This window comes from Rhizobium favelukesii (genome assembly GCF_000577275.2).
Taxonomy (GTDB): Bacteria; Pseudomonadota; Alphaproteobacteria; order Rhizobiales; family Rhizobiaceae; genus Rhizobium; species Rhizobium favelukesii.
The window spans coordinates 3,153,980-3,211,650 of the sequence record NZ_HG916852.1; the positions used below are offsets into that span (position 1 = coordinate 3,153,980).

At 60.5% G+C, this 57,671-nt stretch carries 49 protein-coding genes (2 of these 49 running past the window's edge); 23 read left to right on the forward strand and 26 right to left on the reverse strand.

Going from position 1 to position 57,671, the window contains the following annotated elements:
• On the forward strand, positions 1–12 hold the end of the coding sequence (locus LPU83_RS54235; protein WP_024315658.1) for a DUF1134 domain-containing protein. 585 nt of this gene lie to the left of the window's left edge; only the last 12 of its 597 coding nucleotides appear in the window; its start codon lies beyond the left edge, outside the window; the stop codon is at positions 10–12.
• A gap of 119 nt (positions 13–131) precedes the next feature.
• Positions 132–1,292 (forward strand): coiled-coil domain-containing protein, encoded by a 1,161-nt coding sequence (locus LPU83_RS54240; RefSeq protein WP_024315657.1) that lies wholly within the window; start codon positions 132–134, stop codon positions 1,290–1,292.
• Between the two features lie 2 nt (positions 1,293–1,294).
• Here the strand turns inward: LPU83_RS54240 and LPU83_RS54245 are convergent, their stop codons facing one another.
• Positions 1,295–2,113, reverse strand: a complete 819-nt coding sequence (locus LPU83_RS54245) for a TrmH family RNA methyltransferase (RefSeq protein ID WP_037069990.1) — start codon at positions 2,111–2,113, stop codon at positions 1,295–1,297.
• Between the two features lie 4 nt (positions 2,114–2,117).
• Positions 2,118–2,504, reverse strand: a complete 387-nt coding sequence (locus tag LPU83_RS54250; RefSeq protein ID WP_024315656.1) for a hypothetical protein — start codon at positions 2,502–2,504, stop codon at positions 2,118–2,120.
• 43 nt (positions 2,505–2,547) lie between these two features.
• Between LPU83_RS54250 and LPU83_RS54255 the strand changes: the two genes are divergently transcribed.
• Positions 2,548–3,582 carry an RluA family pseudouridine synthase gene (locus tag LPU83_RS54255; protein WP_024315655.1) on the forward strand — a complete coding sequence of 345 codons (1,035 nt, stop codon included), beginning with the start codon at positions 2,548–2,550 and terminating at the stop codon, positions 3,580–3,582.
• Between the two features lie 160 nt (positions 3,583–3,742).
• Positions 3,743–4,651 (forward strand): RNA polymerase sigma factor RpoH, encoded by a 909-nt coding sequence (gene rpoH / locus LPU83_RS54260; protein WP_024315654.1) that lies wholly within the window; start codon positions 3,743–3,745, stop codon positions 4,649–4,651.
• A gap of 72 nt (positions 4,652–4,723) precedes the next feature.
• Here the strand turns inward: rpoH and LPU83_RS54265 are convergent, their stop codons facing one another.
• Positions 4,724–7,147, reverse strand: a complete 2,424-nt coding sequence (locus LPU83_RS54265; RefSeq protein ID WP_037069993.1) for a hypothetical protein — start codon at positions 7,145–7,147, stop codon at positions 4,724–4,726.
• 60 nt (positions 7,148–7,207) lie between these two features.
• The gene (locus LPU83_RS54270; RefSeq protein ID WP_024315652.1) at positions 7,208–8,506 is read right to left on the reverse strand and encodes an adenylosuccinate synthase; all 1,299 of its coding nucleotides are present in this window, start codon (positions 8,504–8,506) and stop codon (positions 7,208–7,210) included.
• Between the two features lie 197 nt (positions 8,507–8,703).
• On the opposite strand from LPU83_RS54270, the gene LPU83_RS54275 reads away from it, so the two are divergent.
• Positions 8,704–9,621, forward strand: a complete 918-nt coding sequence (locus tag LPU83_RS54275; RefSeq protein WP_024315651.1) for a DMT family transporter — start codon at positions 8,704–8,706, stop codon at positions 9,619–9,621.
• On the opposite strand, the gene LPU83_RS54280 is transcribed toward LPU83_RS54275, so the two are convergent.
• The 5 genes from LPU83_RS54280 to ung all read right to left on the reverse strand — a co-directional run bounded on the left by LPU83_RS54280 (position 9,618) and on the right by ung (position 13,975).
• Positions 9,618–10,463, reverse strand: coding sequence for a GNAT family N-acetyltransferase (locus tag LPU83_RS54280; protein WP_024315650.1), 846 nt, complete (start codon positions 10,461–10,463; stop codon positions 9,618–9,620). The two genes, LPU83_RS54275 and LPU83_RS54280, sit on opposite strands and share 4 nt — an antisense overlap.
• Before the next feature lie 377 nt (positions 10,464–10,840).
• Complete coding sequence (gene greA / locus LPU83_RS54285) at positions 10,841–11,323, reverse strand: transcription elongation factor GreA (protein ID WP_024315649.1); 483 nt, start codon at positions 11,321–11,323, stop codon at positions 10,841–10,843.
• Positions 11,324–11,581: 258 nt separating this feature from the next.
• Entirely contained in the window at positions 11,582–12,190 is a 609-nt protein-coding gene (locus LPU83_RS54290) for an alpha/beta hydrolase (RefSeq protein ID WP_024315648.1), read from the reverse strand.
• A gap of 11 nt (positions 12,191–12,201) precedes the next feature.
• Positions 12,202–13,134, reverse strand: coding sequence for a VOC family protein (locus LPU83_RS54295; RefSeq protein WP_024315647.1), 933 nt, complete (start codon positions 13,132–13,134; stop codon positions 12,202–12,204).
• Between the two features lie 139 nt (positions 13,135–13,273).
• Positions 13,274–13,975, reverse strand: a complete 702-nt coding sequence (gene ung / locus LPU83_RS54300) for a uracil-DNA glycosylase (protein WP_024315646.1) — start codon at positions 13,973–13,975, stop codon at positions 13,274–13,276.
• A gap of 155 nt (positions 13,976–14,130) precedes the next feature.
• On the opposite strand from ung, the gene LPU83_RS54305 reads away from it, so the two are divergent.
• The 4 genes from LPU83_RS54305 (at position 14,131) to LPU83_RS54320 (ending at position 19,451) form a co-directional block, all read left to right on the forward strand.
• A complete protein-coding gene (locus LPU83_RS54305; RefSeq protein WP_024315645.1) occupies positions 14,131–15,555 on the forward strand; it encodes a phosphomannomutase in 1,425 nt (474 codons plus the stop codon).
• Between the two features lie 36 nt (positions 15,556–15,591).
• Entirely contained in the window at positions 15,592–17,019 is a 1,428-nt protein-coding gene (locus LPU83_RS54310) for a mannose-1-phosphate guanylyltransferase/mannose-6-phosphate isomerase (RefSeq protein WP_037069996.1), read from the forward strand.
• Positions 17,020–17,115: 96 nt separating this feature from the next.
• Entirely contained in the window at positions 17,116–18,432 is a 1,317-nt protein-coding gene (locus LPU83_RS54315; RefSeq protein WP_037069998.1) for a UDP-glucose dehydrogenase family protein, read from the forward strand.
• A 2-nt stretch (positions 18,433–18,434) separates the two neighbouring features.
• A complete protein-coding gene (locus LPU83_RS54320; protein WP_024317303.1) occupies positions 18,435–19,451 on the forward strand; it encodes an NAD-dependent epimerase/dehydratase family protein in 1,017 nt (338 codons plus the stop codon).
• A gap of 18 nt (positions 19,452–19,469) precedes the next feature.
• Here the strand turns inward: LPU83_RS54320 and LPU83_RS54325 are convergent, their stop codons facing one another.
• From LPU83_RS54325 to LPU83_RS54350, 5 genes are all read right to left on the reverse strand, one after another.
• The gene (locus LPU83_RS54325) at positions 19,470–21,296 is read right to left on the reverse strand and encodes a putative bifunctional diguanylate cyclase/phosphodiesterase (RefSeq protein WP_244656127.1); all 1,827 of its coding nucleotides are present in this window, start codon (positions 21,294–21,296) and stop codon (positions 19,470–19,472) included.
• 138 nt (positions 21,297–21,434) lie between these two features.
• On the reverse strand, positions 21,435–21,818 hold the full coding sequence (locus LPU83_RS54330; RefSeq protein ID WP_374046200.1) for an NAD-binding protein: 384 nt from the start codon (positions 21,816–21,818) through the stop codon (positions 21,435–21,437).
• Between the two features lie 367 nt (positions 21,819–22,185).
• Complete coding sequence (locus LPU83_RS54340; protein ID WP_024317306.1) at positions 22,186–25,392, reverse strand: efflux RND transporter permease subunit; 3,207 nt, start codon at positions 25,390–25,392, stop codon at positions 22,186–22,188.
• Positions 25,393–25,514: 122 nt separating this feature from the next.
• Entirely contained in the window at positions 25,515–26,705 is a 1,191-nt protein-coding gene (locus LPU83_RS54345) for an efflux RND transporter periplasmic adaptor subunit (RefSeq protein ID WP_024317307.1), read from the reverse strand.
• A 39-nt stretch (positions 26,706–26,744) separates the two neighbouring features.
• A complete protein-coding gene (locus LPU83_RS54350) occupies positions 26,745–27,566 on the reverse strand; it encodes an alpha/beta hydrolase fold domain-containing protein (RefSeq protein ID WP_024317308.1) in 822 nt (273 codons plus the stop codon).
• 167 nt (positions 27,567–27,733) lie between these two features.
• Here LPU83_RS54350 and LPU83_RS54355 point away from each other — a divergent pair, with 167 nt between their 5' ends.
• Positions 27,734–28,645 carry a LysR family transcriptional regulator gene (locus LPU83_RS54355; RefSeq protein WP_024317309.1) on the forward strand — a complete coding sequence of 304 codons (912 nt, stop codon included), beginning with the start codon at positions 27,734–27,736 and terminating at the stop codon, positions 28,643–28,645.
• A 240-nt stretch (positions 28,646–28,885) separates the two neighbouring features.
• Here LPU83_RS54355 and LPU83_RS54360 read toward each other — a convergent pair whose 3' ends face one another.
• Both LPU83_RS54360 and LPU83_RS54365 read right to left on the reverse strand, forming a co-directional pair.
• Positions 28,886–29,785 carry an SDR family oxidoreductase gene (locus LPU83_RS54360; protein ID WP_024317310.1) on the reverse strand — a complete coding sequence of 300 codons (900 nt, stop codon included), beginning with the start codon at positions 29,783–29,785 and terminating at the stop codon, positions 28,886–28,888.
• 82 nt (positions 29,786–29,867) lie between these two features.
• Positions 29,868–30,608 carry an SDR family oxidoreductase gene (locus LPU83_RS54365; RefSeq protein ID WP_024317311.1) on the reverse strand — a complete coding sequence of 247 codons (741 nt, stop codon included), beginning with the start codon at positions 30,606–30,608 and terminating at the stop codon, positions 29,868–29,870.
• Positions 30,609–30,729: 121 nt separating this feature from the next.
• On the opposite strand from LPU83_RS54365, the gene LPU83_RS54370 reads away from it, so the two are divergent.
• The 3 genes from LPU83_RS54370 to LPU83_RS54380 are packed head-to-tail and all read left to right on the forward strand — an operon-like array spanning position 30,730 to position 32,612.
• Positions 30,730–31,620, forward strand: a complete 891-nt coding sequence (locus LPU83_RS54370) for a LysR family transcriptional regulator (RefSeq protein ID WP_024317312.1) — start codon at positions 30,730–30,732, stop codon at positions 31,618–31,620.
• A 47-nt stretch (positions 31,621–31,667) separates the two neighbouring features.
• Complete coding sequence (locus LPU83_RS54375) at positions 31,668–31,988, forward strand: hypothetical protein (protein WP_024317313.1); 321 nt, start codon at positions 31,668–31,670, stop codon at positions 31,986–31,988.
• 33 nt (positions 31,989–32,021) lie between these two features.
• Positions 32,022–32,612, forward strand: coding sequence for a DNA-3-methyladenine glycosylase (locus LPU83_RS54380; RefSeq protein ID WP_024317314.1), 591 nt, complete (start codon positions 32,022–32,024; stop codon positions 32,610–32,612).
• Between the two features lie 3 nt (positions 32,613–32,615).
• Here LPU83_RS54380 and LPU83_RS54385 read toward each other — a convergent pair whose 3' ends face one another.
• The 4 genes from LPU83_RS54385 to LPU83_RS54400 are packed head-to-tail and all read right to left on the reverse strand — an operon-like array spanning position 32,616 to position 36,250.
• Positions 32,616–34,157, reverse strand: a complete 1,542-nt coding sequence (locus LPU83_RS54385) for a DHA2 family efflux MFS transporter permease subunit (protein ID WP_024317315.1) — start codon at positions 34,155–34,157, stop codon at positions 32,616–32,618.
• Positions 34,150–35,376, reverse strand: a complete 1,227-nt coding sequence (locus tag LPU83_RS54390) for an HlyD family secretion protein (protein ID WP_024317316.1) — start codon at positions 35,374–35,376, stop codon at positions 34,150–34,152. Before LPU83_RS54390 ends, LPU83_RS54385 begins: the two co-directional genes overlap by 8 nt.
• Positions 35,369–35,833: a MarR family winged helix-turn-helix transcriptional regulator gene (locus tag LPU83_RS54395; RefSeq protein WP_024317317.1), complete on the reverse strand. Its 465-nt coding sequence runs from the start codon at positions 35,831–35,833 to the stop codon at positions 35,369–35,371. The genes LPU83_RS54390 and LPU83_RS54395 overlap by 8 nt, the downstream gene beginning before the upstream one ends.
• 51 nt (positions 35,834–35,884) lie before the next feature.
• On the reverse strand, positions 35,885–36,250 hold the full coding sequence (locus tag LPU83_RS54400) for a hypothetical protein (protein ID WP_141652593.1): 366 nt from the start codon (positions 36,248–36,250) through the stop codon (positions 35,885–35,887).
• Between LPU83_RS54400 and LPU83_RS54405 the strand changes: the two genes are divergently transcribed.
• Positions 36,249–37,424 (forward strand): efflux RND transporter periplasmic adaptor subunit, encoded by a 1,176-nt coding sequence (locus tag LPU83_RS54405; protein ID WP_024317318.1) that lies wholly within the window; start codon positions 36,249–36,251, stop codon positions 37,422–37,424. The genes LPU83_RS54400 and LPU83_RS54405 overlap by 2 nt on opposite strands.
• Positions 37,421–40,615, forward strand: a complete 3,195-nt coding sequence (locus LPU83_RS54410) for an efflux RND transporter permease subunit (RefSeq protein ID WP_024317319.1) — start codon at positions 37,421–37,423, stop codon at positions 40,613–40,615. Before LPU83_RS54405 ends, LPU83_RS54410 begins: the two co-directional genes overlap by 4 nt.
• Here the strand turns inward: LPU83_RS54410 and LPU83_RS54415 are convergent.
• From LPU83_RS54415 to LPU83_RS54430, 4 genes are all read right to left on the reverse strand, one after another.
• Complete coding sequence (locus LPU83_RS54415; RefSeq protein ID WP_037070003.1) at positions 40,610–41,617, reverse strand: acyltransferase family protein; 1,008 nt, start codon at positions 41,615–41,617, stop codon at positions 40,610–40,612. The genes LPU83_RS54410 and LPU83_RS54415 overlap by 6 nt on opposite strands.
• Before the next feature lie 48 nt (positions 41,618–41,665).
• Entirely contained in the window at positions 41,666–42,931 is a 1,266-nt protein-coding gene (locus LPU83_RS54420) for an O-antigen ligase family protein (RefSeq protein WP_024317321.1), read from the reverse strand.
• A 10-nt stretch (positions 42,932–42,941) separates the two neighbouring features.
• On the reverse strand, positions 42,942–44,213 hold the full coding sequence (locus tag LPU83_RS54425) for a polysaccharide biosynthesis/export family protein (protein ID WP_024317322.1): 1,272 nt from the start codon (positions 44,211–44,213) through the stop codon (positions 42,942–42,944).
• 74 nt (positions 44,214–44,287) lie between these two features.
• Positions 44,288–44,968 (reverse strand): sugar transferase, encoded by a 681-nt coding sequence (locus LPU83_RS54430; RefSeq protein WP_024317323.1) that lies wholly within the window; start codon positions 44,966–44,968, stop codon positions 44,288–44,290.
• Between the two features lie 793 nt (positions 44,969–45,761).
• Between LPU83_RS54430 and LPU83_RS54435 the strand changes: the two genes are divergently transcribed.
• Entirely contained in the window at positions 45,762–46,028 is a 267-nt protein-coding gene (locus LPU83_RS54435; protein ID WP_024317324.1) for an exopolysaccharide production repressor protein, read from the forward strand.
• Positions 46,029–46,163: 135 nt separating this feature from the next.
• Entirely contained in the window at positions 46,164–47,165 is a 1,002-nt protein-coding gene (locus LPU83_RS54440) for a glycosyltransferase family 2 protein (RefSeq protein WP_024317325.1), read from the forward strand.
• A gap of 11 nt (positions 47,166–47,176) precedes the next feature.
• On the opposite strand, the gene LPU83_RS54445 is transcribed toward LPU83_RS54440, so the two are convergent.
• Positions 47,177–48,136 (reverse strand): glycosyltransferase family 2 protein, encoded by a 960-nt coding sequence (locus tag LPU83_RS54445; RefSeq protein WP_024317326.1) that lies wholly within the window; start codon positions 48,134–48,136, stop codon positions 47,177–47,179.
• Between the two features lie 546 nt (positions 48,137–48,682).
• On the opposite strand from LPU83_RS54445, the gene LPU83_RS54450 reads away from it, so the two are divergent.
• The 6 genes from LPU83_RS54450 to LPU83_RS54475 all read left to right on the forward strand — a co-directional run bounded on the left by LPU83_RS54450 (position 48,683) and on the right by LPU83_RS54475 (position 57,152).
• Positions 48,683–49,801: an acyltransferase family protein gene (locus LPU83_RS54450; RefSeq protein ID WP_024317328.1), complete on the forward strand. Its 1,119-nt coding sequence runs from the start codon at positions 48,683–48,685 to the stop codon at positions 49,799–49,801.
• A 3-nt stretch (positions 49,802–49,804) separates the two neighbouring features.
• Entirely contained in the window at positions 49,805–50,599 is a 795-nt protein-coding gene (gene exoK, locus LPU83_RS54455; RefSeq protein ID WP_024317329.1) for an endo-1,3-1,4-beta-glycanase ExoK, read from the forward strand.
• A 1,265-nt stretch (positions 50,600–51,864) separates the two neighbouring features.
• Positions 51,865–52,863 (forward strand): glycosyltransferase family 2 protein, encoded by a 999-nt coding sequence (locus tag LPU83_RS73485; RefSeq protein WP_024317330.1) that lies wholly within the window; start codon positions 51,865–51,867, stop codon positions 52,861–52,863.
• Positions 52,860–53,786 carry a glycosyltransferase family 2 protein gene (locus LPU83_RS54465; RefSeq protein ID WP_024317331.1) on the forward strand — a complete coding sequence of 309 codons (927 nt, stop codon included), beginning with the start codon at positions 52,860–52,862 and terminating at the stop codon, positions 53,784–53,786. The genes LPU83_RS73485 and LPU83_RS54465 overlap by 4 nt, the downstream gene beginning before the upstream one ends.
• Positions 53,783–54,790: a glycosyltransferase family 2 protein gene (locus LPU83_RS54470; protein WP_024317332.1), complete on the forward strand. Its 1,008-nt coding sequence runs from the start codon at positions 53,783–53,785 to the stop codon at positions 54,788–54,790. Before LPU83_RS54465 ends, LPU83_RS54470 begins: the two co-directional genes overlap by 4 nt.
• 4 nt (positions 54,791–54,794) lie before the next feature.
• Positions 54,795–57,152 carry a polysaccharide biosynthesis tyrosine autokinase gene (locus tag LPU83_RS54475; protein ID WP_024317333.1) on the forward strand — a complete coding sequence of 786 codons (2,358 nt, stop codon included), beginning with the start codon at positions 54,795–54,797 and terminating at the stop codon, positions 57,150–57,152.
• Here the strand turns inward: LPU83_RS54475 and LPU83_RS54480 are convergent, their stop codons facing one another.
• Positions 57,153–57,671 carry the 3' portion of a metallophosphoesterase gene (locus LPU83_RS54480; protein ID WP_024317334.1) on the reverse strand. 219 nt of this gene lie beyond the right edge of the window, so 519 of the gene's 738 nt are visible here — the last part of the coding sequence; its start codon lies off the right edge, out of view — the gene reads right to left on this strand; its stop codon occupies positions 57,153–57,155.

A 57,671-nucleotide genomic window follows, 5' to 3' on the forward strand; every position in this document is an offset into this window, starting at 1 on the left:
AATCCCTTCTGATTTCCATCTGCGCCAGCGAACTCTCGCTCGCCGTTACCTTTCCGCCACTTGCCCTACGCGTCAGGTCCGCTTAATCATGGTTCTGACGCAAATCAACTTTTGGAAGCCGTGGCCGCGCCGTGATCGAATATGCTCTCTTGTTCGGATTGGGCTTTCTGACAGCAGCGTTCCTCGTCTTCCTGGTATCGCCTGCTGTCCACCGCCGCATCGTCTGGTACACGGAAAACCGGATGCGCGCGACCATGCCGCTCAGCCCGCAGGAAGTGCGCGCGCAGAAGGATATGGTTCGAGCCCTCTATGCCGCCGAGAACGCCAAGACGACACAGCATCTGCTGCGCGAGCGCGAAAAGTCGCTGGCGCTGCAACTGAAGCATGACTCGCTGGCACTCGATGCAGGACGGTTTGCCGCCGAGATCGCCGGACTGCAGGCCCAGATCAGCGATATGAGTGTCGAGGCTGCGGAACAGCGCTCGCACCTGCGCAAGGACGAGAACTACATCAGCCAACTGAAGACGAGCCTTCACATCGCCGAGAAGGCAAGCGCCGCCAAGGAAGGCGAGCTCGATGCCCTTCGCATGCGCCTCAACAAGCTTGCGGAGCAAGCCGACAATCTCAAGATCGATTTGGCAGCGCGCGAGACCGAAATCGAGAGCATGACATTCAAGGCGAACGCAGTCCGCGTCGAGCGCGACAATCTAAGCCAGGACGTTGGCCTGCTGCAGAAGCGCGCCAAGGATGCCGAGCAGACACTGGCCCAGCATGAGCACGCCGTCATCAGGCTCGAAGACCAGGCAGGTCGCGATGCCGCGTCGGCGGCCGACAAGGACACCCTTCTCGGACGCCGTCAGCAGGAAATTGCCAAGCTGAAGGAACAGATCAAGGCGGCGAACGCCGAACTGCGCAAGGCAAATAGTGCATTGCGCAACGCTGGTCTTCAACCCGTAGCTGCAGATGCGGTTTCACAGGAGCGGGCAACCGGGGAAACGATGGCAACCGAACTCGAGACAGCAGCGATTGCAACGCGCCTGAGCGAAGAGGTGCGCAAGCGCAGCGCCGCCGTCTCAAAGCAACTTCTGAAAGCGAAATCCGACGCCAGCCACGATGGTGCCATACGCGAAGAGATCGCCGGCATTGCGGCAAGCATGGTTGCGCTGACCGCTATGAACGAAGGCCCGTCTTCGCCGATCCGCGACCTTCTGCCCGATGCCCCCGACAATCAGGACGGCGAGCGCATCAACCTCGCGCAACGCGCGGCGACGATCCTGTCCGAGCCGGGCTGACATCAAATCAGTTTCGCGGCCGATGACATGGCGAAGAGAGCAATGCCCGTTGCCGTCGCCACATTGAGGCTGTCCAATCCCGCCGATTGCGGGATACGCGCGCTGTGGAAGCGCTCCAGGACAGCAGGAGGCAGGCCCTCGCCTTCTGTGCCCACAGCCAGCGCCATACGCTCCGTCGGGGGGATAGCTCGGATGTCGGCCTCGCCACGCGGCGAAAGCGTCCAGATTGCAAATCCATTCGCCGCAAGCCGTGTCAGCACGTCGAGCCCAGTTCCCTTCCGCTCGTAGGGAACACGGAGTACCGAGCCGACTGAGACGCGCAATGCCTTGCGATAGAGCGGATCACACGACGTCTCATCAAGAAAGATGGCATCCGCCTTGAAGGCGGCCGCATTACGGAACATCGACCCGGCATTGTCATGGTTGGAAATACCGCAGCCGACAAGGACGAGCGACCGTTCGGGCAGCCGGTCGATAAGCTCGGTTTCGACCACCTCTCGCCTGCCAAGCGCCAACACGCCGCGATGGAGATGAAACCCGACGATCCGGTCCAGCACCTCCGCCGCCGCGACATACACCGGTACGTCGTGCGGTAGCCTCTCGAGTATCGGAGCGACACCATCGACACGGTTCCTGAGCAACAGCACCTTTTCGGTCACAAAGCCGCCACCCTGGCTAGCCTCCACCAGCATGCGAAGGACGACCGTGCCCTCCGCGATGAAGCGGTTCTGCCGGCCGGTCAGATCGCGCTCGCGGATGTCGCGAAAATCGGCGATACGAGGATCGTCCGCACTCTCGATGGCAACGAGGCGAGAAGCCATTGCCCTAGCCGCCGTTAATCGTCACATCAGCGACAATGCGTCCTGACTTGATATCGACGACGAGGGACTTCATGATTCCGTCGGCGGTTGCCCCAAAGAACATGATCTGGCCTCCTGACAGCGACGACGACTGAATGACGAAGCCCGGCGGCAACGTGGCCGTCACAGACACAGGCGCATCCGACGGCACACCCGCCGATGTCACGGCTGTTGGTTCCTTCGCGGGAGCCCGCATCGTCTTGTAGACAACGGCGCCGAAGACAGCCATAAGGCTCACGAACATGATGATGCCTGAGACGATCTGCAGGCGGATCATCTTGCGCCGGACACGTTCCATCGCCGGATCCAGGGGCTTTTCGTCCTGATCGTCTTCTGGCTGGATATTCGTCATATGTGGCGTTCCGTTCTATAAAATAATTCGGAGAAGAAGCGTCTTGAGCGACCCCTTTAAACAAGCATCCGGCATTAGAAAAGTCCTGACTGCCGACGAGAACGCCGAAGGCCGTCTTGACGCGTGGATGACCGGGCAGCTTGGTGAAGAGTTTTCGCGCAGCCGCGTCAAGGCGCTGATCAAGGAAGGCCAGGTTTCTGTGGCCGGCAAAGTCATGGCCGACCCGCAGAAAAAGGTGCGTCCGGGCGATACCTTCGAGATCGTGCTGCCCGAGCCGCAGGATCCGACGCCTCAGGGCGAAGATATCGCGCTCGATATTCTGTTCGAAGACGATGACATCATCGTCATCTCCAAGCCGGCCGGCCTTGTGGTGCACCCTGCGGCTGGCAATTGGACCGGCACGCTCGTCAACGCGCTGATCTATCATTGCGGGGACAGTCTTTCCGGCATCGGCGGTGTCCGCCGTCCAGGCATCGTCCATCGGCTGGATAAGGACACCACGGGCGTAATGGTCGTCGCCAAGAACGACATCTCTCATCGTCATCTGTCACTGCAATTCGCCGATCACGGGCGGACCATGCCGCTGCAGCGCGCGTATCAGGCGATCGTCTGGGGCCGTCCTCGCTCGCTTAACGGAACGATCAATGCCCCGCTGGGCCGCGCCGTCGGCGATCGTACGCGCCGAGCCGTCAAACGACCCGAGACGCAGGATGCCGACGAGGCGATCACGCACTACGAAGTACTCGAGCGCTTCCACGAGAACCCCGACGCGACATCGCTCGCCTCTCTTGTCGAGTGCCACCTTGAAACCGGCCGCACGCATCAGATCCGCGTGCACATGGCGCACATCGGCCACCCACTGCTTGGCGACACCGTCTACGGAGCAGGTTTCAAGACAAAGGCAAACCTCCTTCCAGATACCGCCAGGAAGACGGTAAATGCCTTCGCAAGGCAGGCGCTCCACGCCTACATGCTGCAATTCGAGCATCCCCGCACAGGCGAAGTCATGCACTTCGAGGTGCCGCTGCCGCAGGACATGGAAGAGCTGGCAACGGCCCTGCGCGCCTCCTCAGAGTAACGCCTTCGTGAAGCGGCGTGTGGCCTTGAACCCCTGTTTAGCCATACTTATCTGTACATTGACTTAGTGCGGGCTCGGATAGAGCCGCACGTCCCGGTTCGCCTTTCGACGCAGGGGCGCGTTCCATTGGGAACCGGAATTCAGATAGGAGGGTGCTCTTATGGCCCGAAATAACTTGCCGTCCATTACCGCCGGCGAAGCCGGTCTCAATCGCTATCTCGACGAGATCCGCAAGTTCCCGATGCTGGAGCCGCAGCAGGAATATATGCTGGCGAAGCGCTATGCGGAACACGGCGATCGCGAAGCGGCACACAAACTCGTCACCAGCCACCTGCGCCTCGTTGCGAAGATCGCCATGGGCTACCGCGGCTATGGCTTGCCGATTGGCGAAGTCGTCTCCGAAGGGAACGTCGGCCTGATGCAGGCCGTCAAGAAGTTCGATCCGGAACGCGGTTTCCGTCTTGCCACCTATGCTATGTGGTGGATCAAGGCTTCGATCCAGGAATACATCCTGCGTTCTTGGTCCTTGGTGAAGATGGGTACGACCGCCAACCAGAAGCGGCTTTTCTTCAATCTGCGTCGCCTCAAGGGCCGTATCCAGGCTATTGACGACGGCGATCTGAAGCCGGAGCACGTCGCTGAGATCGCCACGAAGCTGAACGTCTCCGAGGAGGAGGTCGTTTCGATGAACCGTCGCCTGTCGGGCGACGCGTCGCTGAACGCACCGATAAAGGCCTCGGAAGGCGAATCCGGCCAATGGCAGGATTGGCTCGTCGACGACCATGACAGCCAGGAAGAAGTTCTGATCGAGCAGGACGAACTCGATACGCGCCGCCGTATGCTGGCGAAAGCGATGAGCGTTCTGAACGACCGCGAGCGCCGCATCTTCGAGGCGCGTCGCCTTGCGGAAGAGCCGGTAACGCTGGAAGACCTCTCGTCCGAGTTCGACATCAGCCGCGAACGCGTTCGTCAGATCGAGGTCCGCGCCTTCGAAAAGGTCCAAGATGCCGTGCGCAAGGAAGCGCTCGAACGCGCCAAGGCCGTTCGGGTTGTCGAAGCCACGGCCTAAGGCACAAATTCTCTGCAAATGAAAAGGGCGGGACCAGATGGTCCCGCCCTTTGTTTTAGCCTCAATCGGCAATCACTGGCTGGTCGATACGTCGCCGAAAGCAGCCCATTCCTTGATCGCGGCGTTGAACGCCTCCCCACCTGTGGCGCCCTTCTGCATCGTCAGAAGCGCGCGGCGGCCGTTGCGATAGGTGATCGGAATATCGATCCAGTCGCGGCTTGCAAGAAGTTCGAGGTTCGCCTTGCGCGCATCCGGATAGTCGTTGAGTGCAATCATGTGGAAATCGTCGGTGATCTTCGCCGGCACGGCAATCAGCGCGTCGCCACGATCCTGCTCGGTGCGCTTCAGGGAAATGCGCTGAACACTCTCGATGGCTCCGCCTTCGAAATTCGGCGGCAGCGAGAAGACGACCTCGACGATGTGGCTCGCCGGCAGAGACGGATCGGAATTGCGTTTGAACGTCAGCTGCGCCGACAGATTGCGTTCCGGAACGGTTACGGTCGCCTGTACGGTCGCTTCCTGCCTGCCGTCCGAGCCTGCCTCGTGCTGGAGGGTCCAGACGACCGAGCCCTGGATGGCGGTCGGCGAGCTCTGGCCGATCCGCTCCTCGTAAAGGAACATCTTCTCGGTGGAACCGAGCGGCGCGGCCTGCGTCGCTGCTCCGGCCGCCGGCGGCGTCGCCGCTGGCGCGGTGGCAGCCGGGGCGCTTGCTGCTTGCGTCGCTGAGGTCGCTGGCGGCGTCGTATCGGCCGAAGCAACGTTCTGCTCGGCTACCGACTTTCCTTCCGCCGTCGGCGTTCCCGGAACGGAGGCGGGGCCGCTGTCGACCTCGGTACCATCGGCAAGAAGCCGCTGGTTGAACTTGTTGTTGACGGAAGCGCCGTCATTCACGGAAGCAACTTCCTTGTTTGCTTCAGCCGGCTTTGCGTCACTGGTCTGCGGCGTTGCCGTATCGGGCTTGGCAGGGGTCTGCTCATTCTTCGCGCTCTGCGAAGGAGCGGCGCTGACAAGGTTCTTCACCATTGACGACAGCGCATCCCGATTGGTCCAAGCGGCATATCCGCCGCCGCCGACCACGCCCAGCGCAACGAGGATCGTCACGATGGAGCCGATGCCGAAGCGGCGGCGCTTCGGTTCCATACGGAGGTTTTTGCCCTGGAATTTGGCAGCAACGGCGCTGTCGAGATCGGCGGCAGGAACGCCGTCATCATCCTCGGCAACGACGCCACGATTGTCGTATCCGCGAAGCGGCCTTGCCTCTTGCCAGGCTGGATTGGCTTCCGGTGCAGCTTTTGCTGTCGGCGTCCCATGAACTTCCGAGAAGAGATCGCCGTCATCGAAATGGGCGGTGATCGGGATCTTCTTGCCATTTTCGATCGGTGGCAGGTCGTCGAAGGCTGCAGCCTCCCAGGAGAAGCCCTCGTTCGCGGCGGGCATCTTCACGCCGGCCGGCGTGTGGTCGATGCCTGCAATGACGTCTTCGAACGCGCGGGCCGCTTCACTTGCGGTAGCAACTGGCGCTGCTTCGGAAAACTGCCTGAGTTCTTCGAGCGCCCAGTCCGTCTGCGCATCCTTAGCCGGCGGTGCAGGCGTTTCCTCGACGGGCTCTGCCCATACCGGATCGAAATGTCCGGCGGCATCCGCGTGGAGCGGCTCCTCCTGGCTGCGATCCACGAATTCTTCCGGCGGACGATCCAGCCCAAAGACCGGTTCGACCAGGCGGTTGGTCAGATCGTAGTCGCGCGCAATCGGCTGCAGAGCCGGTTCCTCGTGGGGCGGCGCGGCCGGTCCGACAATGGGCTCCTCAGGTGCGCCAACGGGCTCCTCAGGTGCGCCAACGGGCTCCTCAGGTGCGCCAACGGGCTCCTCAGGTGCGCCAACGGGCTCCTCGTGACCGTCGTGATCCTCGTGAACAACCTCTTCGGAATGAGCGGCATGCCCATGCTCGACAGGCTCGGCTTCGCTGACAGGAGCCGGCGGCTCTTCATGCGCCCAATGTGCGTCCTGCTGCTCGGCATGTTCCGGCACAGCAGCGACAGGCTCCTCATGATAAGGGGCAGGTTCTTCGTGATAGGGAGCGGGCTCTTCGGTCGGCTCTTCGTCGGCAGGCGCAGAGCCTTCGGCTGCCACACGGTCTTCGTGGACCGGCGTCTCGTGCGCCGGTTCCTCAGCTGCTGCCTCGCTGGCAAGCCGTTCGGGAGCGGTTGCTTCCCGGTCATTGCCGGCGTCAGCGCTTGCCTCGACCTCAGGCCCGGCCGCGAGCGCAGCATCGTCGACTGGAACGGCCTCGGCATGCTCCGCTTCGACTTCGCCGATTGCAGCTTCGAGCTTTTCAAGCTGTCGTTGCAGCATCGCTTCCGGCGGGCGCGGTTTCATATTCTCGAGCTGCCGCTGAACAGCACCGCGAGCGCGCTCGTAGACTTTCACCCGCATCTCGGGAGTATTTTCAGACAGGCCGTCAACCGCCCGCCGGATCACTGCGATAAAATCCGCCATTCGAACTTTCTCTAAGAGTGCGGTCCGCCCTGCGAACCGCACAAATAATGACCCGCGACCTTAATCCTCAAACGGATCGGTCACAAGTATCGTGTCGTCACGCTCGGGACTTGTAGACAAGAGAGCGACAGGCGCCCCGATCAACTCTTCGACCTGGCGGACATACTTGATCGCCTGGGCCGGCAGGTCGGCCCAGCTGCGCGCGCCGACAGTGGATTCCTTCCAGCCTTCAAGCGTCAAATAGATCGGTTCGACGCGAGCTTGCGCGCCTTGGCTGGCCGGAAGATGATCGATCTGCTCGCCGTCCAGCTTGTAGCCGACGCAGATCTTCAGTTCGTCCAGGCCGTCGAGAACATCAAGCTTCGTCAGCGCGATCCCGGTAATGCCGTTCGTTGCAACCGACTGGCGCACCAGCGCCGCATCGAACCAGCCGCAACGACGCTTGCGGCCGGTAACCGTGCCGAATTCGTGGCCCTTTTCGCCAAGGAACTGGCCGATGTCGTCATGCAGCTCGGTCGGGAACGGCCCCTCGCCGACGCGCGTCGTATAGGCCTTGGTGATGCCGAGGATGTAACCGAGCGATCCCGGGCCCATGCCCGAGCCGGCCGCAGCCTGACCGGCAACGGTGTTCGAGGACGTCACGAACGGATAGGTGCCATGGTCGATGTCGAGCAAGGTGCCCTGCGCGCCTTCGAAGAGGATGCGGGCGCCCTTGCGGCGTTCCTTGTCGAGGAAAAGCCAAACGGTATCGCGGTAGGGAAGCACGCGGTCGGCAATCGACGTCAGCTCGGTCATGATCGTGTCGTGGCTGACCTCGGCGACGCCAAGGCCGCGGCGCAGTGCATTGTGGTGCGTCAGGATGCGGTCGACCTTGCCCGGCAGCGTATCGAGATCGGCGAGATCCATCACGCGGATCGCACGGCGGCCAACCTTGTCTTCATAGGCCGGACCGATGCCGCGGCGTGTGGTACCGATCTTCGTGCCGCTGTTGGACGCTGCATCTTCGCGGAAGGCATCGAGCTCGCGGTGCAGCGAAAGAATAAGGGTCGCGTTGTCGGCAATGCGCAGGTTCTCGGGAGAAATCTTCACGCCCTGCTTTTCCAGCTTCTCGATCTCGGCGATCAGCGCATGCGGATCGACGACGACGCCGTTGCCGATTACAGCCATTTTGCCGGGACGCACGACGCCGGATGGCAAGAGCGACAGCTTGTAGCTGGTCCCATCGATGACCAGCGTATGGCCTGCATTGTGTCCGCCCTGATAGCGCACAACGATGTCCGCACGTTCCGAAAGCCAATCGACAATTTTGCCTTTGCCTTCGTCACCCCATTGCGAACCGACCACGACTACGTTCGTCATTCACGTCTTCCTGTTAAAGGCGGATTTAACCGCACCCTTCTCAAACCCGCGCATCTATAATGCTTTGTTACCGGGAAAGCGACCCTGTTATGCCGCCGGAATCGGCTTTTTACGTGACAAATCAGCCATCATCGGGCTATTGGCCGATCATACCCTGAGGTTGAGAACCGCATCGCCGCCATCTGAAAGAATCGCCTGTGCAGGTCGCCGCTTATATTTCTCTCGTCGTCGCAGCGCTGTGCTGGGGCGCAAACGCGGTGGCGGGCAAGCTCGCGCTTGGGCACGTCAGCCCGATGATGCTGACGTTTCTGCGCTGGTTCCTTGCAACAGCACTGATTGCCGCCGTTTCGTTACCGCAATTGAAGCGCGACTGGCCGATTGTCCGCAGGAATTTGCCGCTGCTCTTCTTTTACGGCGTCATCGGGTACACGCTCTTCAACGCCATGCTTTACTCGGCCGTCAAGTATACGACCGTGATCAACGTCGCGATCGAGCAGGCCGGCATTCCGATGCTGATCTTCCTGCTGAATTTCGTCTTCTTCCGCACAGGCGTCTCTACTGCGCAGGTCGTCGGCTTCGCCATGACACTCGGGGGCGTCGCATTGACCGCCGCGCATGGCGACCTGACGACCCTGCTGCGGCTTGACCTCAATCGCGGCGACGGCCTCATGCTGATTGCTGTCGCCGCCTACTCGGTCTATACGATTTTTCTTCGCTGGAAGCCGCCGCTCGACTGGCGCACATTGATGGCCATCCCCGCGCTCGGCGCGACGCTGACCGCCGTGCCGCTTCTCATTTGGGAGGGCAGCCAGGGCGCCGTTCGGCTGCCTGACAGCAAAGGCTGGCTGATCGCCTTCTACACCGCGATCTTCGCCTCCCTGCTCGCACAGATCCTTTACATCAAGGGGGTTGAGGCGATCGGCGCAAATCGCGCCGGGCTCTTCATCAACCTCGTTCCGGTCTTTGGCACGCTGTTGTCGGTCGCCCTGCTTGGCGAGCAGCTGCAGGCCTTTCACTTGATTGCGCTTGCGCTTGCATTGGGCGGCATCGCCATTGCCGAAAAAGGCCGCCCTGAGCGAGCTGTCTCGACGGCGCCTGCTTCGCCTATGGATTAGCCGAGCTCCAGCGTCGTTACGCCGAAGACGTTCTTGAGCGCAACGTTTGGCGCTGTTCCCCGATACATCCGGGCGGTTTCGAAGACAGGCGCCAAGCCCATGCTCTCGGCAAGCTCAACCGCCTCCCCATTGCTGGTCGGAATATCGATGAAGACCTTCGCTCCCTTGGCATGCGGCGTGAGGGCCGAAAGCAAGGCTGCGGCGCTATCCTTGTCGGCTGCAAACAGCGGGCCGATCTTGTAGCCTTCATAACAACGGCGGATCGTCCCGTACCCACGGATCTTGCCACTCTTGCGCACCACAGCCGAGTGCCGGTCCTTGCGCGTTGCACACCACGACGCCACAAACGCCGGCCGCGGAGCCGGAAAGATCGTCGCGTCATAGCGCAGCAATCCGTCAAGCTTGCCTGAGACGGCTTGCGCGACCAATGTCGATTCCGGCACGGCTGATATCACGCCACCGTAGCGAACCGTCCGATAGGCCTCTTCGAAACCGGCCTTGCGGTAATTGTCTTGCTGCGCTGGGACACCGTCCAGGCCGATGCTGCGGCCTTCCGCAGACGCCATGCCGGTATTCCAGATGGCTTTGCCGTAGCCCCTGCCCCGAAAATCCGGATGGACGATATAAAGCCCGAGGAACGCAAAATCCTCGCCATATTTGACGACGGAAATCGAGGCGACCGGCACCTCCCCCAACACGCCAACGAAAAAACCGGATGGGTCCGCATCGTGGAAGGCATTGGAATCGTCGAGGCCGGGATTCCAGCCCTCCTGACGTGCCCATTCAAGCACTAGCTCCAACTCACCGGGTCGCATCGGGCGAACGGCAAACTCCGAATTCATGCGGCATCCCTAAATCAGATCGACCGCAAGTACGCACTCGCGGGACAAACAAGAATGAAAGTCTAACAGCCGTAAAGCCAGCCGGCAGCGAAGAAACATGTTCATGGCTGAGGCGATCTGCATCGATCGTCATGAAGCACGACCCGAAATTCTTCGCATCGCAGTATCATGGAACAGGGAGATTACAATCTCAAGGGAATTACTTAAGACAACATGAAGGCACGGCAAATTCCCAGTAACGGCCACGTGAGGGCAACCAATTTTTGCTTTGCGCCAAGATCGTCCACGTACGACTGGGAACAGTTCGCATACCCGAGTTTCAGAGTCATAAGCTTCGAAACCGGCCGTCGCGTTCGCATGATGCCGAGATGGACGCCCTAAGAGATGGCGATGACCTCAAGCTCTTGACCGGCTACACTGACGACATCACCAATCGTTTTGCCGATGAGGGTCCTTGCCACCGGGGATACGAAGGAAATCGAGCCAGCTTTGGGATCAGCTTCGTCCTCTCCCACCACCCGATAGGTCTGTACGCGTCCATCGTCACGGCCGAAGGTCACGGTGCTTCCAAAGGCGACGTTGTCGAATGAAGTCGGGTCAGGGATAACCTGCGCCGTGCGAACGCGTGCGGCCAAGTAGCGTAAATCCCGTAGTGGGTTTGCTGCCTGCCGCCGTCGTTCATTCACGTCCTCTATGGTGCTCGCGGCATCGTAGGCTTCGCGAGCTTGCTGGAGCTGCAGTTCCAAAGCCTTCAACCCCGCTTCCGTAACAAGGTTCGGATGCGGCGAAATTGGACGGTCAGGCAAAAGCGTTTCCGACGCAGCTTCGGCACTTTCTTCTTTGACGAAGGCAACACTCAATTTCGAAACTCCGCTTTGGTGCTCTCTGTGGTCTTGGAGCGCATGAACGATAGTCCTGAATGATCGGAACCACGCATATCCAGCAACAGTGCGGCGACACCGACTGGATGGTGGCAGCCGCAATCGATCATATACCATCTTATCCGATGGTCACAGCGCCCACCGGAATATCACAGCCACAGATAAGCCTATTGGAGTATCACCCTCCGCATTCGAATGGGGCTGTCGGATGGCCAAGGGCCATTCGACAGGAGCCACTTAATGATACGGGTCGAAGAACCTGTGAATGGCGTCGATTTCGTTCTGTCGGATATCGTGCCCACCTGCATGCCACTCGGTCGTGACAAGAGCATTCTGGGCTTCGAAGTAGTCGGCCAAAGCCCTCGTGACGGGCGCAGGGCTGATCGGGTCGCGCTCACCGGCGGTGATCAATATCTTGCGCCTAGCCAGTGCGGTGTTCGCCTTCGGCTGAAATGGGATCAGCGGATGCATCAGCACCGACGCATCGAACAGTCCCTTATCGATCAATACGTTGGCAAGAATATTTGCTCCGTTCGAGAAGCCAAGTCCGAGGATATCGGTGGCCTCATGTTCTTTCGCCAGCGTTGCGACATAAGCGGCCATCTTCTCCGTTGCTCGGGCAAGATCCGTCATGTCGTAGACGCCCTCGCCAGTGCGTTTGAAGAAGCGTGCCGAACCAAACTCCGAGACGTCGCCGCGCGGCGAGACAATCGTCGATTCCGGCAATAGGCGCCGCGCGAAATCGAAGAACTGGTTTTCGTCGCCGCCCGTTCCGTGCAGCACGAACAGAATGGGCTTTCCGGGTGCACCGGCCTGCAGCCGGTGCGCATAGCTGTTATCGGTCATCATGCTTCCCCTTAGGCTTCAAGCGGCTGCAAGTGCTGCTCGATGAGGGCACGCAGGTGTTGGTGCTGCTGCGGCAGCTTCAACGCTTCGCCAAGATGTGCGGTGTCCTCGTCACGGTTGAATCCGGGCTCGTTCGTCGCAATCTCGAACAGGATGCCGCCCGGGGTCCGGAAGTAAATCGCCCAGAAATAATCACGGTCAATGACAGGCGTAACCTGATAGCCGGTGTCCATCAATGCCTTGCGTACTTCGAGCTGCTTCTCTCGGTTTTCTACGGCGAAGGCCACGTGATGAACGGAACCTGCACCGGGCAAAGCGCGCGAAACGTTCGGCATCGTTTCAAGATCGACGAGATGCGCGCCGTTGCCACCAGGAATGGTCAAGCGTTTCACGCCATCGCGTTCTTCCTGGACGTCGTAGCCCATGAACTTGAGCAGTTCGGACGTAGCACCGTCATCGCGCAACCGCATGGCAACCGAGTGGAAACCGCGGATCGCGTGATCCTCGCTGATGCCGCCGTGCGTCCAGGGCAGGCGATTGTCATCGTTGACTTCGACAAGCGCAAAACCGTCGCCATCAGGACCGGCAAAGTTCAGGCGCTTTTCGCCGAACGTTTCCTCGGTTTTCAGGCCGGTGATGTTCAGCTTGCTCAGGCGATCGCTCCAGAAACCGATCGAACCCTGCGGGACCGAGAAAACGGTGGTTCCGACTTCGCCGGTTCCAGGGCGACCTTGCGCCATCTTCGGGAACGGGAAGTAGGTCATGATGGTGCCGGGCGCACCGGTTTCGTCGCCATAATAGAGGTGATAGACGTCAGGCGCGTCGAAGTTCACGGTCTTCTTGACGCGGCGCAGGCCGAGCGCGTTGGTGAAGAATTGGTTGTTGGTGCGGGCATCCTCCGCCATCGATGTGACGTGGTGCAGGCCCTTGATTTGATCGAGCATTTGAGACCCCTTTCTTGCCCGCCTCGCGGGCTTCGGATGGGGTATAGATGATTGCTAAGGGCCGATTGGAATAGTCCCGCCGACCGGAACGCATTGTCTCTTTCTAGTGAACGACAAAATGAAATCGTTCAAAAAGAGCCTAGATATCATCTGCGGCGGCGGGCAGCGGCCAGTCGATCGGTGCCCGACCGCGCGCCTGCAAAAACGCGTTGGCCTTGGAAAAATGGCCGCAACCGAAGAACCCGTTGTGCGCGGAGAGCGGTGATGGATGCGGCGCCTTCAACACAAGATGGCGCGACGTGTCGACGAAGGCGGCCTTGCGCTGGGCGTAGGCGCCCCAGAGCATGAACACGACGGCATCGCATTCGTCATTGACCTTGCGGATGACTGCGTCGGTGAAGCGCTCCCAGCCCTTGCCCTGGTGTGATGCGGCCTGCGCCTCCTCGACCGTCAGCACGCTGTTTAGCAAAAGCACTCCCTGCCGCGCCCAGTGCTCCAGAAATCCGTGCCGAGCCGGCGGAATGCCCAGATCGCTCTGCATTTCCTTGTAGATATTGACGAGTGACGGTGGGATTCGAATGCCCGGTCGAACGCTGAAACAAAGGCCATGCGCCTGGCCGAGCCCATGATAGGGATCCTGCCCCAGGATCACGACCTTGACGTCGGCCAGTGGCGTCAGGTCAAGAGCGCGGAAGTACTCGGATCCCTTGGGAAATATCCGTTTGCCTTCCTGTTTCTCGGCGACGAGGAACGCTTTGAGTTGCTGCATGTAAGGGCTGGCGAATTCGCAGGCGAGAGCCTCTCTCCAGCTTTCCTCCAACGCAACCGACTGTTCATTCATGGACGGTCCTCGTCCGCTTGGATGCGCTTTCAGCTTGCCTCGAAGCGGGATTTGGCAGACATTTTATTGTTCGTCGGGGTTCACTATTTACGAACGCTGAGTAGATTGCGGTCGAATCGCTGGTGAATTCAAGCATATCCGGGGGCTTATTCAGAATGAAATTCGGAACAAGTGGGCTTCGCGGCCTGTCTGTTGACCTCAAGGGGCGAGCTTCGGCGCTCTATGCCACCGCCTTCGGTCGCTATCTGCTCGACAGTGGAATGGCGCGCCACGGCGATGCCCTGCTGATCGGCGAGGACTTCAGGGATTCCAGCCCTGAAATCGCGGCAAACTGCGCCGATGCTTTGGCCGGCCTCGGCTTCGACATTCTCGACTGCGGCACCGTCCCAACGCCGGCGCTTGCGCTCTATGGCCTGCAGCAAAAGGCCGCTTGCCTGATGGTAACGGGCTCGCACATTCCAGCCGATCGCAATGGCATAAAGTTCTATCGGCCGGACGGTGAGATAGGCAAGGCAGACGAGGCAACGATCACGGCCGTGGCCACAGAACTCGATCGCGCCGGTTTTGCGTTTCAGCCCCGCGGCACCAAACCACAGGATCGGTCTGTCGAATGCCTGGCAGATTTCCGCGAGCGGAATGCCAATATTCTCCCCACAGGCGCGCTCGACGGCGTCAAAGTCGGTGTCTACCAACACAGCACGGTCGCCCGTGACCTGCTGGTGGACCTCTTGAAGCATTTCGGCGCAACAGTCGTGCCGTTTGGCCGTTCGGAAGCATTCATACCCGTCGACACCGAGGCCGTTTCGCAAGAGACGATTGCCAAGCTCAAGGATGTCGCAAGGCAGCATGGCCTCGACGCGGTTGTCTCTGCGGATGGTGATGGCGATCGCCCGTTGGTGGCAGATGAGACCGGCACGCCGCTGCGCGGCGACCTGCTTGGACTGATCGCCGCAGACTTTCTCGGCGCGACATCGGTGGTGACGCCCGTGACTTCGAATTCCGGCATCGAAGCTGCCGGTCGCTTCAACATCATTCGCACCCGAGTCGGCTCTCCCTTTGTGATATCAGGCATGCAAGACGCACTCGCAGCCGGGCAGACCCATGTCGCCGGTTTCGAGGCAAACGGAGGCGTGCTGACCGCGAGCGACTTCGACGTCAACGGCCATAAGCTGCGCGCCCTGCCGACGCGCGATTGCTTCGTGCCGATCCTGGCGACGCTGTCTCTCGCAGCATCCAGACGGCAGCCGCTTTCGGTCATCGCCGCCTCCTACCATCTGCCGTTTGCCGCGGCCGACCGCCTTGAGAATTTTCCGGTTGAGACCAGTGCCCGGTTGATGGCGCATCTCCGTGCCGGCTCCGTCAATCTCGCGGCGTTTCTGCAGCCGATCGGCGAGGTCGGCGGCGTCAGCGACATCGATGGGCTTCGCGTCACGCTGAAGGACCGAGGCATGATTCATTTCCGCCCCTCCGGCAATGCCCCCGAAATGCGCTGCTACGCCGAGGCGGAAAGCGAAGCCGCCGCCCTGGCGTTGCTGCACGCCGGTCTGGAGCGGATTCGCTGGTGGGCGCAGGCGAACTGATTGGCGAAGCAAAAGAGATATTCAAGGACACTCCACATGACACAGAAGATCGTTCCCGTGATTATGGCTGGCGGTAAGGGCACGCGCCTCTGGCCGCTGTCGCGTGCTGCAGCACCGAAGCAATTCATACAGTTTATCGGCGACAAGACACTTTTCCAGGAGACGCTGCAGCGCGTGTCCGATCCGGCGCTCTACGAGGCTCCTGTCGTTCTCACCAACGAAGAGTTCCGCTTTCTCGTCGCCGAGCAGGCACGCGAACTGGACATTGGCCTCGAAGCCATTCTGCTCGAACCGGTCGCCCGCAACACCGCTGCCGCCGTTGCAGCGGCTGCGACGCTGGTGAGCAAACGCTTTGACCAAGACACAATCATGCATGTGCTTGGCTCCGACTATGAGATCGTCGCCGACGACACCTATTTTGACTGCGTCCGCATCGCAGCTGCGACAGCCGCCGAAGGCAAGCTCGTGACGTTCGGCATCCAGCCGACCGAGCCGGCAACCGGCTACGGCTATATCGAAGGCGGAGAAGCGCTGACGACCGGTGCAAGGGTGGTGGCACGCTTCATCGAAAAACCGCCGCTCGCCAAGGCGGAAGAGATGCTCGCCGCAGGCAGCTTCTATTGGAACTCCGGTATGTTCATGTTCTCGGTTTCGTGTCTGCTCGATGAATTGCGCACCCACGCTCCCGAAACGATAAAGGCGGCCGGAGAGGCCGTCGCAAACGCCAAGACAGATCTTGATTTTACGCGCCTCGATCGGTCAGCGTTTTCCGCCGCGCCGAACATCTCGATCGACTACGCCATCATGGAAAAGACGAGCAACGCCGCCGTCGTCCCCTCGCCCTTCAAGTGGTCCGATCTCGGCAGCTGGGATTCCGTCTGGAAGAGCGGCAGCCGCGACGAGCATGGCAATGTGGCGGCCGCCAATACGACCGTCGTCAATACCAAGAACTCGCTCATCATGACACATGGCGTGCATCTCGCCGTCCAGGGCATGGACGACATCGCCGTCATCGCCAGCGAGGACGCCGTCTATGTCGGCCGGTTGCAGGACAGCCAGGACGTTGGAAGCATCGTGAAAATGCTCGCTGCCGCCCCATCGACATCGCAGCTGACCGAGACGCACCCGACCTCCTACCGGCCGTGGGGCGGCTACACGTCGGTGCTGAACGGCGACCGCTTCCAGGTCAAGCGCATCTTCGTCACGCCGGGCAAGAAGCTGTCGCTGCAGAAGCACCATCACCGCTCCGAGCATTGGATCGTCGTCAAGGGCACGGCCGAGGTGACGATCGGCGAAAACGTGCAGATGCTCAGGGAAAACGAATCCGTCTACATTCCGCTCGGAGAAATCCATCGCTTGGCCAACCCCGGCAAGATCATGCTTGAACTGATCGAAGTCCAGACCGGATCCTATCTCGGCGAAGACGATATCATCCGCATCGTCGACGAGTTCGGGCGCAGCTGATCATCTCTGTCTTGAACTTATAAACGACGCCCTGTAACACCATTGCGGCCCCGGCCAATCGGCCGGGCCGCGATTGCTGTCCCAGGGAATGTACCCATGCGTATTGTGATGATTGGCTCGGGCTATGTCGGCCTTGTCTCCGGTGCCTGCCTCGCCGATTTCGGCCACCATGTCACCTGTGTCGACAAGTCCGCCGCGAAGATCGACGCCCTCGAAGCCGGCAAAGCTCCGATTTTCGAACCCGGCCTTGATAACATCATCGAGCATAACCGCAGCGCCGGTCGCTTGGATTTTTCCAAGGAGCTGGCGGCATCGGTTGCGGAGGCTGAGGTCGTCTTCATCGCTGTCGGCACGCCGTCGCGGCGCGGCGATGGCCATGCCGACCTGAGTTACGTCTATGCGGCCGCCCGCGAGATCGCGGCGGCGGTCTCCGGATTTACCGTCGTCGTCACCAAGTCAACGGTTCCCGTCGGCACCGGCGACGAGATCGAGCGCATCTTCCGCGAGGAATTCCCCGAGAAGGATATTTCCGTCGTCTCCAATCCGGAATTCCTGCGCGAGGGCGCCGCAATTAGCGACTTCAAGCGCCCGGATCGCATCGTTCTTGGCACCGAGGAGCCGCGCGCCGTGGAAATCATGCGCGAGGTCTATCGCCCCCTCTACCTCAACGAGGCACCACTCTACTTCTGCGAACGCCGCACCTCCGAGCTGATCAAGTACGCGGCCAACGCCTTCTTGGCGATGAAGATCACCTTCATCAACGAGATCGCCGACCTTTGCGAGCAGATCGGCGCCGACGTGCAGAAAGTGGCCAAGGGCATCGGCATGGACAAGCGCATCGGCGACAAGTTCTTGCATGCCGGCCCCGGCTACGGCGGCTCGTGCTTCCCCAAGGATACACTGGCGCTGGTCAAGACCGCGCAGGATTATGACAGCCCGGTTCGCCTCATCGAGACGACGGTCGCGATCAACGACAACCGCAAGCGTGCCATGGGCCGCAAGGTCATCGCCGCCTGCGACGGCACTGTTCGCGGCAAGAAGATTGCGATCCTCGGCCTGACCTTCAAGCCGAACACCGACGACATGCGCGACGCGCCGTCGATCACCATCATCCAGGCGCTGCTGGACGGTGGCGCCAATGTTCAGGCCTACGATCCGGAAGGCATGGAGATGGCAAAAGAGGTTATCGGCCCGATCACCTACGGCAACGACCCCTACGAGATCGCCGAAGGTGCGGACGCCATCGTCATCGTCACCGAATGGGACGAATTCCGGGCGCTCGATCTCAAGCGGATGAAGTCGCTGGTGAAAACCCCGACGATCGTCGACCTGCGCAATATCTATCCCGTCGCCGAAGTGACCAAGCATGGCTTTGCCTATTTCGCTATCGGAAAGAAGAACGAGAAGCAGTAGAGATGCGCTATTTCATCACCGGCACTGCGGGCTTCATCGGCTTTCATCTTGCCCGCCGCCTGCTGCAGGATGGCCACGAAGTCGTCGGCTTCGATGGCATGACGCACTACTACAACATCAAGCTCAAGCACATGCGCAACGCGGCGCTGGCACAGTTTCCGGCCTTTCGCTCGGTGACAGCCATGCTGGAAGATCGCAAGGCCCTGGAAGAGGCCGTGGAAAGCGCAACGCCCGATGTGATGGTGCATCTCGCAGCGCAAGCCGGTGTGCGCTACAGCCTCGAAAACCCGAAGGCCTATCTGACGTCCAACCTGGAAGGGTCCTGGAACATCCTCGAGATCGCCAAGGATGTCGGTGTCAACCATCTGATGCTGGCCTCGACCTCGTCGATCTATGGTGCCAACCCGACTGTTCCCTTCCGCGAGACAGACCGGGCGGACGAGCCGCTGACCTTCTATGCGGCGACGAAAAAATCGATGGAACTGATGGCGCACAGCTATGCCCATCTCCACAAGATCCCGACCACAGCCTTCCGCTTCTTCACCGTCTATGGCCCCTGGGGCCGTCCCGATATGGCGCTCTTCAAGTTCGTGAAGAACATGCTGGAGGACCAGCCGATCGAGATCTACGGCGAAGGCCAGATGAGCCGCGACTTCACCTATATCGATGACCTCGTGGAGGCGGTTGTCCGGCTCTCGTCCGTTGCTCCGTCGGAAGCCAACCGCGTGGCCGACCAACGTGTCGAGACGCTTTCGCATCAGGCTCCGTTCCGTGTCGTCAATATCGGCGGCGGTCAGCCCGAGAACCTGATGACCTTCGTCGAGACCGTCGAAAAGACACTCGGCCAGCCGGCAAAGCGCAAGATGCTGCCGATGCAAAAGGGTGACGTGCCGCGCACCTTTGCCAGCCCCGATTTGCTGGTGGCTCTGACCGGCTACAGGCCGGAGACGACGCTGAATGTCGGCGTGAAGGCTTTCGTCGACTGGTATCTGGAAGCCCGCGGCGAACTTGAGCCGTAAGCGCTCTACCCAGGCAAGCTAACGACGAAGGTTGGCGGCCTGCGTCGCCTTTTTCGAAGCGAAGATGCTATCGATCTCGGATGCCGGCAGCGGATGGCCGAGCGCGAAGCCCTGCAACGTGTGGCAGCCGAGCTTGGCGAGCGTCACGGCATGGTTTTCGGTCTCGACTCCTTCCGCGATAATGTCCACACCGAGAGCCTTGCCGATCTCGACGATCGACTTGACGACGCGGCGCTGCTCGGAGGACGTATCCACCTCGCTCACCAGTTGCCGGTCGATCTTCAGGCGTGCCGGGCGCAGCCGGACAAGGCCGATGAGCGACGCGTGGCCAGAACCGAAATCATCGATCTCAATCTCGATTCCCATCTGCTTAATGCGATCGACAGTCTGCAGGAGCTCGTCGTCGCAATCATCCAGGAAAATCGTCTCGACCAGTTCGAAAACCAGGGCACCTTCCGGTATCTCGAGCGTCTCCAGAGCGCCGATCAATTGCGGATCGTAGAGGCGCTGTCCCGAAATGTTGACCGAGATCCGTGGCAAGGCCGTTGCATGCTGCCCCCAGCTCAGCCGGTCCGCGAGAACGCGCCTCAGGATCGAAGCGTCGATTTCGGACGACAAACCGAACTCGTCGGCGATCTTCAGGAAGATACCGGGTGAGAGAGTGCCACGCTCGCTGTGATGCCAGCGTGCCAGTGCCTCGATGCCGACGATCTCGCGCGTATGGGCATCGAGCTGCAATTGGTAAAATGGAATAATATCGCCTTGCTCCAGCGCAAGCTTCAGCTCTTCTGCAAGGCGCCGCTTGCCCATAAGATCGTCTTTGAGCTGCTGTGAAAAGAACTCGACGCGGTCGCGCCCCGATGTTTTTGCCTGATAGAGCGCGATATCGGACTCAGCGAGCAGGTTGGAGCCAGAGCGATCTGCCGACCAGGAAATGCCGATCGAAGCTCCCGATTGCAGCATTTCGTGGCCGAAGCGAATCTTCTTCTTCAAGCGCCGCTGCACGTCACGCGCCATACGATTCAGTTCGGTCAACCCTCCGAAATTGACGAGAAGGATGACGAATTCGTCGCCACCGATACGTGCCGCCATTGCGGCTTTTGGAATGGCGGCCTCGATCCGCAAGGCCGCGGCACGCAGCACGACGTCGCCGGCGGCATGGCCATGACTGTCGTTGATCTGCTTGAACTCGTCGAGGTCGAGGTGGAGAACTGCAAGCGTCGAGACCGAGGCGTCCTCGGCCAATTCGGCCAGGCGTTTGTCGAAAAGGCGACGGTTGGGAAGACCGGTCAGATAGTCGTGTTCCGCCACATACTCGATGCGTGCACTGCTTTCTTCCAAAGCCAAGGCCCGCGCCTCGGCGACCGCCCGTTGGCGAGCCGCCTCGTTCGCAAGCAGTACGTCTGCCGTGACGTCCCACTCCGCGCCGACAAAGGAGGGCGACCCATCGTCGTTCACGTAGAAATGGGCCCGTGATCGGATATATCTTATCTCGCCGCCCGGCCAAACGATCCGAAACTCCGAATTATATTGCCCGCGTCTGGCAATGGCGTCCTCGAATTCCTGTTCGGCGCGCGCGCGATCGTCGGGGTGAATTGCGTTTGACCAGATGGCAGTCGGGACCGGACCACTCTTTCTCCCGGTCTGGTAGAGCCGATGCATCTGGACATCCCAGGCGATCTCATTCTGATCGAGGTTGTGCTCCCACACACCGATCTGTGACGCATCGAGTGCAAGCTCAAGGCGCCGCAAAATGTCCTGGAACTCTCGTTCGGACCGTGTGGGACTGCTCGATGCCAACGCCGTCCAAGCCTCATGCAGCTTCAAGTAACAGTGTGGTGTCATGCCGACACCACGGAAGTCCTTTGTACGTGCCGAACCAACCTTTTGGCGAGAGATTAATTAGAACACCCTAAAAATCCATCAATCATTGTAGGTCGAACGCAGCGTCGATTTTGACAGAGATCCTGTGCACTAGGCAATTCAGCCTTTCGAGGAACGGTGTTTCGTTTCTTCGAGTTGCAGCAGCAAACCGCTGTGATCGGTTTCGCCGCCGCCATGTTCGACGAACTCCGCAAACTCGGCGCGAACGGCCTGCGTCAGCGGCAGCGTTAGCGAGAGGCTTTCCGCAGTCGCAGTGATGTTGGTCAGATCCTTGGGCTGCAGCCTCGAAGGACCGGCAGTTGCGAAATCGCGGTCGACCATCCGCTGACCGTGAATGTCCAGGATGCGGCTTTCCGCGAAGCCACCGCGGACCACGCGGCGCAATGCCTGCGGTGAACCACCGCCCGCTTCGAGCAGCAGCATCGCCTCCGCGATGGCCCCTCGCTCAGCCCCGCCGGACACGATCGCGGCAAGATGAGACACGACATCGGGCCTTGAGGCGGCGACGATCCGTGCGGTCTGTCCTTTAGCAGAAATATCGGCAGCGCTCGCCGCGACACGCCCAGTGAAGCCTTCCCGGGCGACCGGTGTGACGACGTCGACAAGGGAAAGCGAGTGACAGCCTGACCTGCGAGCCGCCCGTCGGCGACGAGCCGCGTGGTCAGCTTGCGCCCGATCATTCCCGCTGCGCCAATAATGACAATATGCAGTGGCGGCCTCCATCAACCATTCACCGCGCGCCTGCCCTCGCCCGGCTCTGTCCTTCGAGACGTAGCCGCATGGTCAGCCCATGAAAACAGGAAAGGCGGAGCACTGCTCCGCCTTTCCACGTCTCGCCGCGCAGTGGGGGCTATTCGGCAGCGAGCCGTATGACTTTCGCTTCGTTCTCTTCCTGCTCGTGCTCGTGCTCCTTGTGCTGCACCAGCGGACGGTTGCCTGTCAGCTTGCGAACCAGCACGTAAAACACTGGCGTCATGAAGATGCCGAAGAACGTCACGCCGATCATGCCGGAGAACACGGCCACACCCATCGCGGCGCGCATCTCGGCACCTGCACCGGTTGAAACGACCAACGGCACGACGCCCATGATGAACGCCATCGAGGTCATCAAGATCGGACGCAGGCGCAGGCGGCTTGCTTCGATTGCCGCCTGTACTGGCGTGCGGCCTTCGAATTCCAGCTCGCGAGCGAATTCCACGATCAGGATCGCGTTCTTCGCCGAGAGGCCGACAAGGACCACCAGCCCGATCTGCGTGAAGATGTTGTTGTCTCCACCGGTCAGCCAGACGCCTGTCAGTGCCGCCAACACGCCCATCGGCACGATCATGATGATCGCGATCGGCAGGGCAAGGCTCTCATACTGTGCAGCGAGCACGAGGAAGACGAGCAGCAGCGCCAGCGGGAAGACGATCACGCCGGAATTGCCCGCCAGGATCTGCTGATAGGTCAGGTCCGTCCATTCGAAGGCGATGCCCTTGGGCAGCGTCTCGTCGGCGATCTTCTCGATCGCCGCCTGAGCCTGGCCTGAGGAAAAGCCCGGAGCTGGACCGCCGTTGATATCGGCGGAGAGGAAACCGTTATAACGGTTGGTCCGCTCCGGCCCGGTTGTCGCGTTCACCTTCAGGAGCGCAGACAGCGGGATCATTTGGCCCGATGCGGAACGAACCTTCAGCTTGCCAATGTCCTCGGGCTGGGCACGGAACTTGGCATCGGCCTGGACGCGCACGCTGTAGGTGCGGCCGAATGCGTTGAAGTCGTTGACATAGAGCGAACCGAGATAGATCTGCAGTGTCTCGAAAACGTCGGTCACAGGGACACCCAGCTGTTCCGCCTTCTCACGGTCGAGATCGGCATAGAGCTGCGGAACATTGATCTGATAGGCAGAGAATATGCCCGTCAGTTCAGGCGTCTGGTAGGCCTTGGTGATCATCGCCTTGTTGGCCTCGTCGAGCACCTGATAGCCGAGACCGGCCCGGTCTTCGAGCTGCATCTTGAAGCCGCCCGTCGTGCCGAGACCATTGACCGGCGGCGGCGGGAACATCGCAATGAAGGCATCCTGGATCGCCCCGAACTTCTGGTTCAGGGACATGGCGATCGCACCGCCTGAGAGCGCCGGCGACTTGCGTTCCTCGAAATCCTTCAGCGTCACGAAGACGATGCCGGCGTTCGAGGAGTTGGTGAAGCCGTTGATCGACAGGCCCGGGAAGGCGATGGCATGCGCGACGCCGGGTTCGGCCATGGCAATGTCGCTCATCCGCTTGATGACGTCTTCGGTGCGGTCGAGGCTCGCAGCATCCGGCAGCTGGGCAAAGCCGATCAGATATTGCTTGTCCTGAGCCGGCACGAAGCCGCCCGGTACGGCATTGAACAGACCGTAGGTCGCGCCGGCGAGCGCCAGATACACCAGCATGACGATGCTCTTGCGCGACACGAGGCCGCCGACGCCCTTTCCATAGCCCCGGGAACCGGCACCGAAGGCCTTGTTGAAGCCCCGGAAGAACCAGCCGAAGACGGCATCCATCCCGCGTGTCAGCCAATCACGCTTGGCGTGATGGTCCTGCAGCAAGAGGGACGCGAGTGCCGGTGACAATGTCAGCGAGTTGAAGGCCGAGATGACGGTCGAAATCGCGATCGTCAGCGCAAACTGGCGATAGAACTGTCCCGACAGCCCGCTGATGAAGGCGAGCGGCACGAAGACGGCGACGAGCACAAGTGCGATCGCGATGATCGGGCCGGAGACTTCCTTCATTGCCTTGTAGGTTGCAGCACGCGGACTGAGCCCGTTCTCGATGTTTCGTTCGACGTTTTCGACCACGACGATCGCGTCGTCCACCACGATGCCGATCGCCAAGACGAGGCCGAAGAGGCTGAGCGCGTTGATGGAGAAGCCGAAGACATACATCACCGCAAACGTGCCGATGATCGAAACCGGAACGGCAATCAGCGGGATGATCGAGGCGCGCCATGTCTGCAGGAACAGAATGACGACGATGACGACGAGCGCAATGGCTTCGAGCAGCGTGTCGACGACCTTCTCGATCGACGACCGGACGAACTTCGTCGTGTCATAGACGATCTCGTAGCTGACGCCGTCAGGCATCGCGGTCTTCAGCTCTTCCATCGTCTTTTGAACTTCGTCCGAGATGGTAATGGCATTGGAACCCGGAGACTGGAAGACCGGGATAGCGACTGCCGGCTTGCCATCGAGGATCGAGCGCAGCGAATAATCGGCAGCGCCGAGCTCGATGCGGGCAACGTCGCGAAGACGGGTGATCTCGCCATTGGCGCCGGTCTTGACGATGATGTTGCCGAACTCCTCGGGCGTCTGCAGGCGGCCCTGCGCATTGACGTTGAGCTGCAGGTCTACACCTGACAGGCTCGGCGAAGCGCCGATCGTGCCGGCTGCGGCCTGCACGTTCTGGCCGCGGATCGCATTGGTGACGTCGCTGGCGGCAAGGCCATGCTCGGCAGCCTTCTGCGGGTCGATCCAGACGCGCATGGAATAGTCGCCCGAACCGAAGACCTGAACCTGTCCGACGCCATCGATACGCGCCAGCCGGTCCTTGATGTTGAGGACGCCGTAATTGCGCAGATAGGTGATGTCATAGCGATTGTCGGGCGAGATCAGGTTCACGACCATCATCAGGTCGGGAGAGCTTTTGACCGTCGTTATGCCGATGGTCTTCACCTCTTCCGGCAGACGCGGTTCGGCCTGCGAAACGCGGTTCTGGACGAGTTGCTGTGCCTTGTCCGGGTCCGTGCCGAGCTTGAAGGTGACCGTCAGCGTCATGACGCCGTCGGAAGTCGCCTGGCTGGACATATAGAGCATGCCCTCGACGCCGTTGATCTGTTCTTCGAGCGGCGTTGCGACCGTCTGCGCAATAACCTCCGGGTTTGCGCCGGGATAGGTGGCACGCACGACGATCGATGGCGGAACGACTTCCGGATATTCGGAAATCGGCAGTGCGCGCAGGCCGAGCAGACCGGCGACCACTATGAGGACCGATAGGACCCCGGCAAACACCGGACGGTCGACAAAGAATCTGGAGAAATTCATTTCAAAGCCCCCTCCGGGATGAAACTGGGATGCAACGACCCCCTCCGGCGGTTGGGAGGCCGCCGGTGGATCGCGTCTTTCGGAATTTCCGCGGGGCGCCGAGACGCTCCGGATGCTTCGGCTTATTGAGCCGTGGCGACTTTCTCTTCCGCCTGCGGCGCAACCACTGCGCCCGGACGGATACGCTGCAGACCATTGACGACGATCTTGTCGCCGACGGTCAGGCCGCTTTCAACGATACGCTGGCCTTCCGCGGCCGCACCGAGCTGGACGGGCCGATAGCTCACCTTGTTCTCCGCATCGACGACGAACACGAACTTCTTGTCCTGGTCCGTGCCGATGGCGCGGTCGCTGATCAGGATCTTGTTCTCGGCCTTCGGCTCGCCCATGCGGACCCGGACGAACTGGCCGGGGATCAGCTTGCCGCCGGGATTGTCGAAGACGGCGCGAACGCCGATCGTGCCGCTTGCCGCATCGACCTGATTGTCGATCAGTTGCAGCTTGCCCTTGATCGGCGTGCCCTGATCCGCCAGCGTGCCGACCTCGACCGGGATCTGCTCGACGGCGGGGACGGCACCATCATCGGCTGGTAGTTCGGCAAGCGCCTTGGTGACCATCTCTTCGCTGGCATTGAAGCTTGCGTAGATCGGATCGACCGACACGAGCGTCGTCAGAGCGGGAGATGTGGAGCCAGCGGCAACAAGGTTACCAACGGTGATCTCGATCTTGCCGACACGGCCGGCAACCGGCGCATGGACCGCGGTGTAGCCGAGTTCGAGCTGTGCCGAACGAAGCGCCGCCTGGGCGGTACGCAGGCCGGCCTGCGCTTCAGTGAAGGCATTCTGACGCTGATCGAGATCGCTTTGCGAAATCGTCTTGTTGTCTGAGAGCCTGCGGCCGCGTTCCAGCTCGATCTGCGCGAGGTTGACCTTCGCCTCGGCAGATGCCACCTGGCCCTCGGCCTGGGAAACCGCCGCCTGATAGGGCTCGGGGTCGATAGTGAAAAGCAGATCGCCCGCCTTCACCAGCGCGCCTTCGCGGAAGTGCACGGCTTGGATGGCTCCGGCCACGCGCGAACGGATCTGCACGCGGTCGACGGCCTCAAGCCGGCCGGAAAACTCCTGCCATGTCGTCACGTCACGGCTGGCGACGAGGGCAACCGTCACCGGCACAGCGGGAGCCTGTGCGGGTGTGGAAGCGGCCGTGGCGGTCGTGCTCATCGGCAGTTCGAAAAAGATGGCTGCGGCCGAAACGGACGCAGCAAGTCCCAAGCCGGCGCCCACGAGGGCCCAGCGCTTCTTACTGGACGTCATTGTTACTCTCCTTGCGGCCCTTGAAATGGCCGGATTCAATCAGTTCGTCTTCAATGCAATAGGTTGGCTGCTAATATCGCGAACAAAGCCCTCGAACTGGTCAGTGATCGTGTGTTGCCAATTCGACGTGTGTTCGGACTTCCCGCCATAAAGGGATGGCCAACCTGTCCCGGCGGGGAGGACATTTCGGCGAACTGCAACACCAGCCTGTTTCAGGCGATCCGCATAACCGAGCGTCTCGTCACGAAGGGGATCATCTTCTGCCGTCAGAACAAGTGCCGGCGCGACCCCTGCGATACGGGAACACAAACACGGTGCAGCATAGGGATGACAGCCGCCGCCACTGAGATAGTGGCTCCAGCCTTCGGTCCAGCGCTGGCGCATACCGATGCCGTCAGCTTTGCGGATGGACGACGTTCCCATGAATGGGTCAAGCAGCGGCGAAATCAGAACCTGACCATCGAGTGCATCGGCATAATGGTCACGTGCCTTGAAAGCGACACCGGCAGCAATGTTGCCACCCGCCTCTTCGCCAGCCACGATAAGCAGAGAATTGCGATCGCCGAGACCCGACGCGCGCTTGTTGGCGAGATAAGAGAAGATCGAATAGCCGACTTCGAGCGGCTTCGGAAAGACATTGCCGAGCGGCGCATTGTAGTCCGGCACTGCGACGATTGCGCCGGCTTTCGCCAAGCTCTGCGCAACCACGCTGTCCTTGATGCCCGACTGCAGAAAGGCGCCGCCATGAAAAAACAGTATGATCGGCGAACCCTTGCCGAACTCGGCGCCCTGATAGACGCGTGCGGAAACGGGGCCGATGGCCACCTTCTCCATCACTATGTCTTTCACCTGCACCGCCATCGTTCCGGCTCGCGTTTGACCCACATAACGTATTGCGCGCCAAGATGGCTTGCAATTTCTGAGGAAAAGATATTGTTATTCCACTGTCGGAATAAGAAGCGATAGTGCGATTACACTGTTCCGAATTTCGAACAATACCGCAGTGCAACCTGCTTAGGTGATTTCCGATGGACCAGCTCTCGGCAATGCGCGCTTTCATCCGCGTCGTAGAGACGGGCAATTTCACACGGGCCGCCGACACGCTCGCCATGCCCAAGGCGACGGTGACCAATCTCATCCAGGGGCTTGAGGCGCATCTGCACACCAAGCTTCTCAACCGCACCACGCGCAGGGTCATGGTGACGACCGACGGCGCGCTCTACTATGAACGAGCGGCCCAGATCGTCTCCGAACTCGAGGAACTGGACGGCAGCCTGTCGAATTCGCAGGGACTGCCGACCGGACGTTTGCGCGTTGAGATGGCAGGCGCTTTTGCCGACTGGATCGTCGTGCCCGCGCTCTGCGACTTCTACCAGAAATACCCGGATATCCGCGTAGACCTCGGCGTGGGCGACCGCACCGTCGACTACCTCGCCGAGAACGTCGACTGCGCGCTTCGCGGCGGAACGCCCGCCGACCAGTCACTGATCGCAAGGCGCGTCTCAGAAGTCGAAATGCTCACCTGCGCAGCACCGCTCTACATCGAAAAATTCGGCATTCCAACCCGCCCCGAGGAGCTGGAAAACGACCATTATTCAGTGAGTTACTTCCGTGCCCAGACCAACCGGACACTCCCATTCGAATTCCGCAAGGACAATGAAGATTTGGAGATCAATCCGCGTTACCTGCTGTCGGTCAACGACAGCCGAACGTTCGTCAATGCGGCATTGAACGGTCTCGGCATTGCACAGCTGCCGCGCTTCATGATCCGCGACGCATTGGCGAAAGGCGACCTCGTGGAGATTCTGCCGGAATGGAGCCGCGAGCCGTTGCCGCTCTACATCGTCTATCCGCCAAACCGGCACCTCAGCAACAAGGTCCGCGTCTTCGTCGACTGGCTGGTGAAATTGCTCTCGGACGCCAAACTTAATGACGCCTGACGCAATTGCGGCCCGGGAGGAGTTCCTTGACGGGCCGCAACTGTCTGTCATCGAATTCCGTTCAGACCCTGCCGCGCCACCAGGGAAATGGCTCGGCCGGTATCTGAGGTTGGCGCCCGGAGTTGGAGGTCTTCCAGTCGCCTTTCGTCCGAGCATCATAAGCCTGCCCTTGCCCATTTGTTAAGAGCTGATTCGTGCACAGCAAGTTCGCAAAAATGGAACAATGGCGGACACCGGCATTCAGCGAATGACTGGCTTGAGGAGATCTTCCAGACCGATTCGCCGGAACATTTCGGCACGAACCCGGTCGGCAACGCCATTGACGACCTCGGCACCGTCCTCAGACGGGTCGACATGGGTGCGGAACGGACGCTTGCCAAAGGGCATGGCGACGACCTGCGCGATCGACGTTGCGACCGAGCCTGCATCGGCATCGGCGGGTTCGAGCGCGGCAAGCCCCTGCAGCGCCTGCTCCGGCACGCCCCTGTAGGGGCCGTCATTGTATTCCGCTGCCCGCGCCGCGTCGGCCGGCGAACCAGAGTGCGCGAAGTGATTCGTGCCCCTGGTAAAGGCGCCTGGCACGATGATCGCGGTTTCGATGCCCCACCGGGCAAGCTCCGACGCATAGGAGACGGCAACCGAGTCCATCGCGGCTTTGGCAGCGAAGTAGGGCGCAAGATAGGGAGGCGTGCCGCCGCGTGTGCTGGAGGAGGAAACCCAGACGACCAGTCCCTTGCCGCGCTTGCGCATATGGGGAAGCGCAGCACGGTTCACCCGCTGCGTCGATAGTACGTTGACGTCGAACAACTCTGCATATTGCTCCGGCGTGAAAGCCTCGGCCGGGCCAAACGACATATGGCCGGCATTATGGATGACGACGTCGAGCTGGCCCACCTCCGCGATGACCTTGGCGATCCCGGCTTCGACGGACGCGTTGGAGACCACATCAAGTTCGACCGAACGCAAATCGACATTGTTCTCCCGCGAGAAGGCCGCGATATCGGCAACGGCTTTCGCGTTGCGGCCGGCCGTGTCGCGGATCCCGGCGTAGACGACATGCCCTTCTGCGGCGAGGGTGCGGGCGGTGAGAGCGCCAAAGCCGCTGGATGCTCCGGTGATGACGATGACCTGCTTATCCATTTTCCTGTTCCTTGGATATTCGAGGGTGTTGAATGCTGGCGTTCGGAGAGTGGCGGCAGGACAAACCCGCCGAAGTCGACGATCAGACCATGCCGCCGTTGGCGCGCAGCACCTGGCCGTTGATCCAGGAACCGTCTGAACCAGCGAGAAAGGAGACCGAGGCGGCGATATCCTCCGGTGTTCCCAGACGCTCTAGCGGGTTCATCTTGGCCAACCGGGCGATCAGCTCATCCGATTTCCCGTCGAGGAAGAGGTCGGTGGCGGTCGGACCCGGAGCCACGGCGTTGACGGTGATGTTGCGGCCGCGCAGTTCTTTCGACATGATGGCCGTCAGCGTTTCGACGGCTGCCTTAGTCGCTGCGTAGACGCCATAGTTTTCGAGCTTCAGACCCACGACGCTCGTCGAGAAGTTGACGATACGGCCGCCGTTGCGCAGGCGCCTTCCGGCTTCGCGCAAGGTGTTGAACGTGCCCTTCAGATTGACGCTCACCTGACGATCGAAGTTGGCGTCGTCAGCATCGGCAATCGAGGAAAGCTGCATGATACCGGCATTGTTGACCAGCACGTCGATGCCGCCGAAGGCTGCTTCCGCTGCATCGAACATCCGGCGGACGGCTTCGGGGTTGCTGACGTCAGCTTGCGCGGTCAGTGCCTTGCCACCACCCCGTTCGATCTTCTGCACAAGCTCTTCGGCGAGCGCGGCGTTTCCGGAGTAGTTGATAACGACGGTGAAACCGTCCTTGGCCAGCCGTTCCGCGATCGCGGCGCCGATACCTCTCGAAGCGCCCGTGACCAGTGCGACCTTGTTCTCGTTGCTGCTCATTGCCTTTCTCCTTCTTTCATCGTGCCTCAGCGCGTTTCGATGCGGAGAAGATGCCTCTTTTCACATTGCGGATAATCAGCCATTATTCGGCATCACTATCCGAATAATCCGAACAAATAAGATGGACAGATTCGATGCCATGCGGGTGTTTTCCCGCGTCGTGGAGCGCCGCAGCTTCACGCTCGCCGCCGAAGACACCGGCCTGCCGCGCTCCACGGTGACCGATGCCGTCAAGCAGCTGGAAGCACGCCTCGGCGTGCGTCTGCTGCAGAGGACCACGCGCCATGTCAGCCCGACGCTAGACGGCGAAGCCTATTATCAGCGCTGTATCTCCATCCTCGCGGATATCGAGGACGCGGAGGGCGCCTTCGCCGGCGCCAAGCCGAAGGGCATGCTGCGCGTGGACGTGCATGGCACGCTTGCCCGGCATTTCGTGCTGCCGAGCCTGCCGTCTTTTCTGGAGATGTATCCGGATATCGAGTTCTACATGAGTGAGGGCGACCGTCTGGTCGACCTCGTGCGCGAGGGCATCGACTGCGTGTTGCGGGTCGGCACGCCTGATGACAGCGACATGGTGGCACGTCGCGTCGCCATGCTGGAGGAGGTTACCCTTGCCGCTCCCGTCTATATCGAAAAGCATGGCCTGCCCGAGCATCCCGACAGGCTCGATGGCCACCGCATGGTCGGTTTCCGCTCGACTGCGACGGGCGGCGTTCTACCACTGGAATTCATCGTCGGCGGCAGCATCCGCAACATCACCTTGCCCGCGGCGGTAACCGTCAATGCCGCGGAGAGCTTCATGTCGGCGGCGAGGCTCGCCCTCGGCCTAATACAGGTGCCGCGGTATCACGCCGAAAGGGACCTCGCGGCCGGCACACTCGTTCATGTCCTGCCGGATTTCAAGCTGACGCCAACGCCGGTCTGCCTGCTCTATCCGCGAAACCGGCAGCTCTCGCCCCGCGTTCGCGTTTTCATCGACTGGCTGGTGAAGGTCTTTGCTCGACAATCCTAGCGAAAAGCGTTTCACTTGGGTCAACTGTCAGAACCGGGAGATCTTCCATGGCCATCACAGACGTCACCGTGCATCCGAAGGAAGGCAGTTTCGTTGTCATCTTCACGCAGCAGTCGGGCAACAGCATATCGGTCACGCTCTACGCCGCTGCCTCCCCGGGGCTGACGAACGACAATGCGATCACGCGCGCGCGGGCATTGCTTGCGACAACGTTGCAGAGTTCGCAGGCTGATGGCGCGCGCGGCAAGGATGCAGCCCTGCTCGAAGAAGAGTTGGAAGAAGGTCTCGAGGATACCTTTCCGGCAAGCGACCCCGTATCGGTAACGGGTTCCTCCATCTCGGGCCACGACCCGAAAGCCGGTCATTAGTACCTTGAAGCAAGCCGCCGGAGCCCGAAACAGATGACGTATGCCGCTGGTGCGATCGGCGCCGCTCCCCTCGCCGGCCAGGAGCTTCAGCGTTTTTTCGAGCGCGATGCGATTGCCGTTGCCCGCGATCTGCTCGGTTGCCATCTGCATGTTGGCGATGTCGGCGGTCGCATAGCGGAGACGGAAGCCTACTTTCCCGACGACGAAGCCTCGCACAGCTTTCGCGGCCCGACGCAACGAAATGGCGCCATGTTCGGTCGACCGGGCAATGTCTACATCTATCGCATCTACGGCATGTATTGGTGCCTTAACTTTGTCTGCACGCCGGGCTCGGCCGTGCTGATCCGCGCAATCGAGCCGGAAGCCGGCATCACGACCATGACGGAGCGCCGCGGCAGCGACGTGCTCACGCAACTTTGCAGCGGCCCCGGCAAGCTCTGCCAGGCGCTCGGCATCGACCTCTCGGTGAACGACAGACTTCTCGACCGCCCGCCGTTCTCGATCACACCCTCAGCTCCTATCGAAATTGTCGCCGGCAAACGGATCGGCATAACGAAAAATGCCGAAGCACCTTGGCGCTTCGGCATCTCCGGGTCTCGCTATCTCAGCAGGCCGTTCCGCTGAACATCACTCCATCACGGCGCTGTGGTCCATCGCCGGAGCGACTTTCGGTTTGCGCAACAGCAGCACGAGCGGAATGACCGCAAGCGACATCAGCATCAGCAGCTTGAAATCGTCGATATAGGCGATGACAGTCGATTGCAGCGTGATCAGTTCATTGAGCGATGCCCGACCGGCCGCCGTCAGCGGGCTCAGCCCCTGCGCCGCCGTCGCCTCGAAGGCCCGGTTGAACGGTGTGACATAGGCGGCAATGGTCTCGTGATTTACCTGGGCGTTTTCGACAAGGAGCGCCGATACGATCGAGATGCCAACACTCGAACCAATGTTTCGCGACAGGTTGTAGAGACCGGTTCCGTCACCGCGCATGTGCGCCGGCAAGGTCGAGAAGGCGATCGTCGTCAGCGGCACGAACAGGAAGCCAAGGCCGGCGCCCTGAACGAAGCCGACGGAAATGATCGTCCACTGCGAGACATCGGGCGTCCAGCCAGTCATGGCGTACATCGCCCAGGCCGTCAGCCCGAGACCGAGCACCAGCAGCACGCGCGTATCGACCTTGCCGATCAGCCTGCCGACGATGAACATGCACAGCATGGTGCCGAGGCCACGCGGTCCCATGACGATGCCGGCGGTCATGACGGGGTAGCCCATCAGTGTCTGCAGATAAGGCGTCATCAGTGCCAGCGAGGCGAGATAGGTGATGCCGATCACGAAGATAAAGAGCATGCTGACGCTGAAATTTCGGTCCAGAAACAGCTTCGGATTCACGAACGATTTCTCAGCCGTCAGCGTATGCACGATCAACAGGTAGAAGGCCGCGGCGCAGACGATCGCCTCGATCATGACCTCGCCGGATGCGAACCAGTTCAGCTGTTCGCCGCGGTCGAGGAACAGCTGCAGCGATGCAATGCCGAGACTCATCATTCCGAACCCAAACCAGTCGAGCTTCGCCAGCACATCCAGCTTCGTCTCGGTGACGTAGATCACGATACCGGCAAACGCCAGCGCGCCAATCGGCACGTTGATGTAGAACACCCAGCGCCAGCTGATGTTATCGGTCAGCCAGCCGCCGATCACAGGTCCGAGGACCGGCCCGACCATGACCGAGACGCCAAATAAGGCCATGGCCGAGCCGCGCTCCTCGACACTATAGATGTCGAGGAGGATGCCCTGAGAGAGTGGAACCAAAGACGCGCCGAAGAGGCCCTGGAGAAGTCGGAAGGCAACAATCTGAGGAAGGCTTTGAGCCAAGCCACACAAGACCGAGGCAACGACAAATCCCGCGATCGCCGCCAGCAGCACCCGCTTGCGCCCGAACTTCGCGGCCAGAAAGCCGGACGGCGGCGTCATGATCGCAGCCGCCACGATATAGGAGGTCAGAACCCAGTTGATCTGGTCAGCGCTCGCCGAGACGCTGCCCTGAATATAGGGCAGCGCGACGTTGGCGATCGTCGTGTCCAGCGCCTGCATGATCACGGCCAGGATGACGCAAGCCGTGATCGCGGCGCGATTGGCTACCGGGGTGGCCGGCGATGATGCAGCGTTACTCATGGTCCTTGCCGCCGGAGCGGCCCAAAAGCTTGGAAACGAAATCCGGAAGACCGCGGGTACGACCCGTATCGACGTCGACGACCGTGCTCATGCCGACGCGAAGCGGCGGCTTGCCGGCGGTGTCATCGATACTGACCCGCATCGGAATGCGCTGCACGACCTTGACCCAGTTGCCAGTCGTGTTCTGCGCCGGCAACAGCGAGAAGCTCGAACCGGAGGCCGGGCTGATGCTCTCGACCTTGCCCTTCCACTCCACGCCCGGGTAGGTGTCGACATAGATCGTCACCGGCTGACCGGGCTTGACATAGGTCAGTTCCGTTTCCTTCGGGCTCGCGGCGATCCAGAGGTTGCTTGCCGAAACCAGCGAGAAGGCCTGCGTGGACGCCTGCAGGTAGGAGCCCGGCTGCAGCGCGTTGACGTTTGTCACGATGCCGTCGAACGGCGCCTTGACCACGCTGTGGTCAAGTTCGCGCTGCGCATCGTCCACCTTCGCCTTGGCTTCGAGATAGAGCGGATTGTGTTCTACCGGCTGGTCGGCATTGCCGCCGAGCTGCGCCAGCGTCGCTGCCGCTTCGGCCTTGGCAACGGCAACCTTCTGATGGCCGGCGTCGAGATTGTGCTTGGCCTGGTCATAGGCAACACGTGTCGCAGCCGAGCTGTTCAGGAGGTTCTGCTGGCGGTCGAACTCCGTCTGGTAATACGGAATATCGGCTTCGGCCTGTGTGATCTCGGCAAGCGACTGCTGATAGCTGGCCTTCAGATTGAGGATCTGGTTGCGCACGGCGCCAAGCTGCGCCTGCGCACCGTCGAGTGCGATCCTGAAAGAATCCTGGCGCAAGCTGAAGAGCGCCTGGCCCCTCGCGACGGCCTCGTTCTCGTGCACGTTGATCTGGTCGACGATACCGGAAACGTCGGTCGTCAGGCCCACCATGTCAGCCTGGATATAGGCATTGTCGGTCGACATGATCTGACCGCCGTTGACGTAGTAATAGCCACCGATGACGAGCGCGACCGGCAGCAAAGCGAACAGAACGGGCCGCGTGAGGCTGCGCCGGCGGCGGACCTGAGTGCCGCCGGGCGCAGCCACCGCAGTAGCGGGCGCTGAATTGGATGAAGGCGCCTCAGCTACTGTTTCCTCGCGAGGGGAAGTGTCATTTTCTTCAACTGGGTTTTTGGCATTTGCGTCGGCAACGACGCGCAGGGAGGACTTCTCAGCCATGTCTGGTCTCATGTTCGGCTACCGGGGTTCGGCAGGCCTGCACTAGGTTCGTCTTCATTGCGGATAGGATGTCGAACAGCTGGTCCCGCTGCTCGGGAGGGATACTCTGGAATGCTTCGCTGCGTGTCAGCTCACCGAGTTCGCGCATCTCAGCGAGCAGTGGATGTGCTTCCTCGCGCAGATAGAGAAGCCAGATGCGGCGATCGGTCGGATGCTGACGGCGCTCGATGAGCGCGCGGTCGGCGAGTTTGTCAACAATGCGGACAAGTGTCATCGGCTCGATTTCCAGGATCTCGGCAAGCCCGCCCTGGTGGATTCCCTCGTTGCTACGGAGGTACGCAAGCGTCTGCCATTGCGACCGCGTGAGCCCAAGGCAACGCGCGCGCTGCTCGAACCGCTTGCGAAGCAGCCGTGCAACGTCGTGCAACAGGAAGCCGAGAGTAGGATTGCCACTCATGACAGACAGCACCGATAATTGATAAGCACACTTATAATATGCCTAGATATATTAAGCGTTTGCAGATGCACAATAGGCTCCCTCCCAGATTCCGCAGCTGCGGCCAAAATGCCGCACTGGAATACGCGCAGAGATTTCGGAGGGTTTTCGAAATTGCAACCGGTTGGCATTTGCAATTTCGATCGGCAGCCGTTTAAAGTAGAAATCCAGAGGGTTATCGGAAATGCAGTGGTCTCGGTCGGCCGGTTTTCTCGATGACAAGCACGCCTGCGCGGCCGACCGCCGCGATCGTAAATTTGCAATGGCATAGGTGAATGAGGGCCAGCGCCCTTGTTTAGCGACATCAAGACATGAATCGCATTCGATCAGCATAAGCGACGGCGGCGCTTGCGGCCGTCCGGATAAGGAAACCGCCATGCCTTCCTCCCTTCGACGTCTGCTGACTATTGGCACCTTGGCTCTCCTGCCGTTCAACGCGGCGATGGCGCAGCAGCCAGCCTCCCCCCCTCCCGTTTCCGTCGCCAAACCTGTCGTGCGCGATGTCGTCGACAATGACGAGTTCATTGGCCGCTTCGAACCGGTCGATCAGGTATCAGTGCGCTCGCGTGTCGGGGGCTACCTGCAGGAAGTGCATTTCACCGACGGCGCACTCGTCAAGCAGGGCGATCTGCTTTTCGTCATTGACCAGAGGCCGTTCAACACCGCGCTGAACGAAGCGAACGCGGCATTGGAGGTGGCCAAGTCCACGCTCGTCTACGCCGAGGCTCAGTTCAAGCGGGCCGAGAGCCTGGCGACGAGCGGCAGCCAGTCGATATCGATCCTTGACGACCGCCGGCGCGAATGGGTTTCGGCACAGGCGAACGTCCGCGGCGCGCAAGCGACGGCTGATCGCGCGGCACTCGACCTCGAATATACGAAGATCACCGCCCCGATCGGCGGGCGCATCGACCGCCGGCTGATCTCCGTCGGCAACTTGGTCCAGGCCGACCAATCGGTGCTGACCACCATCGTTTCGGTGGATCCAATCGACTTCTACTTCGACGTCGACGAGCGCCGCCTTCTTAACTTCGCGCAGACTGCCCGCGAGCGCGGGGTTGATCTGCAGGAGGGCGGCGGCGGCGTCGAGGTCCAGGTAAGGATCACGGATTCGAACGAAAAGCCATTCAAGGGCAAGCTGGACTTCGCTGAAAACCGCATCGACAGCGAGACCGGCACGAAGCGCATACGCGCTCGCTTCGACAACCCGAACTATGTGCTCCAGCCGGGCCTATTCGGTCGCGTTTCTGTTGAAGCGTCGAACGTCTACAAAGCGATCCTCGTCCCCGACGAGGCGATCGGTTCGGACCAGAACCAACGCGTTGTCTATGTCGTTGGAGATGACGGGACTGTCACGGCAAAGCCGGTCCGCCCCGGCCCGCGCCTTTATGGTTATCGCGTGATCCGTGAGGGCATGGACGGCAACGAGACGATCGTCATCAATGGCCTCCTGCGGGCACGCCCAGGCTCCAAGGTGACGCCGCAAGTGGTGGAGCTTCCGCAAAGCCGCGAGGAAATTGCGCCAGAAGCCGCCGGCTTGGAGCTCAGCCGATGAGATTTGCGCACTTCTTCGTCGACCGCCCGATCTTCGCGTCGGTGCTCTCCATTGTGCTGCTCATCGTCGGCGGCATCGCCTATTTTCAGTTGCCCGTGGCGCAATACCCCGAGATTGCGCCACCGACCATCGTTATCCGCACCTCCTATCCCGGCGCTGATGCCGAGACGATTGCCAATACCGTCGCGACACCGGTCGAGCAGGAGGTCAATGGCGTCGAGGACATGCTTTACATGTCCTCCTATTCGACTGCTGACGGCTCGATGGCACTGACCGTGACCTTCAAGCTCGGCACGGACCTCGACAAGGCGCAGGTCCTTGTCCAGAACCGCGTTGCCATCGCCGAACCACGCCTTCCCGAAGAGGTGCGGCGCATCGGCATCACGACGGCAAAGAGTTCGCCCGACCTGATGATGGTGGTGCATCTTTTGTCACCGAACTCTCGCTACGATCAGCTTTACGTCTCCAACTACGCGCGCACACGCATCCGCGACACGCTTGTTCGCCTTGACGGCGTTGGCGACGTCATCCTGTTCGGCGAGCGCGAGTATTCGCTGCGCATCTGGCTCGATCCGCAAAAACTGTCGGCCTACGGCATGACCTCCGGCGACGTCGTCGATGCGCTGCGCGAACAGAACGTGCAGGTCTCCGGCGGCTCGATCGGCGGACCGCCGGCTGCCGGCACCAACGCCTTTCAATATACCGTGACGACCCAGGGACGTTTCTCGGATGCACGACAATTCCGCTATGTCATCGTCAAGGCGACCGCGGAAGGGCGTCTCGTCCAGCTGCAGGATATCGCCCGCATCGAACTCGGCGCCAAAGACTACGTCACAAATAGCTATCTGAACGGCAAGCCGGCCGTGGCGCTCGGCATTTTCGCGCGTCCCGGCACCAATGCGCTCGCGGCCGCAGCCGAAATCAAGAGGACGATGGACACTGTCGCTCAGGATTTTCCGCAAGGTCTCAGCTACGACATCGTCTACAACCCGACTGAATTCATCGCGGAGTCGATCAACGAGGTCTACAAGACGATCGCTGAAGCCGCCCTGCTCGTCGCCATCGTGGTTCTCATATTTCTACAGTCATGGCGAACGGCAATCATCCCCATCGTCGCCATCCCGGTCTCGCTGATCGGCACCTTTGCCTTTCTGCTCGCCTTCGGCTTCTCGCTCAACATGCTGACGCTGTTCGGCCTGGTGCTGGCCATCGGCATCGTCGTCGACGACGCGATCGTCGTGGTCGAAAATGTCGAGCGCAACCTAGCAAAGGGAATGACGCCGCGGGAGGCCGCGCATGTGACGATGAACGAAGTCGGCACGGCAGTCGTTGCGATCTCGCTCGTCCTGATCGCCGTCTTTGTGCCGACCGCCTTCATCCCCGGCATTTCGGGTCAGTTCTATCGCCAGTTCGCGGTGACGATCTCGGTCGCCACCGCAATCTCGGCGCTGAACTCACTGACCCTCTCGCCGGCCCTTGCTGCGCTGGTGTTGAAGCCCCACGAGGAGCACGAGAAGCGTCGCAATCCGATTGCGCGTTTCGCAAGCGCGCTTGCGAACGGATTTAACAAAGGGTTCGACAGGTTGAGTGCGGGCTATTCATGGATCGTCCGTCACACGGTGCAGACGGTTGCCGCACGATTCCTCGCCCTCATCGTCTTTGTCGGTCTGCTCGGCGCGACATACTATATGAGCCGGATCGTTCCGGGTGGCTTCGTCCCAGTGATGGACCAGGGCTACGCCATTGTCGTCGTGCAACTGCCGGACGGTGCAGCACTTTCCCGCACCGACGCGGTTGTCGAACGCGCTTCGGAAATTATCCGCAACACACCAGGCGTGAAGAATGCCGTAGCCTTCTCGGGCTTCAGCGGCGCGACATTCACCAATGCCTCCAACTCCGGCGTCGTCTTCGCCGCCTTCGACACCTTCGAAAACCGCCTGGAGCACGGGCAGACGGCGTCTACGATCATTGGACAACTCTACGGGAGCCTACAGGCAATTCAGGAGGCCTTCATCATCGCTATCCCGCCGCCGCCGATTTCCGGTATCGGCAATGCGGGCGGCTTTAAGATGCAGCTTATGGATCGCGAAAGCTCCGACATGCGTCGCATTCTTGGCGTCGCCTATCAGCTGATGGGCATGGCCAACCAGACAGAGGGCCTGACGGGTGTCTTTACGACGTTCTCCGCCAACAGCCCGCAGTACTTCCTCGAAATCGACCGCGACAAGGCGCGTACGCTAAACGTACCGATCTCCAACATTTTTGATACGCTGTCGATCAATCTCGGCACATCCTATGTCAACGATTTCAATGCTTTCGGGCGTGTCTACCAGGTGCGGGCCCAGGCCGACCAACAATATCGCGTCGAGCGGGACGACATCCTCGCCCTGAAGGTAAGATCCGCCACCGGCGCACTCGTCCCGCTTGGCACGCTGGTCGATATCCGCGATACCAGCGGCCCGTCGCTCGTCCAGCACTATAATATGTACGTGTCCGTACCCGTGCAGGGCAATGCCGCCCCCGGCGTTTCGACGGGCACTGCATTGGACAAGATGGAGGGCCTTGCCAAGCAGCTACTGCCAGCAGGAACAACCTTCGAGTGGACCGAAATCGCCTTTCAGGAACGGAACACCGGCAACACGGCGATCTATATCTTCGCCCTGTCTGTCGTCTTCGTCTTCCTGGCACTGTCGGCGCAGTATGAAAGCTGGGTCCTGCCGCTTGCCATCATCCTGATCGTTCCCCTTGCGATCCTGGCTGCCTTGATCGGCGTTCACCTGCGCGGGATGGACAACAATATCCTGACGCAGATCGGGCTGATCGTGCTGATCGGTCTGGCAGCCAAGAACGCCATCCTGATCGTGGAGTTCGCGAGACAGGCGCAGGACGAAGGCAAATCGGCCGTCGAGGCCGCGATCGAGGCCAGTCACCTCCGTCTGCGGCCAATCCTGATGACCGCCTTCGCGTTCATCTTCGGCGTCGTGCCGCTGATGATCGCCACCGGCCCCGGCGCCGAAATGCGTCAATCGCTCGGAACGGCCGTTTTCTCAGGGATGCTTGGCGTAACGATTTTCGGCCTGTTCCTGACACCCGTCTTCTACGTCGTGCTGCGCGCGCGCCGGCGAAAACCAGTTGCGCAGACCGAGACCGCGCCGCCCTCCGAGGAGACTGCCACCGAAACCTCTTCATGAAGGGCGCCGCTCGACCGCGTTCTGTTTGAGCAGGTCTGACGACAGGATCTTGCGGAGCGGCTTCTCGACAAGCTCGTAGGCTGCGGCTCCGAGGATCGTGCCTCCTATGACGGCGATTACGATCGTCGGCGTTGCCGACATCCCGACTGCGCCTGCAGCCTTGACGATCACGGAGATCGCCAGCGTGTGCCAGAGGTAGATCGAATAGGAAGCATCACCGAGATAGGTGAGAAGCGGTACGCGGCCTATGCTGCCACCCGCCTCGAGGGACACCATGCCGTAAACCAGGGCCATGGCGAGCGGCCCGCAGATTGCTTCATCGAAATCGGCACCGATCAGGAAGATGGTGGCAAATCCGGAGAGCGATGCGCCGACACAAGCAAGCCCCAGACTGGTGCCCGCAATCCAGCGTCGGATCCACAATTCCGCCAGGAAGACCCCCCCGAGGAATTCCAGAATGATCGGCCGCGCATAGGTGCTCAGCACCGGCGATGTGGGCTCGAAGAGAAGGCCGATCAGGAAAAAGCCACCGAAAATCACCGTCAGATAGGCCAACCGCCAGCGACGCGGCAGGAAGAGCGCCCCGGCAAACAGCACGTAAAAGAACATCTCGAAATTCAGCGTCCAGCCCTGAACGAGGACCGGCCAGATATCACCGGTGCTCGGCGACTGGGCAGGAATGAAGAAGAGTGAGGCAATGATATGGGCGCCAGTGAGCTTCAGGCTCGGGAAGAGGCCGATCACCGCGCCGGCGATCATCGCGCTCGTCACCAGCCAGTAGGACGGCGCGATGCGACGAAAGCGATCAAGCAGGAAACCCTGCGGCGTCATCGGTCGGCGATCGCTGATGACCCACATGATGAAGCCGCTGATGACGAAGAAGACGTCGACGCCGGCGGCGCCAATGGCGAAATGCTCACCGGACTTTTCCGCCGCATGGAAGACCACGACGGCAAGTGCCGCAAAGGCGCGCAGATATTGGATGCCGTAAAGTGTCTTCATCCGGATTCCTCGGAAGACCGGTCCAGGCCGGTCGAAAATGCAATGACGTTATTCAGTGACGGGCTCTGGCGACGTCTGTCGTTGCCATAAGCTCACCGCCGGTCGGCGGCGCGCTGTCGCCAGCTTGCCGGCGGCAAAGTAGAAAAGAAACGTTCCGACGTTGTATGGGGTCAGAATGTCGATCTCGACGAAGGAGCGGATCGTCAGCAGCACCGCGATCGAAAACAGCAGATAGGATTCATCGTTCCTGAAATCCTCGATGACCCGGCGCAGGTGCCCCCACAGAACCCGCAACAACATGACGGCAAGAACGATGACGCCCGTGAGCCCCAGCTCGACGGCCGTTTCGATGTAGGTGTTGTGGAAGTGGAAGCCGCTGCGCGATCCGATGAAGAACTCTTCCCACAGCCGCTCCGGCTCGGAGAAGCCCTGGACCCAATAGGCCTGGTAGCCGATTCCCAATACCGGGTTCTGCTTGGCCGCCTCGATCCCCTGCTGCCAGAGATAGGTGCGGCCGGTCAGCGTGGAATCCTTGCCGAAGATGCCGAGAACGGCATCGACCGCCCCCAAGTAGACACCAGCAACGGCAAGGACGATCACGGCGACGCCGCCGCCGATCACCAGCAGCTTGCGATGGTCGGGGGCAAGGGCGAGGACGACGCGCAGCCCCATCATCAGGGCGATCACGACGGCTGTCGTCAAAACCGACGTCGCAGACTGGCAGGCGATGAGGCAGTAGGCCGATAGCAGCCCGACCACGCCCGACGCCGCCATCCAGAGGCGTCTTTCACCGAAGATGAAGACAGCCGCAAAAGAGACGATCAGGCCAAGCGACGCATAGAAGCCAAGCTGGTTCTTCGAGGCGAAGGCCCCCACAAAACTGAAGGTGCCATCCAGCGGATCGTACTCGTAGTAGCCAAACAGCAGCGAATACACGAGAACGATCCCGACGCCCGCGACCATCCCCACCGTCAGGGTTCTCACATCGAGCACCCGCACCGCGATCAGGGCGCAGATGACCTGCGTCAGATACTGGATGCTGGCGCGAAGCGAAATGCTGGGAACCGCCGACCAGAAGACCGACAGGAAGGCAACTGCAGCAAAGGCATAGATCCAGAGGTAGCGACCATGGCTGCCGAGCACCTTCTTGTAGTCCACAGCGATGAGCGGCAGCCAGAGCGCATAGTAAAGCAGGATCGCCGCCTGCCCGAACTTGATCGAGTAGGCGAAGCAAAAAAGCGACAGCGCCACGGCGGGGATGGCATAGGCCGCGTTCCCGCCGGGCTGGATGAGCACCGATTTTGCGATCCGCATTGCGGCCTCGTTATCGCATGTACAATCCGGCGGTGATCTTGATCAGGTCGCCGGGCTGCAATGCTGTGTTTTCCTGAACCGGAATCTCCTTCGCCTTCCCGTCGACCTCGCGGATGATCGAATAGGCGATGCTGGCAGCACCGCTCGTCGTGTCGAAGCGTGCAGCATCAGTCGACTGCGTCAAGGCTTCCGACATCAGCGAGTTGCTGGTGTTCAGCTTGAGATTGAGTTCGTCGAGTTGGGCGTCGGCATTCTGAAGTTCCTGGGCAAGCTGCGCATCCCAGTCGTTCCGAAGCGTGATCTCGTCCTGATTGGCCTTGCTGATATCCTGCTTGGCCTTCAGCGAATTGGTATCGATATCGAGGAGCGTCGCCTCGGTGTCGGCAGCGCGCTGCTCGGCCGCCATCTTGCGGGCACTGAGCGCAAGACCCTTTTCTGCCAGATCCTCGACCTTGTCGCGATCCTCCGTTGCCAGCTGCAGCTGCCGCGTCTGCGTTTCGGTCTTCTTGGCAAGAGTCTCGACTTCGCTTTGCAGCAGTTGCTTGAGGTCAGCAAGCGCCTGAAGTTGCAGCGTCAACCGCTTCTTGCGCGTGTTCAGGAGGGCTGTTTCGCTGTCAAGCAGGGCCTTGGCCTCCGGCTTGTCCTGAAGCTCCTTCGGCATTTCGATCGTATCCTGGTTCGCGGTCTCGGCGCGCAGCCGCGCCTGCTTCACCAGCAGGCGTGCACGGTCCGCCATGTAGACGACAGCGTCACCCTTGGCGTTGATGAAGTCGCGCGCAAACCGTTGCCCGGCATCCGCACGGCGCAGACCGCCGGCAAGGCTCACGGCCTTTACGACCGTGAGATTGGGCGCAAACGGGTATTCGCCGGGCTTTTCGACGTCGCCTGACAGATAAACCGGCCGGAATTCCGACAGTTCCACCGAGGCAGACGGCCGGTCCTTCAGAGCAAATTGCTTCTGCAGAGCCGAACCGATCTCCTGGGCGATCGCGTCCGTCGTTTTGCCCGATGCGGGCATATCGCCGACGAAAGGCAGGGAAATGCTTCCTGAAGGCCCGACCGTGTAGTCCCCACTGACGACCGACCAGTCGCGGATGCTGCCATCCGCGGTCTGCCATTCGGCCACCCGGATCTTCAGCTTGTCCATGATGCCGAGACGGTAGTCGTCGGCGCCAGCAAGCGATGACGACGCCAGAAAAGCACCAAATCCGGCTGCGAAAACAATACCGGATCTTAGCGTGCGACGTCGTCCGGCCCTGCCGTCAAGAAAGCGTTTTTCCATGTACCTTCCCCGTGTTTCAGCACGACAAGCCGCAAGGCGTTGCCGCGCAGTACTCTTTGGGTTTGAGATGCGGCTTAGTAGCTGCCGCGTTGAGCGCATACCGCCGGGATTGTGCGTGCGATGATCACGACATCCCGAACCAGCGACCAGTTTTCGACATAGTGCGTGTCGAAGGCGACGCGGGTTGCGTAAGAAACGTCATTGCGTCCGCTGATCTGCCAGAGGCCGGTCAGGCCAGGGCGGGACTGCAGATAATAGACGGCCGCATTCTCGTACATTTCGAGTTCGTCTCGAACGACCGGACGCGGACCGACGACGCTCATTTCGCCGCGGATGATATTGAAGAGCTGGGGCAGCTCATCAAGACTCAACTTGCGTAGAACGGCACCGACGGCAGTGACCCGGGGGTCGTCCTGCAGTTTGCGCGTTGCACGCCACTCTTCCATGGCCTTCGGATTGTTGCGCAGGTACTCCTGCAGAACCTTGTCACCATTGGTGACCATTGTCCGAAACTTCAGGCAACGGAACTCTTGGCCATTATGGCCGATGCGGCGATGCCCGTAGAAGATCGGCCCCCTGTCGGAAAGCTTCACAAGCAACATCACCATCAAAAAAAGCGGGCTCAGAAAGATGAGCCCGAGGCAGGCGGCGGACATATCGAATGCCCGTTTTGCGATCCCGCCAGTCGGCGGAAACACGCTCTGATGAACTACGCCATAAAATGGCGAACTGTCCGATCTCGTCGCAGACTTCATAGAGGTAACTCCACTTATGTTTGCCGTTTGGTCGGGTAGGCTCAGGTGGTCGGGTAGGCTCAGGCCGCTTGGCCAGCGCTGACGAATTCGAAGTGTATGAGGTGATTTTGTTTTTTTAAGCCACAATTTTAAGACCGAGGCTTTACGACGTGTTTTTACAGCCGCCGTTCAACTTTTTTGTTTTTAAGATTTTGCTGAAACAGCTATACAATTCTCTGGCGATCTGGAAATAATCTCTGCGTGTACCAATAAAAGTCTCGGCCATTGCTATGCGCACCAAAGATACTGAAGTCTAGGTCCTTCGGGCATGGTGCTGACAATTGGTGGTTTGCATTGGCGGCTTCTGGAAAAGCGGCGGATTCTATTTGTCGAAAGAACCCGTTTATTGCATTGCACCATCAATTTTGCACTGCAACAGCTAACCGTTTGAATTTAAAACTTTGTAATAAAAGTTGAACGCATAACCGCTCTTACCCACCCCATATGACCGACATTGTGGCACTAATAGATACGTGTATTGCCTAATTGTGCGCAACCAAAGATGTGCGTAATATTTTTTAATCATCTTTCGCGAAACCGATGGAACGGTGGCAGCACGTGGCATTTTTACCAATAGCCGGAAGAAACCTTTAAGATCGTCGCTGTACTACCCATTTCGCAGACGCAAAAAACGTCTCCAGAGCTTCAGTTGAAACAGGAAGTCCTGTAAAACATTTATCCTAGGAAGGATCCTGGTGGCGCTTTCGTCTTCAATGATTGTTCGTTGAACGAAGCTCCGATGGAGGAGGCGACGATGTATGCACCTCGCGTTATCTTCAGCATGCTCGGCGCATTGGCCGTATTTGCTGTTGCGACGTATTGGCTGAGCGGTTCTCTGACCGGCACCGCGATCAAGACGGCGATTTGTGCCGTCCTGCTTCAGACCGGCTACTTCGGCGGCATCCTATACCTCGTTTGGAAGGAAGCCCGGAGCCGCACGATTCGCCCCGCAGTGAAGCGCGAAGAGGCGGAAAAGCTGCCTGTCAGGCCGTTCAACGGCTCTGAACCGTTCAACCGCTAAGCGTTGCGATTCGCGGCGCTGCCGTGGCTCTCCGACATCGAGAGCAGCCCGCGTTCGTAACATCATTTGAACAGCCGACCGTTGTCCGCCACATTTTGACGTCCTAGTTGTTGGGAGAAACAACGGAGGTAAAGCGTGGCAAAAACCGCAAGCATTTGCGTCATCATCGCTGCCAAGAACGCAGCGGACACCATCGAAACCGCCGTTAGATCGGCCCTTCGGGAGCCGGAAGTGGCCGAAGTGGTTGTCGTCGATGATGGCTCCAGCGACGGCACGGCAGAGGCTGCAAAACGTGCGGATGACGCCAGCGGCAGGCTGAATGTCGTCAGATTCGACCAGAACAAAGGGCCGTCCGCCGCCCGTAACCACGCCATCGACATCTCTTCGGCACCCCTGATCGCAATCCTCGATGCGGACGATTTCTTCTTCGATGGCCGCTTTGGCCGGATGCTCGCGGAAGACGACTGGGAGTTTGTTGCCGACAACATCGCGTTCGTCGACGCCGATACGGCGAGCCAGGCGCCCCAGCGGCTTCAGCAATTTGCCGAAAGTCCGCTCTTCCTCGACCTGCCCACCTTTGTCGATGGCAACATTTCTAAGCGTGGCGTCCGCCGCGGCGAAATCGGCTTCCTCAAGCCGATCATGCGCCGGGCCTTCCTGGACAAGCATGGCTTGCGTTACCGCGAGGAGATGCGGCTTGGAGAGGATTACGACCTCTACATCCGCGCCCTGGCGCTCGGCGCGCGCTACAAGGTGATCCACAGCTGCGGCTACGGCGCTGTCGTGCGCGGAAATTCGCTCAGCGGCACCCACCGCACCGAAGATCTTCGCCGCCTTTACGAGGCCGATCGCGCGCTCCTGACGTCATCGAGATTGCCGCCAGAGGCCGCAGAAGCCGTGCGTCGGCATGAGCGCCATGTGCGCGGCAAATATGAACTGCGGCGGTTCCTCGACATCAAGTCGCAATCAGGCCCGCTGGCAGCAATCGCCCACATCGCAACGCACCCGGCGGCGTTCCCGTCTGTCGCGGCAGGCATCCTGATGGACAAGACGGAGCGGATGCGCAATCCCGGTGGCGTCTCCGTCACCGCGCAGGGCAATGGCTTGCGATATCTTCTGAGCGCCCCGGCCAAGTAGCCGGGGTTCGACTATCTCGAGAACCTGCCGGCAGCCAGCTGCAGCGCGCTCTGAAGCAACCGGGGATCGCGCGCTGCCCAGCGTGCGAGCAACCTGAAATCTGGCGTCTTGCGACGACGCAGAAGCCCGATCTGGCTCCAGATCGCCTGCTTACGCGCGGTGTTCTTGTGCGCCTTGATCGTCGCGACCTCCTGCGGTCGGCGCGAGAAGCGGCTCTCCAGTAGGTCGAGTGCCATCCAGGTGATGAACTGCTGCTTGAGAAACTCCGGTGAGGCGTTGTCGACACCGTGGAAGATGTTGATGCCTTCCCCGCGCAGCGCTCCCGGCTCTGCACAGAGCAGCACCTGTTTCGCCGCGATGATGCAATCGCAGAAGAACAGGACGTCCTCGGCCGCCAATCGCAGGGCCGCATCGAAACGCACCTTTTCGAACAGCGGTCGGCCGATGACCATGCAGGACATGTGCAGGAAGGCCCAGTTCTTCAGCATGACGCCGGCGAGATCCGGCACCTCGAGGATCAGCGGCTTGTCCAGCAGACGCCGCGCCCCGTCTTCTCTTACGAGCGCGGCGATACCGAAGTGATAGTCGAATTCCTCGCCCCCTTCGATCGACGCCCAGTAGCAGTCGCCACCGAAAGCTTCCATCGCGTTGGCCGCATTCGCCAGATGATCGGGTGTCCAGACGTCGTCGGAGTCGAGAAAGGCAACATACCGCGTCGCTTCCGGGACATGATCGAGACCGGTGTTTCTGGCTCCCCCTGGCCCAGCGTTGGGCTGCGCGATCACCGTGACGCGCGCCCTGTCCTTTTCCGACAGGCGAGCCAGATCCGCATCGGGAGAGCGTGGTGACTGGTCGTCGACGACGATGACATCAACATCCTTGAAGCTTTGCGAGAAGACCGACGCCAGGGCGCGGCTGAGGATGCCGTCCTGACGCTGGTAGAACGGGATGATGATCGTGAAGGCCGCCATATACTCTCCTTGAGATACGCGAAGTGATGTTTCCACCCCAGCGCATCTAGGGGTGATTGAAAGCCAAGCAAGTCTGCTGCACTGCAAAATGATGACGTTCATTTCGGCCGAAGTTTGTCAAAGCGGATTGGTAGATCGGATCAGAGCCATCGTATCGAAACGAAACGGCTGCCCGGTCTCCGGTCGCAATTCGGCCACGATCGGAGCGGTTCGTCAGCCTCGCGTTGTAACAATCGTTCACCAGTCAACAAAAACTTTTGCCCTGCGTGGCGAGGGAAAAAGCCAGAAATTGATGAATATCATCATGTTATGAAATGCACTGCTGTCGTTGACGTTCAGGACGATTCGGGCAGAGCGATATAGAGGGTTTTTCCCATACTGAGCCAGGACAGGACGACTGTTACGAAGTGGGACCCCGATCACTTTTTGCTGCACTGCCATATTTTCTTCCGTGAATCCGCCCTAACTTCGGCGTGCGGGCTCGAGTCTGCTCTGATTGAAAACGGTCGCAAGGGGAGGTGCGGCCCAAAAGGGGTGACTGATAACGTGAATGTTGATGCGAACGTATCGTCACGGATCAATCTGATGCGCATCGTGCTCATTTCGGGCATTGTGTTCGTCCATATACCGTTCGACGCCGCCAGCAGTCCCTACGACGGGACCTACGGCGCATTTGACTGGATCCGGGTTTTCCTGACGGAGGCGCTCTTTCGGGTGGGCGTTCCCTGCCTGAGCGCGATCTCTGGCTATCTGCTGTTTCGCAGTGGACAGGAAAACTTCAGCTACAAGAAAACCGTGCGCACGAAGGTGCAGACGGTGTTCCTGCCGTTCCTGCTTTGGAACTGCGCGTTTATCGCGGCGATCGTCCTGGCCACCAGCCTCGGCGTTGGCGACGGCTATCTGCCCGACCCGCTGACCGCATCCGGCCGCGATCTGATGACGCAGGTGCTGGCGGTGGAGGATTTTCCGGCCAACGTGCCCCTCTATTTCCTCCGCGATCTCTTCGTCTGCATCCTGCTTTCGCCGATCCTCGCGTGGCTGATCAGCCGCGCTCCGATTTTGACGCTGACCGCCTTGCTGGTAATCGCGCTGATTCCGGAGCTGTCGATCTACATCGTTTTGAAGCGCTCGATCCTCTTCAGCTTCAGTCTCGGCATCTTTATTGCCCTGCAGCAGTTCGACCTGAAGGCGCTCGACCGCTTTGCCGCCCTTGGCGTCTTCCTGCTGCTCGCCGCCTCGGCACTTCTGGCGACGGCCATCTTCTACACCGGCCCTTCCCTGCCGGACTGGGTGCAATTCTTCCGCAATGCGCTAGCAATCGTCGGCGCGCTCGGCTTCTGGCTGCTGTCGGCTCCGCTGATCAAGACGCAACTCGGTCAACGGCTTGCGAAGACCGGAAGCCTGAGCTTCTGGATCTTTTGCGCCCATTACCCGCTGCTCATCTTTCTGTGGATCCTGTGGGGCAAGACGGATGTGAGCTTCTATCCACTCTTCTTCGTCCTGTCTTTCGCCCTTTTGTTTCCGCTCCTCGCCTTTTCGAACGGACTGTGCCGGAGGAATTTCCCACGCATCTACGCAATTCTGACGGGCAGCCGAACCAAACGGTCCGCGACGCCGACGTCGCCCCACGACATCTCTCCCAAACTCGTTACACAGCAAAGGTGACACATGACGACCCAAATCGCCCATGCGCGAAAACTTTGCCTGAGCCTTCTGACCATCACGGCAGCCTGCGTTTCGGCGCTGCCGGCTTCGGCACAACAGGCACCCGGAAAGTCCTTTGTGGATGACTTCGACAAGATCAACCGCGGCTTCTGGTACGTGTCGGATGGCTGGAACAACGGCGCCCATCAGAACTGCACCTGGTCGAAAAACCAGGTGAAGGTAGAAGATGGCGCCCTGCAGCTCTCGTTCGCGGACGGAAAGTCCAAGGACCGCAACTACTTGTGTGGCGAGATCCAGACGACCAAGCGCTACAGCTACGGCACCTATGAAGCGCGTATCAAGGCCGGTACGGGCTCCGGATTGAATTCCGCCTTCTTCACCTACATCGGGCCTGCCGACAAGCAGAAGCACGACGAGATCGACTTCGAAGTGCTGGGAAAGAACACCGGCGAAGTGCAGGTGAACCAGTACGTGCAGGCCAAGGGCGATAACGAGAAGCTCGTTCCTGTCGGCAGCAAGGCCGACGAGGGCTTCAACGATTATGCCTTCATCTGGGAAAAGGATCGCCTGCGCTACTACCTGAACGGCAAGCTTGTCCAAGACGTTACCGATCCGTCGAAGATACCGTCCAACCCGCAGAAGATCTTCTTCAGCCTATGGGGTTCGGACACGCTCTCGAACTGGATGGGGCGTTTTGACTACACGAAGCCAGCCGTTCTCAGCGTCGATCGCGTTGCTTTCACCGCGCTCGGTGACAAATGCCAGTTCCCTGAATCGATCGCATGCACGCTCAACTGACCAGCATCCTGCAGACAACAAGCGCGGCGGAAGCCGGCACCCAAAAAGGAACGTCGATGCTCAAAGTGCTCTACCTCGTGCATGATCTGGCAGACCCTGCCGTACGGCGGCGGATGCTGATGCTGCGCGAGGGGGGCGCCGACGTCGTGCTCGCCGGTTTTCGCCGCGGAGAGAACCGGCTTGCCGAAGTGCAGGGGGTCACGCCGATCGAGCTTGGCCGTACGACCGATGCCAAGTTTGCGCAGCGCATGGGCGCCGTCGCAAAAGCCGTGGCCGGTCTCAAGGCACTGTTGAAGAACGTGGAGACGCCGGATCTCATCATCGGGCGCAATCTGGAAGCGCTGGCCGTCGCGCACAGGGCCAACGCGCTTTTCGGTGGCAGCGTTCCCGTTGTCTACGAATGCTTGGACATCCATCGCCTTTTGCTGCGCGACGATCTGGTGGGGACTGCGATCCGGCGTGCCGAGGCGCATTTCGGCAAGGATGCGAAGCTGATCCTGACGAGCTCTCCGGCCTTCATAGAGAACTATTTCAGCCCCCGATCGGGCATCAAAGCGGAGACGCTTCTGATCGAGAACAAGGTGATTGCCCTCGACGAGGCAGCCATCGAGCCGGCATTCGGCCGCCCGCTGAAGCAGCCCGGAGAGCCATGGAAGATTGGCTGGTTCGGCGCGCTTCGTTGCCGCAAGTCGCTCGGCCTGCTTGCCGATTTCTCCCGTCGCATGGAAGGCAGGGTCGAGATCGTCCTGCGCGGCCGCGCCGCCTACGCCGAATTCGAGAATTTCGACGCCTTCGTGCGCGACGAGCCTTACCTTCGTTTCGAAGGCGCCTATCGCAACCCGGAAGATTTGCGGGCGATCTACGACGACGTCCATTTCTCCTGGGCCATCGATTTCTTCGAGGAGGGCCTCAATTCGAGCTGGCTCCTGCCAAACCGGCTCTATGAGGGCTGCCTCTACGGCGCCGTCCCGATCGCGCTGCAAGGCACGGAGACGGCACGCTTCCTTGAGGCCCGCGACATCGGCCTTGCGCTCCCGGAAGCGAGCCTTTCGCAGCTCGAGCACCTGTTCGAAAGCATGACCGGCGACCGTTACCGCGCGTTGAGCGAGGCCGTCGCCGCCAAGGATCGCAAGACCTGGCTTGCCGACCGCAGCGATTGCGCTGCGCTCGTCGCAAACCTTTCCCGCCTTGTTCCGACAGCCGCAAAGAGGGGCGGCGCCGGGGCAACTGTTCCCACAAGCGTATCTCCAGAAGGGTGGACACCCATGAAGTCTGATGCCGGTGCCAGCGTCTCCAGTCTCATCATCATTCCCTGCCTGAACGAAGAGAAGCACATCGAGGCTCTGCTCGCCAAATTGAGCCTCGAGCTCGATCACATGAATGCCCGGATCGTTGTCGCCGACGGCGGCAGTACGGACGCGACACGCGAAATCGTCGCTCGCATCAGCACCACCGATCCGCGCGTCGTGCTGCTGCACAATCCGCGGCGGATCCAGAGCGCGGCGATCAATCTCGCTGTCCAGACCTTTGGCCGTGACTACGACTACCTGATCCGCATCGACGCGCACGGCGACTACCCAGCCGACTACTGCCGTCGCCTTGTGCAGGAGGCGGTGCTGACCCAGGCGGACTCCGTCGTGGTCGCAATGGAAACCGTTGGCTTCGGCGTCTTCCAGAAGGCAACGGCCTTTGCTCAGAACTCCAAGCTCGGGAACGGCGGCTCCAAGCATCGCGAAGGCGCAAAGGGTCATTGGACCAATCACGGCCACCACGCACTGATGCGCATCGCAGCCTTCGATGCCGTGGGCGGCTATGACGAGACCTTCAGCCATAACGAGGATGCGGAACTCGACTACCGCCTGAAGCAGGGCGGCTTCGGTATCTGGATGACCGACAAGACCCGGATGACCTACTATCCGCGCTCGACCATCTCGACGCTGTTTCGCCAATACCTCGGTTATGGTCGGGGTCGGGCGAAGAACATTCTCAAGCACGGCAGCATGCCCAATCTTCGGCAGATGCTTCCGCTGCTCGTCGTGCCTGTCTTCATCGGCGCGTTTCTCGCCGTTCTGAACTGGGCGGCCGTCATCCCGTTCAGCCTCTGGGCCGTCGCGTGCGTCGGTTACGGCTTCTGGATGGCCATCGGCCACAGGAACCCGTACGGCCCGCTCGCTGCTGTTTCGGCAATGGTGATGCACTTCGCCTGGTCAGCCGGTTTCTGGATGGAGCTTCTGAGCTTCCGCGGCAGAAAGGTCTCCTCATGAACGATGTGAAACCCATGCAGATCGATATCGGCGTTTGCACCTACCGCCGCGCTTCGCTTGACGAAGCGCTGCTTTCGCTTGCGGTCCTGGCCGTCCCGGAAGGAGCAAAGCTGCGCATCATCGTGGCCGACAACGACAAGGTTGCAAGTGCGAGGGAACGGATCGATGCGCTTCGCGCGACCATTCCGCATGAGATTGCCTATGTGCACTGCCCGGCATCGAACATCTCTATTGCCCGCAACGCATGCCTGGACAATGCGACCGGCGACTTCCTGGCCTTCATCGACGACGATGAGGACGCCAGCGAGGAGTGGCTGGTGGAATTGCTTGCCGCGGCCAGGAAGACCAAGGCGGATGCCGTGCTTGGCCCTGTGCGCAGCGTCTATTCCTCCACGGCGCCGAATTGGATGCGCGAGGGTGACTTCCACTCGACCCTGCCGGTCTGGGTCGGCGGCGAAATCCGCACCGGTTACACCTGCAACGTCCTCCTTCGCCTCGATTCGCCCCATGTGGCCGGGCGTCGCTTCAACCTGGCGCTTGGACGCACCGGTGGCGAGGACACCGAATTTTTCAGCCACATGCATGCCGAAGGCGGCGGGATCGCCTTTGCGCCCGAGGCTTATGTCTACGAACCGGTGACCGAAAGCCGCGCTGGCTTGTCCTGGCTTGCCAAGCGCCGCTTCCGCTTCGGTCAGACACATGGGCGGCTGCTCCAGGAGCAGAACACCGGCTTGCAGCGGCTAAAGCAGATCGGCCTTGCCGTCGCCAAGGCAGTCTTCTGCTATGCCGCGGCGCTTGCTTGCATCTTTTCGCCGATTCCTCGGTATCGCTACGCCCTTCGCGGCCTCATGCATACCGGGGTCGTCAGCGGCCTGTTGGGCGTTCGTGAAATCCGTCAGTATGGAACGGCGGAGGCCGCATGACGCAAACCCAGCCCGACGTCAGCTTCATCGTCGCCGCGTACAATGCGGCGGGGACGCTCGCCAAGGCGATCGATAGCGCGCTTGCACAAAGGGGCGTTTCGGTCGAGGTGATCGTCGCCGATGACTGCTCGACGGACGAGACGAGAGCCATTGCGGCGAGCTACGCCGACAGAAACGTGAAGCTGCTGGCGCTTGCCCGCAACGGCGGGCCTGCGGCAGCGCGCAACGAGGCCCTGTCGGCTGCGACCGGCCGCTGGCTTGCCGTGCTTGATTCCGACGACACCGTCGAACCGGACCGACTACGGCGCATGATCGGGCGCGCCGAGAAGGCTGGTGCTCAGATCGCCGTCGACAATCTCCGCGTCATTCGCGCCGACGGCACGCCGCCGGAGACCATGTTTACCGAACAATCGCTGGCGGAAACGCCCGAGTTGACGCTTCCCGTATTCATACGATCGAATGCCCTGTTTCAGACAACGCATAACTTTGGTTATCTCAAGCCAATCTTTCAGCACGCTTTCATCGAACGACATGGGCTTCGTTTCAATGAAGCTTTGAAAGTCGGCGAGGATTATCTGTTCCTCGCCTCGGTCATGGCGCTTGGTGGGCGCTGCGTGATCGAGCCAATCCCCGGCTACGATTATCAGATCCGTGAGGGATCGATTTCACGCGTTCTTGCCCTTCATCACATCGACGCCATGATCGAGGGCGATAAGAGCTTCCTTCGAGATTACACGCTGGATGCGGAGGCGGCGGCCGCACAGGAGTTTCGCGAACGAAGCCTCCGCCGAGGTCGCGCCTTCCTCATCCTCGTACAGAACATCAAAGACCGGTCGATCTCCGGAGCGATCAAGACGGCCTGGAGCAATCCGTCGGCGGTGGCGCATCTCAGGATGCCGATCGCCATTCGGATCCATCGCGCGCTCGCGCCGCTTCGCCAACTGATCAGCCCGCGGACCGACCTCACAGCCATCGATGGCGTGACCCGCTCCCGCAAAGGATAGAGCCATGAACCAACGGAACCTGACCTTGCACAGTTCTCTGCCCAAAGCGGCCGACGATTCCGATTCATTCATCGACATCGATCGCCTGATCGCCATTGTCATTCGCCGCGCCGGGTCGGTGGCGCTCTGCGTTGCTGCGACAGTGACGCTCGCTGTTGTCTATCTGCTCTTCGCCACAGCGCAGTACACGTCGATGACGCAGATCCTGCTCGACGACGATATTGCGAAATACGCGCAGGATCCGACGCCGGCGGCCAGCGCACAGCAGGTCGACATGCAGATCGCCAGCGCCGTCGAAATCCTGAAGTCGAACGAGCTCGCGCTTCGCGTGGTCGATGCCGAGAAGCTTCAGGATAACGAAACAATCCTCGATCCTGCGCAGTCGCCGGCCGCGCTGATCAAGTCCGGGATGAAGCTGATTGTGAGCGCATTGGCACCTGGCGGGCCGCCGGCTGCGGAAGACGATGCTCGCAACGCCCGCCGCCAGAAGGCGGCCGCTTTGCTGCAGGACGCGGTGGCTGTATCCCGTGTCAACCGCAGCTCTGTTCTGGCGGTTTCGTTCCGTTCGACCGACAAGCTCCTCGCCGCGCGGATCACGAAGGCTTACGCGAACGCTTATCTGAACGATCAGTTGAATGCCAACTTCGACGCGACGGAAAGCGCCTCGGTCTGGCTGCAGCAGCGTCTCGCCGATCTTCGCGAGCGGTCGCAGCAGGCAGCCCTCGATGTGGCGAAGTTCAAGTCTGCGAACGGGCTGACATCGGCCAATGGTGAGCTGATGTCCGAACAGCAGCTTGCCGACCTCAACAAGCAGTTGATCGTCGCCCAGGCAGACAGTGCCAGCGCTTCGGCCCGCTACAACCAATTCAAGTCGATCGTTGATCTTGGTCCCGACAGCGCCGTCAACAACGCGGCAATCTCGTCCGGCCAGACGGACAATACGGTGATCCAGGATCTGCGCACCCGTTACATCTCGGTGAACAAGCGCGAGCAGGAGGTCACGACAAACTTCGGCGAAGACCACCCGCAAGCCGTCGCTCTGCGTGCCGAAAAGCAGGACCTGACCCGCCAGATCTATCAGGAACTCCAGCAGTTGACGTCCAGTTACCGCAACGAGTTCGAAGTCGCCCGCTCACGGGAAGCCTCGCTCCGCCAGAACATCGAACATCTGACAGGCAAGAATTCGGAAGCCGACAGGTCGATCGTCCAGCTCAACGATCTCGAGCAACGGGCAACTGCCTTGAAGACACTCTACGAATCCTACCTCGGCAAGTACGAGGAGGCCTCGCAGCAACAGTCCTTCCCCATTGCCAAGGCTCGCGTGATCTCTGAGGCAGGCGTGCCGGTCTCGCCGTCCAGCCCGAAAAAGACCATGACGCTTGGCCTTGCCATCGTTCTCGGCCTGATGGCCGGCGGCGCGCTCACGGCATTCCAGGAATTCCGCGAACGCTTCTTCCGCGTCGAGGGCGACGTCAGGACGATCCTTGGCCTCAAATTCCTCGGCTATCTGCCGCTGATCGGCAAGCCGCCGCGGGAGGGCAAGCTCTTCCGGCCCCGTGCCAATCCTCCGCTGGACCCTGCCGAAGCGGCAGCCGATTCCGGCGCGACCTTCGAACGCATCATGCGTGTTGTCCTCGAAGCACCGCGCTCGATCTTCGCCGAAACCCTGCGCAATGCGAAGCTTGCGAGCGACGTCATGTTCCAGGGCAAATCGGACCGCGTTATCGGCGTCGTCTCGGCGATGCCGGGAGAAGGCAAGTCGACCACGGCCGCCAACTTCGCGGCGCTCCTCGCCTCCAGCGGCAAGCGCACGCTGCTCATCGACGCCGACCTTCGCAACCCCGGCCTGACGCGCATGCTGAAGACACCGCCAAAGCAGGGGCTCGTCGAGGCGGTTCTTGGTGAGGTTCCGTGGGCAAGTGCCGTCAAGGTCGATCCTGTGACGAAGCTGGCAATCCTTCCGGTTCTGCCGAACGATCACCTCATGCACACCAGCGAGCTGCTTGCTTCGCAGGGCATGTTCAACCTCATGGAAAATGCCCGCAAGATGTTCGACTACATCGTCGTCGACCTTGCGCCGCTCGGCCCCGTCATCGACGCCAAGGCATTTGCCCCACAGGTCGATGGCTTCCTGTTTGTGACCGAATGGGGCTCGACGCCGACATCCGTCGTGCGCGACCTTCTGAATGCCGAGCCGCAGATCAAGTCCAAGATTCTCGGCGTGATCCTCAACAAGACCGACATGACCGAGCTCGGCAAGTTCACCAACTTCGGCGGCACGGAACGCTACCGCCATAAATATGTGAGCTACTACACGGAAGAGACGCCAAAGAAGCGGGAGCCAGCAAAAGCCGGCGCCTGATCACGTCTGGAAAAGATGCACACGCCCCTTCCACAGCCTGGCAACCGTGAGTTTGCCGCTGTGGAAGGCGCCAGTGTCGAGGTTCAGCCTCTTCGGCAGGACCTCAGGTTCGTCGTTCGGCGTATGGCCGTGGACGATTACCTTCGGCAGCGGCCGACGGCTCTCGAAAAAGCGATGACGGATGAAGACGAGATCCTCGTCACTTTGCGCCTCGATCGGCAGCATCGGATCAATACCGGCGTGCACGAAGAGCACGCTAGGCGTATCGACGAAAATCGGCAGGGAGCGCAGGAAATCCACATGCGGCTTCGGTATTGATTGCCTGATGAAGCCATCAAGCTTTGCTGCGGTCGAAAAAACCAGCGGCAACTGCTCTGCGTCGAGGCCATAGGAGCGCAGCAGCGCATCCGACCCCATTCGCATCCAATCGGAAAAGGAGACCAGACCGTCGAGATAGTCGAGCATCGTAATCTCATGGTTCCCGGTCAGGCAGATGCGGTCGAAATTCTCGGGAGGCGG

Excerpts from the sequence above, each read along its gene's own strand:
- LPU83_RS54245 (WP_037069990.1), bottom strand. The coding sequence starts at position 2,113 with ATGGCTTCTCGCCTCGTTGCCATCGAGAGTGCGGACGATCCTCGTATC.
- LPU83_RS54250 (WP_024315656.1), bottom strand. The coding sequence starts at position 2,504 with ATGACGAATATCCAGCCAGAAGACGATCAGGACGAAAAGCCCCTGGAT.
- rpoH (WP_024315654.1), top strand. The coding sequence starts at position 3,743 with ATGGCCCGAAATAACTTGCCGTCCATTACCGCCGGCGAAGCCGGTCTC.
- LPU83_RS54265 (WP_037069993.1), bottom strand. The coding sequence starts at position 7,147 with ATGGCGGATTTTATCGCAGTGATCCGGCGGGCGGTTGACGGCCTGTCT.
- LPU83_RS54270 (WP_024315652.1), bottom strand. The coding sequence starts at position 8,506 with ATGACGAACGTAGTCGTGGTCGGTTCGCAATGGGGTGACGAAGGCAAA.
- LPU83_RS54280 (WP_024315650.1), bottom strand. The coding sequence starts at position 10,463 with ATGAATTCGGAGTTTGCCGTTCGCCCGATGCGACCCGGTGAGTTGGAG.
- LPU83_RS54290 (WP_024315648.1), bottom strand. The coding sequence starts at position 12,190 with ATGACCGATAACAGCTATGCGCACCGGCTGCAGGCCGGTGCACCCGGA.
- LPU83_RS54295 (WP_024315647.1), bottom strand. The coding sequence starts at position 13,134 with ATGCTCGATCAAATCAAGGGCCTGCACCACGTCACATCGATGGCGGAG.
- ung (WP_024315646.1), bottom strand. The coding sequence starts at position 13,975 with ATGAATGAACAGTCGGTTGCGTTGGAGGAAAGCTGGAGAGAGGCTCTC.
- LPU83_RS54305 (WP_024315645.1), top strand. The coding sequence starts at position 14,131 with ATGAAATTCGGAACAAGTGGGCTTCGCGGCCTGTCTGTTGACCTCAAG.
- LPU83_RS54310 (WP_037069996.1), top strand. The coding sequence starts at position 15,592 with ATGACACAGAAGATCGTTCCCGTGATTATGGCTGGCGGTAAGGGCACG.
- LPU83_RS54315 (WP_037069998.1), top strand. The coding sequence starts at position 17,116 with ATGCGTATTGTGATGATTGGCTCGGGCTATGTCGGCCTTGTCTCCGGT.
- LPU83_RS54320 (WP_024317303.1), top strand. The coding sequence starts at position 18,435 with ATGCGCTATTTCATCACCGGCACTGCGGGCTTCATCGGCTTTCATCTT.
- LPU83_RS54325 (WP_244656127.1), bottom strand. The coding sequence starts at position 21,296 with ATGACACCACACTGTTACTTGAAGCTGCATGAGGCTTGGACGGCGTTG.
- LPU83_RS54340 (WP_024317306.1), bottom strand. The coding sequence starts at position 25,392 with ATGAATTTCTCCAGATTCTTTGTCGACCGTCCGGTGTTTGCCGGGGTC.
- LPU83_RS54345 (WP_024317307.1), bottom strand. The coding sequence starts at position 26,705 with ATGACGTCCAGTAAGAAGCGCTGGGCCCTCGTGGGCGCCGGCTTGGGA.
- LPU83_RS54350 (WP_024317308.1), bottom strand. The coding sequence starts at position 27,566 with ATGGCGGTGCAGGTGAAAGACATAGTGATGGAGAAGGTGGCCATCGGC.
- LPU83_RS54355 (WP_024317309.1), top strand. The coding sequence starts at position 27,734 with ATGGACCAGCTCTCGGCAATGCGCGCTTTCATCCGCGTCGTAGAGACG.
- LPU83_RS54360 (WP_024317310.1), bottom strand. The coding sequence starts at position 29,785 with ATGGATAAGCAGGTCATCGTCATCACCGGAGCATCCAGCGGCTTTGGC.
- LPU83_RS54365 (WP_024317311.1), bottom strand. The coding sequence starts at position 30,608 with ATGAGCAGCAACGAGAACAAGGTCGCACTGGTCACGGGCGCTTCGAGA.
- LPU83_RS54370 (WP_024317312.1), top strand. The coding sequence starts at position 30,730 with ATGGACAGATTCGATGCCATGCGGGTGTTTTCCCGCGTCGTGGAGCGC.
- LPU83_RS54375 (WP_024317313.1), top strand. The coding sequence starts at position 31,668 with ATGGCCATCACAGACGTCACCGTGCATCCGAAGGAAGGCAGTTTCGTT.
- LPU83_RS54380 (WP_024317314.1), top strand. The coding sequence starts at position 32,022 with ATGACGTATGCCGCTGGTGCGATCGGCGCCGCTCCCCTCGCCGGCCAG.
- LPU83_RS54385 (WP_024317315.1), bottom strand. The coding sequence starts at position 34,157 with ATGAGTAACGCTGCATCATCGCCGGCCACCCCGGTAGCCAATCGCGCC.
- LPU83_RS54390 (WP_024317316.1), bottom strand. The coding sequence starts at position 35,376 with ATGGCTGAGAAGTCCTCCCTGCGCGTCGTTGCCGACGCAAATGCCAAA.
- LPU83_RS54395 (WP_024317317.1), bottom strand. The coding sequence starts at position 35,833 with ATGAGTGGCAATCCTACTCTCGGCTTCCTGTTGCACGACGTTGCACGG.
- LPU83_RS54405 (WP_024317318.1), top strand. The coding sequence starts at position 36,249 with ATGCCTTCCTCCCTTCGACGTCTGCTGACTATTGGCACCTTGGCTCTC.
- LPU83_RS54400 (WP_141652593.1), bottom strand. The coding sequence starts at position 36,250 with ATGGCGGTTTCCTTATCCGGACGGCCGCAAGCGCCGCCGTCGCTTATG.
- LPU83_RS54410 (WP_024317319.1), top strand. The coding sequence starts at position 37,421 with ATGAGATTTGCGCACTTCTTCGTCGACCGCCCGATCTTCGCGTCGGTG.
- LPU83_RS54415 (WP_037070003.1), bottom strand. The coding sequence starts at position 41,617 with ATGAAGACACTTTACGGCATCCAATATCTGCGCGCCTTTGCGGCACTT.
- LPU83_RS54420 (WP_024317321.1), bottom strand. The coding sequence starts at position 42,931 with ATGCGGATCGCAAAATCGGTGCTCATCCAGCCCGGCGGGAACGCGGCC.
- LPU83_RS54425 (WP_024317322.1), bottom strand. The coding sequence starts at position 44,213 with ATGGAAAAACGCTTTCTTGACGGCAGGGCCGGACGACGTCGCACGCTA.
- LPU83_RS54430 (WP_024317323.1), bottom strand. The coding sequence starts at position 44,968 with ATGAAGTCTGCGACGAGATCGGACAGTTCGCCATTTTATGGCGTAGTT.
- LPU83_RS54435 (WP_024317324.1), top strand. The coding sequence starts at position 45,762 with ATGTATGCACCTCGCGTTATCTTCAGCATGCTCGGCGCATTGGCCGTA.
- LPU83_RS54445 (WP_024317326.1), bottom strand. The coding sequence starts at position 48,136 with ATGGCGGCCTTCACGATCATCATCCCGTTCTACCAGCGTCAGGACGGC.
- exoK (WP_024317329.1), top strand. The coding sequence starts at position 49,805 with ATGACGACCCAAATCGCCCATGCGCGAAAACTTTGCCTGAGCCTTCTG.
- LPU83_RS73485 (WP_024317330.1), top strand. The coding sequence starts at position 51,865 with ATGAAGTCTGATGCCGGTGCCAGCGTCTCCAGTCTCATCATCATTCCC.
- LPU83_RS54465 (WP_024317331.1), top strand. The coding sequence starts at position 52,860 with ATGAACGATGTGAAACCCATGCAGATCGATATCGGCGTTTGCACCTAC.
- LPU83_RS54470 (WP_024317332.1), top strand. The coding sequence starts at position 53,783 with ATGACGCAAACCCAGCCCGACGTCAGCTTCATCGTCGCCGCGTACAAT.
- LPU83_RS54475 (WP_024317333.1), top strand. The coding sequence starts at position 54,795 with ATGAACCAACGGAACCTGACCTTGCACAGTTCTCTGCCCAAAGCGGCC.